Raw genomic sequence first — 56,234 nt, 5'->3', positions numbered from 1 at the left:
GAGGAAGGGGCAGGTGAACGCTACAATCCGGTGTTACCGCTGATCGATCTCGAAGGGCTCACCCGCGTGGCAACGACGAACGACCTCAAGAACGGCATGGTGCTCGACCTGGACGGGCAGCTGTGGTCCGTCGTCTGGTTCCAGCACCACAAGCCCGGCAAGGGCGGCGCCGTCGTCCGGACCAAGTTGAAGAACGTGCTGTCCGGCAAGGTGGTCGACAAGACCTTCAACGCGGACGTCAAGGTCGAGGTCGCGACCGTCGACAAGCGCGACATGACGTACCTGTACAACGACGGTTCGGCGTACGTGTTCATGGACAAGTCCACCTACGACCAGCTGCAGATCCAGCCCGAGGTGGTCGGCGACGCCTCCCACTTCCTGCTGGAGAACCAGGACGCCATCGTCGCGGTGCACGACGACCTGCCGCTGTACGTCGAGCTCCCGGCCTCGGTCGAGCTCCAGGTGGAGTACACCGAGCCCGGCCTGCAGGGCGACCGGTCCACCGGTGGCACCAAGCCGGCCAAGCTGGAGACCGGCTACACCATCCAGGTCCCGCTGTTCCTGACCACGGGCGAGAAGGTCAAGGTCGACACCCGCACCGGGGACTACCTCGGTCGCGTCACCTCCTGACTCCAAGAGAGCTGACAACAGAACATGTCTGCCCGTAGCAAGGCCCGCAAGCGCGCTCTGGACGTGCTGTACGAGTCGGAGGTCAGGGGCCTGCCGGTCGGCGGCACCCTGGCCGACCGGGTGGCCGACAACGATCCGCCGGTGAACGAGTTCACCGTGGCGCTGGTCGAGGGTGTCGCGAAGCACATCGAGGTCATCGACGACCTGCTGGAGACCCACTCGGTCGGCTGGTCGCTGGACCGGATGCCGGCCGTGGACCGCAACATCCTGCGGATCGGAAGCTACGAGTTGTTGTTCGACGACCAGGTGCCGGACGTGGTCGCGGTGAGCGAGGCGGTCGCGCTGGCGCGGGATCTGTCCACCGACGAGTCGCCGGCGTTCGTGAACGGGCTGCTGGCCCGGCTGCTGCAGCTCAAGCCCACCCTCGGCGTCTGAGGGGCGAGGGGGCGAGCCCTCTCGGGAGTCCTGGAATCAAGGCCCGGTGACCGTCTCGGTACGGTCCCGGGCCGGCCTGCGTCCCCGTGGTTCGGCGCGGGCGAACGGCCCCGGCCAGGTGCGGCAGGAGAGGTGGTTCCTGCCGCGGTGGTGCGTCGTACTGCTCCTTGCTACTGCTGTCGTTCCGGCTGAGGAAGGCGGGCGGCCGCGGGCCAGCTGCTACGAGCCCCGACCGTCTCTGCTGCCTTCTTCGTCAGGCGCCGGCCGCTTCGGTCTCCTCGACGTCGCCCTTGGCCTCCGGGTTCAGTACTCCCCAGGAGATGAAGCGCTCGGTCAGAGTCGTGGGCGACTCGTCGTAGATCACGGCGAGGGTCCGCATGTCGTCCTGACGGATCGACAGCACCTTGCCGTTGTAGTCCCCGCGCTGAGCCTGGATCGTGGCCGCGTACCGCGTCAGCGGACCGGCCTCACTCGCGTCGAGGTGTTGCAGGGCCTCCAGGTCGAGGATCAACCGGGGCGGAGCGGCAGCCGCGGCGGCCGCACTGGCGGAACCGGGCAGCAGTTCACGGATCGGCACGCCGTAGAAATCGGCGAGCTCCGCGAGCTTCTGGACCGTGACGGCTCGATCGCCGCGCTCGTACGAGCCGACGACGACCGCCTTCCAGCGACCCTTGGACTTCTCTTCCACGCCATGCAGCGACAGCCCTTGCTGCTGGCGGATGGCACGTAACTTGCCACCCAGTGTCTTCGCGTATTCGCTAGGCACGCTGGTTCATCCCTCCGACTAGTTTCGTCATGTCCGGGCCGCCGGAACGGCTCGGTCGGTGAAACCCCCCTCGGTTACACAGAGTAACAATATTCTGGGCCAGAGGCCAGCGTCAAGACGGCGTGTCACATCCGATACCATGTCAAGCGGTCCGAACGTCCTTTAAAGACCCGTCCAGAGAGGCGGGAAAGGAGGAACGGTAGCGATGAACCATGCCCAGAGCGACGCCCACACACCGGCGCCGCGCACGGTCCTGGACGCTTCCGACATATCCCGGGCACTGACCCGGATCGCGCACGAGATCCTCGAGCGCAACCGCGGTGCCGACCCCGTCGTCCTGCTCGGCATCCCCACTCGCGGCGTCGGCCTGGCCGCCCGCATCTCGGCCCGGATCGCGGCCGTTGAGGGGCAGAGTGTGCCGACTGGGTCACTCGATGTGACCATGTACCGCGACGACATCGGTCTCAAACCACCCCGCGGACTCGAGCACACCGACATCCCGCCCGACGGGATCGACGGCAAGGTCGTCGTCCTGGTCGACGACGTGCTGTTCTCCGGCCGCACCATCCGGGCCGCGCTGGACGCGATCGGCGACATCGGCCGGCCGCGCGCGGTCCAGCTCGCCGTCCTGGTCGACCGCGGCCACCGCGAACTGCCGATCCGCGCCGACTACGTGGGCAAGAACCTGCCCACCTCCCTGGTCGAGCGCGTCACCGTCCACCTGACCGAGTACGACGGCACCGACGCCGTACTGATCGCGGACAAGACACCGAGCACCGACAAGACAGCGGCGGGGGCGAAGGCATGAGGCATCTGTTGAGTGCGGGGGATCTGTCCCGCGACGAGGCGAACCTGATCCTCGACACGGCCGAGGAGATGCGGTCGCTGGCCGACCGGCCGATCAAGAAGCTGCCGGCGCTGCGCGGCCGGACCGTGGTGAACCTGTTCTTCGAGGACTCCACCCGGACCCGGATCTCGTTCGAGGCGGCCGCCAAGCGGCTGTCCGCCGACGTGATCAACTTCTCCGCCAAGGGCTCCAGCGTCAGCAAGGGCGAGAGCCTGAAGGACACCGCGCTCACGCTGCAGGCGATGGGTGCCGACGGTGTCGTCTGCCGGCACGGCTCGTCCGGCGCGCCGCACCTGCTCGCCACGTCGGGCTGGATGACCGGCTCGGTGGTCAACGCCGGTGACGGGACGCACGAGCACCCGACCCAGGCACTGCTCGACGCGTTCACGATGCGCCGCCACCTCGGTTCGCTGGAGGGCCGCCGGATCACCATCGTCGGCGACGTCCTGCACTCGCGCGTCGCCCGGTCGAACGTGCTGCTGCTGTCGACCCTCGGCGCTGACGTGACCGTGGTGGCGCCGCCGACGCTGCTGCCGGTCGACATGCGCAGCTGGCCGTGTGCGACGTCGTACGACTTCGACTCGGTGCTGGCCAAGAGCGACGCGGTGATGATGCTGCGGGTCCAGCGGGAGCGGATGAACGACGCGTTCTTCCCGAGCGCCCGCGAGTACAGCCGCCGCTACGGGCTCGACGTGCACCGGATGGCACAGTTGCCGGACGAGGCGCTCGTGCTGCATCCGGGCCCGATGAACCGCGGGATGGAGATCAGCGCCGAGGTCGCCGACTCGACCCGCTCGGTGATCGTCGAACAGGTCACCAACGGCGTGGCCATCCGGATGGCCGTTCTCTACCTGCTGCTCTCCGGCAGCAACGACACAACCCCTGAGGAGCAGACCGCATGACCGCATACCTGATCACCGGAGCGAGCATCGTCGGCGGTGAGGTGGCGGATCTGCTGATCGACAACGGCGAGATCGTTGCTGTCGGCACCAACCTCGAGACCCCGCGGGACGTCGAGACGATCGACGCCGCGGGCCTGATCGCGCTGCCCGGTCTGGTCGACCTGCACACGCACCTGCGCGAGCCCGGTCGCGAGGACGCCGAGACCGTTCTCACCGGCACCCGGGCCGCGGCGCTGGGTGGGTTCACCGCGGTGTTCGCGATGGCCAACACCGACCCGGTGGCCGACACCGCCGGCGTCGTCGAGCAGGTCTGGCGTCTCGGCCGCGAGGCCGGGTTCGCGGACGTCTACCCGATCGGCGCCGTCACCGTCGGCCGGCGGGGGACCCAGCTCGCGGAGCTGGGCGCGATGGCGGACTCGGCGGCCCGCGTGCGGGTGTTCTCCGACGACGGCGACTGCGTCTGGGACGCCGCCCTGATGCGGCGGGCGCTGGAGTACGTGAAGGCCTTCGGCGGCACGATCGCCCAGCACGCGCAGGAGCCGCGGCTCACCCAGGGCGCGCAGATGAACGAGGGCGCGCTGTCCGGCGTCCTCGGCCTGACCGGCTGGCCGAGTGTCGCGGAGGAGGCGATCATCGCCCGCGACATCCTGCTGAACGCGCACGTCGGCTCGAAGCTGCACATCTGCCACCTGTCCACCAAGGGCTCGGTGGAGATCGTCCGGGCGGCGAAGCGGCGCGGGTTCGAGGTGACCGCCGAGGTGACCCCGCACCACCTGCTGCTGACCGAGGACCTGGCCGCCTCCTACAACCCGGTCTTCAAGGTGAACCCGCCGCTGCGGACCAAGGAGGACGTCGAGGCGGTCCGCGAGGGCCTGGCCGACGGCACCATCGACATCGTCGCCACCGACCACGCGCCGCACCCGGTCGAGGACAAGGACTGCGAGTGGAGCGCGGCGGCGTTCGGCATGCTCGGCCTGGAGACGGCGCTGAGTGTGGTCCAGCACGCGATGATCGACACCAAGCTGATGTCGTGGGCGGACGTGGCCGACCGGATGAGCTACCGGCCGGCCGCGATCGGCCAGGCCGGCGACCACGGCCGGCCGCTCGAGGCGGGTGCGCCGGCGAACGTCGTACTGGTCGATCCCGCCGCCGAGCGGACCGTGGTCCCGGGGGAGTCGGCGTCGCTGTCGCGGAACACGCCGTTCGACGGGATGACGCTGCCGGGCAAGGTGGTGGCGACGTTCCTGAGGGGTACGCCGACCGTCCTGGACGGGACGCTGGCCCGGTGAAGACGTTCCTGGGCATTCTCGGCACGCTGCTGGTGATCGCGGCGGGCTACTACGGCATGTACCGGGGCTGGCGGAACCGTCAGTCCCGGCAGGCCGACCTCGCGCCGCTGCCGGTCGCACCGGCCGATGACACGACGCGAGGCGTGGAGGGTGTGTACGTCGCCACCACGGCGGCAGGCGACTGGATGGACCGGATCGCCGTGCACGAACTGGGTGTCCGCAGCACCGCGGACCTGGCCGTCAGTGAGGCCGGCCTGATCTTCCACCGGCAAGGGGCGGCGGATGTGTTCATCCCCGTGGACCACCTGACCGGCGTCCGGACCGACCGCGGGATCGCCGGCAAGGTGACCGCGGAGAAGTCCGGCCTGGTGGTGGTCACCTGGAACCACGACGGCCGCGCGCTCGACACCGGGTTCCGGCCCCGCCGGAAGGCAGACACCGCCCCCCTGACCGAATCCATCTCGACCCTGATCGGAGCCGAGCAAAGATGAGCCAGCCCGCATTGCTGGTCCTGGAGGACGGCCGCGCCTTCGCCGGTACGTCGTACGGAGCGACCGGCGAGACGTTCGGCGAGGCGGTGTTCACCACCGGAATGACCGGCTACCAGGAGACGCTGACCGACCCGTCGTACCACCGGCAGATCGTCACCCAGACCGCGCCGCACATCGGCAACACCGGGATCAACGACGAGGACGACGAGTCGCAGAAGATCTGGGTCGCCGGGTACGTCGTCCGCGACCCGGCCCGAGTGTCGTCGAACTGGCGGGCCACACGCTCGCTCGACGACCAACTGAAGGGCCAGGGCATCGTCGGGATCTCGGGGATCGACACCCGGGCGCTGACCCGGCATCTGCGTGAGCGCGGTGCGATGCGCGCGGGGATCTCCACCGAGATCCTCGATCCGGCCGCGCTGCTGGACAAGGTGCTGGAGCAGCCGCCGATGGTCGGCGCGGACCTCGCCTCCGAGGTCACCACGTTCGAGCCGTACGTCGTCCCGGCCGACGGCGAGAAGCGGTTCACCGTCGTCGCGCTCGACCTCGGGATCAAGTCGATGACGCCGAAGCGGATGGCCGAGCGCGGTATCGAGGTGCACGTGCTGCCCGCCACCGCGAGCCTCGACGAGGTGCTCGCGGTCAACCCGGACGGCATCTTCATGAGCAACGGGCCGGGCGACCCGGAGACAACGGAGCACCCGACGACGCTGCTCAAGCAGCTCCTGGAGCGGAACAAGCCGTACTTCGGGATCTGCTTCGGCAACCAGGTGTTCGGGCGGGCGCTCGGACTGGGCACGTTCAAGCTGAAGTACGGGCACCGCGGGATCAACCAGCCGGTGCTCGACCGGGCCACCGGGAAGGTGGAGATCACCGCACAGAACCACGGGTTCGCGGTGGACGCGCCGATCGGGGAGACGGTCGAGACGCCGTACGGGACGGCCGAGGTCAGTCACGTCTCGCTCAACGACAACGTGGTCGAGGGTCTGAAGCTGACCGGGCGGGACGGCAAGGTGCTGGCCTTCTCGGTGCAGTACCACCCGGAGGCGGCGGCGGGTCCGCACGACTCGGCGTACCTCTTCGACCGGTTTGTGGAACTCATGGAAGGCCGTAGCTGATGCCACGTCGTACAGACATCGAGTCGGTGCTCGTGATCGGCTCCGGTCCGATCGTGATCGGCCAGGCCTGTGAGTTCGACTACTCGGGCACCCAGGCCTGCCGGGTGCTCAAGGAGGAGGGCTTCCGCGTCGTCCTGGTGAACTCGAACCCGGCCACGATCATGACGGACCCCGAGTTCGCCGACGCCACCTACGTCGAGCCGATCACACCGGAGTACGTCGAGAAGGTGATCGAGAAGGAGCGGCCGAACGCGCTGCTCGCCACCCTCGGCGGCCAGACCGCGCTGAACGCCGCGATCGCGCTGCACGACAACGGCGTACTGGAGAAGTACGGCGTCGAGCTGATCGGCGCGTCCGTCGAGGCGATCCAGCGCGGTGAGAACCGGGAGTCGTTCAAGCAGATCGTCGAGAAGCTCGGCGCCGAGGTGGCCCGGTCGCGGATCTGCCACACCCTCGACGACGTCCTCGGCGCGGCCGCCGAGCTCGGCTACCCGCTGGTGGTGCGGCCGTCGTTCACGATGGGCGGCGTCGGCTCCGGGATGGCCTACGACGAGGCCGACCTGCTCCGGATCGCCGGCGCCGGCCTGCACGCCAGCCCGACCACCGAGGTGCTGATCGAGGAGTCGATCCTCGGCTGGAAGGAGTACGAGCTGGAGGTGATGCGCGACAAGGCGGACAACGTCGTGATCATCTGCTCGATCGAGAACGTCGACCCGATGGGCGTGCACACCGGCGACTCGGTCACGGTCGCCCCGGCGATGACGCTGACCGACCGCGAGTACCAGGTGATGCGGGATCTGGCCATCGGCATCATCCGCGAGGTCGGGGTCGACACCGGCGGCTGCAACATCCAGTTCGCGGTCGACCCGGTGGACGGCCGGCTGATCGTGATCGAGATGAACCCGCGGGTGTCCCGCTCGTCCGCGCTGGCGTCGAAGGCGACCGGCTTCCCGATCGCCAAGATCGCCGCCAAGGTCGCGATCGGCTACACCCTGGACGAGATCCCGAACGACATCACCCGGCAGACCCCGGCCAGCTTCGAGCCGACGCTGGACTACGTCGTGGTGAAGGTGCCGCGGTTCGCGTTCGAGAAGTTCCCGGCCGCGGACGCCACGTTGACCACGCACATGAAGAGCGTCGGCGAGGCGATGGCGATCGGCCGGAACTACACCGAGGCGCTGCAGAAGGCGCTGCGTTCGCTGGAGAAGCCGGAGGCCAGGTTCACCTGGGCCGGCTCGCCGGCCACCGATCTGGAGCCGTTGCTGGAGGCAATCAAGACGCCGCACGACGGTCGGCTGCGCACCATCATGGAAGCGATCCGTGCCGGTGCGACGCCGGAGCAGATCTTCGAGAACACCCGGATCGACCCGTGGTTCGTGGATCAGCTCTACCTGATCCACGAGACCGCTCTGCAGGTCGCGGCCGCGCCGCGGCTCACCCCTGAGGTCCTGCGGCTGGCCAAGCGACACGGGTTCTCGGACCTGCAGCTGGCCGAGATCCGTGGACTGACCGAGGACGTCGTCCGGGGTGTGCGGCAAGCCCTCGGGATCCGGCCGGTCTACAAGACGGTCGACACCTGTGCGGCCGAGTTCGCGGCCGAGACGCCGTACCACTACTCGTCGTACGACGAGGAGACAGAAGTCGCACAGCGCGAGACCCCGGCGGTGCTGATCCTGGGGTCGGGGCCGAACCGGATCGGGCAGGGGATCGAGTTCGACTACTCCTGTGTGCACGCGTCGATGGCGCTGCGCGACGCCGGCTACTGCACGGTGATGGTGAACTGCAACCCGGAGACGGTCTCGACCGACTACGACACCTCCGACCGGCTGTACTTCGAGCCGCTCACCTGTGAGGACGTGCTCGAGATCGTGTACGCCGAGATGCAGGCCGGCCCGGTGGCCGGGGTGATCGTGCAGCTCGGCGGTCAGACCCCGCTGGGTCTGGCGCAGCGGCTAGCCGATGCCGGCGTACCGATCGTGGGCACGTCGCCCGAGGCGATCCACCTGGCCGAGGAGCGGGGCGCGTTCGGGAAGGTGCTCGCGGACGCGTCGCTGCCGGCGCCGAAGCACGGTACGGCGCTGTCGGCCGAGGAGGCGCAGCGGATCGCCGCGGAGATCGGCTTCCCGGTGCTCGTCCGGCCGTCGTACGTGCTGGGTGGACGCGGGATGGAGATCGTCTACAGCTCGGACGAGCTCGACGCCGCATTGGAGCGGCTGGGCGGTGGTGAGGCGTTCGAGCACCCGGTGCTGATCGACCGGTTCCTGGACGACGCGGTCGAGATCGATGTGGACGGGCTGTTCGACGGCAACGAGTTGTTCCTGGGCGGCGTGATGGAGCACATCGAGGAGGCCGGGGTGCACTCCGGCGACTCGTCGTGTGCGCTGCCGCCGATAACGCTGGGGAACGCGGACATCGAGAAGATCCGGGTGTCGACCGAGGCGATCGCTCGCGGCGTCGGCGTACGGGGTCTGCTGAACGTGCAGTACGCGCTGGCCGGTGACGTGCTGTACGTGCTGGAGGCGAACCCGCGGGCATCCCGGACGGTGCCGTTCGTGTCGAAGGCGACCGCGACACCGCTGGCGAAGGCGGCGGCCCGCGTGATGCTCGGGGCAACGATCTCGGACCTGCGGGCGGAAGGCATGCTGCCGGCCGTCGGCGACGGCGGCACGCTGCCGACCTCGACGCCGATCGCGGTGAAGGAAGCCGTGATGCCGTTCAACCGGTTCCGGACCGTCGACGGCCGGTCGGTGGACACCGTGCTCGGGCCGGAGATGCGCTCGACCGGCGAGGTGATGGGCATGGACGACACCTTCGGGACCGCGTTCGCCAAGTCGCAGGCCGGGGCGTCACAGCCGCTGCCGGGGTCGGGCAAGGTGTTCGTGTCGGTGGCGAACCGGGACAAGCGGCACATGATCTTCCCGGTGAAGCGGCTCGCGGACCTGGGCTTCCAGATCTACGCGACCGAAGGTACGGCGGACGTGCTGCGGCGCAACGGGGTCGAGGCGGTCACGGTCCGCAAGAGCAGCCAGGGACCGGGACCGAACGGCGAGCCGACGATCGTGCAGATGGTCCAGGACGGTGAGCTCAACCTGATCGTCAACACCCCGATCGGGATCACCAAGGGCGGCTCGCCGCGACTGGACGGGTACGAGATCCGCAGCGCCGCGGTGGCCCGCAACATCCCGTGCATCACCACGGTGCAAGGCCTGGCGGCCGCCGTCCAGGGGATCGAGGCTCAGCGGGGCGGGGACATCGGCGTCCGGTCGTTGCAGGACTGGGTGCCGAGGATCCGCGGTGAGCAGTGACGCCGATGTATAGCCGAGTCGTCCGGCCGGTCCTGTTCCGGCTGGGGAAGGGCGACGCGGAGGTCGCGCACGAGCGGACGTTGCAGGGGTTGCGGCTGCTGGGCCGCGTCCCTGGACTGGCCCGGTGGCAGACCGGCCCGGAGCGGACGGTCTTCGGCGTCCGCTTCCCGGGGCCGGTCGGCCTGGCCGCCGGGATGGACAAGAACGGGCTCGCGTTGCGGGCCTGGCCGGCGCTCGGGTTCGGGTTCGTCGAGGTCGGCACGGTCACCGCGCACCCGCAGCCCGGTAATCCTCGGCCGCGGTTGTTCCGGCTGGTCGAGCACGAGGCTGTGATCAACCGGATGGGGTTCAACAACCTCGGCTCGGAGGCGCTGGCCGCGCGGCTGGCGGCGTACGGACCGCTCGGGTACCCGCTGGGGATCTCGATCGGGAAGTCGAAGGTGACCCCGCTCGAAGCCGCCGTCGAGGACTACGTGACCTCGCTGCACCGGCTCTACCGGTACGGCGACTACTTCGCGGTCAACGTGAGTTCGCCGAACACACCGGGGCTGCGGGAGTTGCAGGACGCCAGGCACCTGCGTGAACTGTTGACCGCGCTGCACGCCGAAGCTGCCGCGCTGAGCGTCGGCGGGCTGGCGGGTAAGCCGATCCTGGTGAAGATCGCGCCGGACCTGACCTCGTCGGCGATCGACGAGTTGCTGCAGGTGTGCACCGATGTCGGCATCGCCGGGATCATCGCCACCAACACGACCATCGGCCGGCCGGGTGTCGAGGCGCACCCGGTGGCAGCCGAGACCGGTGGGCTGTCGGGGCGGCCGCTGACCGAGCTGGCGGCCAAGACGGTCGCCCACATCCACGCGGAGACCGGGGGAGCGCTGCCGATCATCGGGGTCGGCGGGATCCTCGAGCCGGCCGACGCTGCCCGGCTCTTCGACGCCGGGGCCAGCCTGGTCCAGGTCTACACCGGTCTGATCTACCGCGGGCCCGGTCTCGTCCGTCGCATCAATCGAGGAGTGACATGAGCAACGAACCTTTCGGCGCCCGGCTCCGGGCGGCGATGGACACCCGCGGCCCGCTCTGCGTCGGGATCGACCCGCACGCGCATCTGCTGGACTCGTGGGGTCTGCCGGACACGCCCGAGGGTCTGGCGTCCTTCACGTACGGCGTGGTGGACGCACTGGCCGATCGGGTCGCGGTGTTCAAGCCGCAGTCGGCCTTCTTCGAGCGGTTCGGATCGGCCGGGATCGCCGTCCTCGAGCAGGCGACGATCCGGCTCCGGGACGCGGGTGCGCTGGTGATCATCGACGCGAAACGCGGTGACATCGGGTCGACCATGGCCGGCTACGCGTCGGCCTACCTGGCCGAGAAGGGGCCGCTGGCGTGTGACGCGCTGACGGTCAGCCCGTACCTCGGGTTCGGGTCGCTGCAGCCGGCCATCGACGAGGCGCGCGCGGCTGGTGCCGGCTTGTTCGTGCTCGCGCTGACGTCGAACGCGGAGGGGCCGCAGTTCCAGTCGGCGCGGACGGTTGCGGGTCCGACGGTCGCGGGCGCCGTACTGGACGGTCTGCGCGAGCTGAATGGGACGGACCTCGGTTCTGACGCACCCGCCGATGCCCTCGGCTCCTTTGGTGCTGTGGTGGGCGCGACGATCGCCTCCACTGACGAGGATCTGGACGTTCGTGGGCCTCTGCTCGCGCCGGGGCTGGGTGCTCAGGGTGGGACGGCCGAGGGGCTGACCAAGGTCTTCGGTTCGGCTGTGCGGAACGTCGTACCGTCGAGCTCGCGGGAGATCCTCGGGGCCGGGCCGTCGGCCGCTGCCCTGCAGGACGCGGCCGATCGGGCCAATGACGGCTTCCGGCGCGTCCTCGGATACTGACAAACACCGGCCGAAACCGGTAGAATTTGCTTTACTGAAATCACCGAATGGCGCGGATCAATTCCGCGCCATTTTCGTTGTTTTTCTTGAATTCGCCGGCCGGGGCGTGCGATCTTCGTCGGCATGTGTTCCGATTTTGTTTCCGGGCAGGAGTTGAGTCGGCGGTTCTACACCGAGGCGGTCCGGCCGGTGCTCGAGTCGTCGTACCCGGGGCTGCCGTACAGCGCGGCGTTGCTCGGCCGGGGCTCGGAGGTGCTGGGCTTCGACGACGAGATGTCGGGGGACCACAACTGGGAGCCGCGGGTCCTGCTGTTCCTGCGCAAGGACGATCAGGTCCGGCACGGCGACCGGCTGGCCGACGCGCTGAGCCGGGAGGTGCCGACCCGGTTCGCCGACCGGCCGACGGAGTACGGCATCCACACGCTCCGCAGCTACTTCCTCGAGCAACTGGACTTCGACGTCGAGGGGGAGATCGGGGCGCGGGACTGGTTCACCTTCCCGGAGCAGAACCTGCGCATGATCACCGCGGGCGCGGTCTTTCACGACGAGATCGGCCTGCAGGCCGTCCGGGACCGGTTCGGGTACTACCCGCGCGATGTCTGGCTGTACCTGATGGTCGCCGCGTGGTGGCGCGTCCACCCGGAGATGAACCTGGTCGGCCGGGCCGGATACGTCGGAGACGAGCTCGGGTCGGCCTTGATCGGGTCGCAGCTCGTGCAGGATCTGATGCGGCTGTGCTTCCTGATGGAGCGGGAGTACGCGCCGTACTCGAAGTGGTTCGGTACGGCGTTCGCGCGGCTGTCCTGTGGCCCTTCGCTGGCACCGATCCTGGGGAAGGTTCTCCGGACCGAGTCGTGGCAGGCGCGCGAGGAGGCCCTGATGGCGGCGTACGGGGCGGTGGCGGCGCTGCACAATTCGCTCGGCATCACGCCGCCGGTGACGACCGGCATCGAGCGGATGTGTGACCGGCCGTTCAAGGTCCTGTGGGGTGACTTCCCGGGCGCGCTGACCGCGGAGATCAAGGACCCGGAGGTACGGCGGATCGCCGAGCGGTGGCCGGTCGGTGGGATCGAACGGTTGCGAGACGCTCTGTGGAAGGCCCGTGATCGCCGGCGGCTGATCGCGCTGTTCGACTAGCCGTTGCGGTAGAGGCTGGTCAGCAGGGTGACGGCGGCCTGCGTCGCGGGATGTGGGTCCTGGCGGTGCCAGATGAGGTGGACGTCGACCGGGGGCGCGTCGCGGACCGGGCGGTAGACGACGCCGTCGCGCCGGTACTGCGTGACGGTCGCGTGCGGGGTCAGACCGACGCGGCGTCCGGAGGCGATGGCGGCCAGCCAGTCGTCGACGTCCTGGGTGTACTCGAGTTTCGGCCGGGCGTCCGCGGGCCAGAGGTCGGCCGTCGTACTGCCGGTCCGGCGGTCGATCACGAGGGTGCGATCGCTGAGCTGATCGAGGGTGAGAGTGCGCTTCTTCGCCAGCGGGTCGTCCGCGGCCAGAGCGCAGTACCGGCGTTCCTGGGCTACGGTCGCGTGCGCGAACCGTCTGCTGTCGACCTGTGTCCGCACGATCGCCAGGTCGCACAGTCCTTCGGCCAGTCCGCCGGTGGCCGTGTTCGTCCTAACGAGTTGCAGCTCGACGTCCGGATGCTCGGCCGCCCAACGCCGCTGGAACTCCGCCGTGTACTGCCCGACCGCCGACCAGGCGTGCCCCACCCGCAGCCGCGTGTGCCCGGTTGTTGCCTCCCGCACCAATTCGTCCACCTCGGCCAGCACCTGCCGGGCCCGGGCCAGCACCTGGACGCCGGCAGCCGTCGGTGTGATCGTCCGGCTGGTCCGATGCAACAGCCGAACCCCGAGTTCCCGCTCCAGACTCAGCAGGTTCCGCGACACCGCCGCCTGCGAGACGCCCAACTCGATCGCCGCATCCGTGAAGGTCCCCGCATCGACGATCCCCACCAGACACCGCAACTGCCTGAGCTCCACATCCATAACCCCAGCGTATAGATCCCGCCCCAGCCGCATTTTGCGAACGCAGCCCCCACCCACACCCTCGAGAACATGACCGCCACCCACCCTGCAGCCGGCGAAGCTCCGAGCACCCTGCTCGGCGCCGACGGCGGCCGGGCTGCAGTCCAGCCCGCCCCCGCCGGTGACTCCGGCTCGACCGTGCCTACTACTCCCGCCCCGCGGTTCATCGCGGTGCTGATGATGCTGAGTAGCGGGCTGTCCACGCAGGTGGGCGCGTCCTTGGGCGCCCTGGCGTTTCCGGTGGTTGGGCCGGTCGGTGTGGTGGCGGTTCGGCAGTGGGTGGCTGGAGTGGTGCTGGTTGCCGTCGGGCGGCCGAACCTGCGGGCTCTCACCGGACGGCAGTGGCGGCTCGTGCTGGGGCTGGCGGCGGTGTTTGCCGTGATGAATCTGTCGCTCTACACGTCGATCGACCGGGTCGGGCTCGGGCTTGCGGTGACGTTGGAGTTCCTGGGGCCGTTGGCGGTGGCGTTGCTGGGCTCGCGGCGCCTGATCGATCTGCTCTGCGCTCTGGCCGTGGCGCCCGCGGTTGTGCTGCTGACCCGGCCGCAGGCGACCACGGACTACCTGGGAGTCGGCCTGGGCCTGCTGGCGGCTCTCTGCTGGGCCTTCTACATCCTGCTCAACCGCCGCATCGGCCGGGAGCTCCCCGGTGTACAGGGCGTCGGCGCCGCGGCCGCGGTGTCCGGGCTGGCGTACGTGCCGATCGGCATCGTGGTGCTCTGGCACCACCCGCCGACACCCGCGGCCCTCGCGTACGCCGTCGCGGCCGGCCTGCTCTCGTCCGCCGTACCCTTCCTCGTCGATCTGCTCAGTCTGCGCAGGGTGTCGGCGCAGTTCTTCGGTGTCTTCATGAGCGTCAACCCGGTCCTCGCCGCCCTGGTCGGACTCGTGGTCCTCGACCAGCGTCTCGGCCGGCTCGACTGGCTCGCCATCGCAGTGATCGTGACCGCCAACGCGATCGCACTGTCGACCGGCCGACGCAGCACATCACAGCGCGGTTCCAGTCCACGGGTGCGACGTTCTTCACGGCGTGCCCTGGCCGGACGTGACCCCGGCGTTCGGAAGGGTTGCGGGGCGACGGGGAGCGACGGTCTTCCCGCGGAAGAGTAAGGATCTCAATGCGTAAGGTTGCGGCCCTCGCGGCGGTAGTGACAATGAGCGTCGGTACCTTGACGGCGTGCTCGGGCGGCGACTACTGCGGCGAGCTGCAGAACTATGCCGAGTCGGCCAAGAACCTCGACATCAAGGACTCTGCGGCGGTGGACAAGATGCTGTCCGAGGCGAAGAAGGTGTCCAAGTCGGCGCCGGACGACCTGAAGGACGACTGGAAGATCGTCATCGACTACGCCGACAAGGCGAAGGACGCGAACGGCGACACCGGCAAGCTGACCGAGCTGGCCAAGAGCGACGGCGAGAAGATCGCCCCCGCGTTCGAGGCGATCACCAAGCAGGCCAAGGACACCTGCAAGGTCGAGATCGAGGGCTGACCCGGCCGCGTGGTGCGGGGCCGGCCATGATCGGCCGGCCCCGACCGTTCCCGGCACCTTGATAGCTGAGAGCAAATACGGTCCTGACGGGAAAGCATCCGTTTCGGATGGTTTGGTCACTAACTGTAGCGTCGCGGGTAGCACCGCCCCGAGGACCGACCTCCCGACCCCCGAGGATGAGAGCTTTGAAGCGCACACTCGCCGTCGCCGCGACGCTGATCGCCGGCACCGCCACCCTGACCGCCTGCACCGAGGAGCAGGCCTACTGCGTCGATCTGGCCGGGTACGCCGCCAACGCGGTGAACGTGGACCCGCAGAACCCGGCCGACTACACCAAGATCCTCGAGGACGCGAAGAAGCTGCAGGGTTCCGCGCCGGCCGAGGTGAAGGACGACTGGGGTGTCGTGGTCGCGTTCGCCGAGAAGGCCAAGGCGGCGGGTACGGACCGTGTCGAGCTGGCTCGGCTGAGTAAGGAGACCGGCGGGGTGATGACGGCGTACAAGACGATCAGCACGCACGCGAAGGACTCCTGCAAGGTCGACGTCCCGCAGTTGAACTGAGACTGGAACGATCGATTCCGTCCGGTCGCGGAGTTGGCGCCGTGACCTGCCCGAACCCGTGTTAGGTTCCCTTGCGAAGCCATACAACGGGACAGGTGAAACGGTGCCACTTCCTTCTTTGACCCCGGAGCAGCGAGCGGCGGCTCTGGACAAGGCCGCGGCGGCGCGGCGTGAACGAGCCGAGATCAAGAACCGGATCCGGCATTCGGGAGCGTCTCCGACGGAGGTGCTCCACGAGGGGCAGACCAACGACGTGATCGGCAAGATGCGGGTCAGTGCGCTGCTGCAGTGCATCCCGGGCGTGGGCAAGGTCCGCGCCCAGCAGATCATGGAACGCGCGGGGATCTCGGAGACGCGGCGGGTGCGCGGCCTCGGCTCGAACCAGATCGCCGCTCTCGAACGCGAATTCGCCGAGTGAGCCAGACCGAAACCCTGGCCGGCTCGTTGGACACTGGTGTGAACATGACCACGCACAGGACGGACGAGACGATGGCTCCGCGGCAGGACCCGTCACGCAGCGCCGGCGGCGGGAACGCCCAGCTGACCGTGCTGGCCGGGCCGACCGCGGTCGGCAAGGGGACGGTGGCGGCGGAGATCCGCGAGCGGTTCCCCGACATCTGGATCTCGGTGTCGGCGACGACGCGCAAGCCGCGGCACAACGAGGTGCACGGAGTGCACTACCTGTTCGTGTCGGACGAGGAGTTCGACCGGATGATCGCCGACGGTGAGCTGCTCGAGTGGGCGGTGGTGCACAAGGCGGCCCGGTACGGGACGCCGAAGCAGCCGGTGCTGGACAAGCTCGCCGAGGGCCGGCCGGCCCTGCTCGAGATCGACCTCCAGGGTGCCCGCCAGGTCCGCGAGACGATGCCGCGGGCGCAGTTCGTCTTCCTCGCCCCGCCGAGCTGGGACGAGCTGGTCCGGCGGCTGGTCGGTCGCGGCACCGAGACGGCCGAGGAGCGGGAGCGCCGGCTGGAGACCGCGACGCTCGAGCTGGCCGCCGAGAAGGAGTTCGACGTGACGATCGTGAACGCCTCGGTTCGGGAAGCCGCCGATCAGTTGGTAAAGTTGATTCGATCACCCCATATCCCTGGAAAGAGCTGAACTTGTCTGCCAAGGAACCAGTCGCCATCGGCATCACCTCCCCGCCGATCGACGACCTGCTCACCCACACCGACTCCAAGTACAAGCTGGTGCTGTACTCGGCCAAGCGGGCGCGGCAGATCAACGCCTACTACTCGCAGCTCGGCGAGGGCCTGCTGGAGTACGTCGGTCCGCTGGTCGAGACCCATGTCCAGGAGAAGCCGCTGTCGATCGCGATGCGCGAGATCAACGACGGCGTGCTGACCTGCACCGACATCGACCCCGAGGCCGAGGCGGAAGCCGCCGCCGCGGAGAAGTCCGAGTAACTGAGTGTCCCGTGGGCGGTGTGACTTGACGCTACCGGCGCCCAGGCACGCACCTCGCGGCACTGGCGGAGCATCCACGATGCTCCGCATCGCGGACGCTCCTCCAGCACCACGATGCACGCACCTGGACACCGCTATCGTTCAAGCCACACCGCCCACGGGACACTACTCGCGATGACGACCGGGAACGGGGTCCTCTGCTGATGTCCGCAACCGGTGACCAGACCCCCGGAGCCACTCACGGCCCGGGGGATTCTGACGTCCCTGCCAAGGCTCGCCCGAACGTCGTCCTCGGGGTCGGTGGCGGCATCGCGGCGTACAAGGTCTGTGATCTGCTCCGGCGGCTGACCGAGTCCGGGCACAGTGTGCGGGTGGTGCCGACCGCGGCCGCGCTGGAGTTCGTCGGCGCGGCGACCTGGGCGGCGCTGTCGGGTCAGCCGGTGACGGCCGACCCGTTCGACAACGTGCAGGAGGTCCCGCACGTCCGGATCGGCAAGGCGGCCGAGCTCGTGGTCGTCGCCCCGGCCACGGCGAACCTGATCGCCAAGGCCGCGCACGGGCTGGCCGACGACCTGCTCACCAACACGCTGCTGACGGCCCGCTGCCCGATCCTCTTCGCGGCCGCGATGCACACCGAGATGTGGGAGCACCCGGCCACGCAGGCCAACGTCGCCACGCTCCGGTCCCGCGGGATCACCGTCCTCGAGCCCGCCGTCGGCCGCCTCACCGGCGCCGACACCGGTCGCGGCCGGTTGCCCGAGCCGTCCGAGATCTTCGCGATCAGCCAGCTGATGCTCGCCGACGAGGCCGCCCGGGCCGCCGGCCAGTCGGTCGCCGACCTGACCGGCAAGCACGTCCTGATCAGCGCCGGCGGCACCCGCGAGCACCTCGACCCGGTCCGGTACCTCGGCAACTCCTCGTCCGGCAAGCAGGGCTACGCGCTGGCCCGGATCGCCGCCGCCCGCGGCGCCAAGGTAACTCTGGTCGCGGCCAACTCCGAGCTGCCCGACCCGGCCGGCGTCCAGGTCGTTCCGGTGATCAGCACCAGGGATCTGTACGACGAGATCACCGGCCGCGCGGGTGACGCGGACGCGATCGTGATGGCGGCGGCCCCGGCGGACTTCCGGCCGGCCGATGTCGCCGAGCACAAGATCAAGAAGACCTCCGACGGCTCGGTCCCGGCGGTCGACCTGGTGCAGAACCCGGACATCCTGCAGACCATCTCGCACGACCGCCGCCGGAGCGACCAGGTGATCGTCGGGTTCGCGGCCGAGACCGGCGATGCGGAGCACAGTGTGCTCGAGCTCGGCCGGGCCAAGCTGGAGCGCAAGGGCTGCGACCTGCTGGTGGTGAACGACGTCTCGGGTGGCAAGGTGTTCGGCAGCGACAACAACGAAGCCGTCATCCTCGACCGCGACGGCAACGCCCTGCCCGTGCCGTCGGGCAGCAAGGACGCACTGGCCGGCGTGATCTGGAACCTGGTCGCCACCCACTGGCACTAGAGGGAGGCTGGTGTGGCGGTGCGGGTGGAGGTGGCTACCGAGGCCGATGTGCCGGTCATTCTGGGGCTTGCGGCCGAGGTCGAGCATTGGTTCGGTCCAATGGTCGGCAACCCGGGGTTCCTGCGCGCGGTGGACGAACACATTGCCCAGCAGCGTGCGCTCTTAGCGTTCGGCCCGGACGGGAAGCCGGCCGGAGGGGTGTTGTTCGGTGGCTCGTCGCCGCGTTTCGCGGTGCACTGGCTGGTCGTCTCCGATCGGGTGCGTGGTCAAGGCGTCGGACGCAGCTTGATGAGTGCCGTGATGGAACGGCTGACCCACGGGAGCGGCCTCGCCGCGGGCGAGGCGGTCGATGTGGTGACGTTCGGCGCGGACCATCCGGGTGCGATCACCAGCGGTGCACGGGTGTTCTACGAGCGCCTCGGCTTCACACCGGCCGAACCGGCGCCGGACGGGCCGGAAGGTGGTTCGCGCCAGGTCTACCGGTTGACCGGCGGGTCATAGCGGTCGGAAGCTGTCCGCTTCTGGCGTTAGCGTCGGGGTCATGGAGATCTCATGGCGGGCCGTGGTCGCCCGGCGGATGCGGCGACACCACCTGGCAGGTAACCCGGCGGCCTCCGCCGCGGACGCCGTACGGGCTATGTGTGGTGCGCATGCGCAGGTGTTGTCGGCGGGGGAGGTGTCTGTCGCACTCCGGCTCGACGATGCGACCCGGGAGACGGTTCAGCAGGCAGACGGCGTCGTGAAGTCGTTCGGACCGCGTGGCACCGTGCATCTGCTGCCGCTCGACGACCTGCCGCTGTGGACAGGCGCGTTGTCGGCCCTGCCACCCGGTCCGCCGCGGCCGGAGGCCATCCGGATGACGCCGGAGCAGACCGCTCAGGTGATCGCCGCGATCGGTGATGCGCTGGCGCAGGACGACCTGACCGTCGACGAACTGACCGAGGAGATCGTACGGCGGACCGGCCCGTGGGCAGGTGATCCGGTCATGGAGGCCTTCCAGGGCAACTGGCCACGCTGGCGGCAGGTGATCCCGGACGCCGCCACCGCAGGTGTCCTCTGCTACGGACCGAACCGCGGCCGCAACACGACGTACTCGAATCCGCATCGCCTCAAGCCGTTCGAGCCGATGCCCGGCGAGAAGGCGTTCACCGAGCTCCTCCACCGCTACCTGTACTCGTATGGCCCCGCGACCCCACAGCAGTTCGCGCGCTGGATCAACACCACCCTCGGCTTCGTCACGCCGTACTTCGATGCCCTGCCTCAGGTGGAGCTCGCCGGCCAACCTGCCTGGTGCGCGCCCGGCGACGACGAGTTCCCGGACGAGCCGGTGCGCGGCGTCAGGTTGCTGCCGTACTTCGACGCCTACGGTGTCGGCAGCTTCCCCAGGGAGTTGCTCTTCCCGGGCAAGGCGTTCACCAGAGCACTCGCCCGTGGTCAGGCCGGCAACTATCCGCTCCTGCTGGTCGACGGCATCGTCGCCGGCGTGTGGCACCAGAAGAAGTCCGGCCGGAAGCTCCATGTCACTGTCGAGGCGCTGACGTCCCTGAGTCGTGCCCGGCAGCGCCGGCTGGAGGCCGAGGTGGACCGGTTGGCTGCGATGCTTGGCTGCACACCATCGCTCACCCTGGGCGACGTGGCGGTCGGTCCGCACGCCTGACGACCGGCCGAATGTCCGGAATATGATCGCAAGTCTCGGATAGTGGATGAATTCGGAGCGTCACCGGGACGCGGGCGGAAACTGCTGGCATACTTCCCAAGATGCATCGCCAACCGCCGGTGCATGGGGGGATCGCGCGGTTCGTAGCACAGCCGCGCGGCACAAGAGGAATCCGAGGAGAACTTGTGGCGAGGCGCCTTTTCACGTCCGAGTCGGTGACCGAGGGTCACCCGGACAAGATCGCTGACCAGATCAGCGACTCCATCCTCGACGCGTTGCTGGCCGAGGACCCGAAGAGCCGCGTAGCGGTCGAGACCCTGGTCACCACGGGTCTGGTCGTCGTCGCGGGTGAGGTCACCACAACGGCGTACGTCGACATCCCCGGGATCGTGCGGGCACGCATCCTGGAGATCGGCTACGACTCGTCGCTGAAGGGATTCGACGGCGCGTCCTGTGGTGTCACCGTGGCCATCGGCAGCCAGTCGCCGGATATCGCGCAGGGGGTCGACACGGCGTACGAGACGCGCTCGGACGCGTCGCAGGACGCGCTGGACCTGCAGGGGGCGGGCGACCAGGGACTGATGTTCGGCTACGCGTCGAACGAGACGCCCGAGCTGATGCCGCTGCCGATCACGATCGCGCACCGGCTGTCCGAGCGGCTGTCCGAGGTCCGCAAGAACGGCACGCTGGCGTACCTGCGGCCGGACGGCAAGACCCAGGTCACGGTCGAGTACGACGGTGACAAGGCGGTCCGGATCGACACCGTGGTGGTGTCCAGCCAGCACGCGGCCGACATCAGCCTGGACTCGATGCTGAGCCCGGACATCAAGAAGCACGTGGTCGACCCGGTGCTCGAGCAGTTCGACATCGACTCGGCCGGCTACAAGCTGCTGGTGAACCCGACCGGGCGGTTCGAGATCGGCGGCCCGATGGGCGACGCCGGCCTGACCGGCCGGAAGATCATCATCGACACCTACGGCGGGATGGCGCGGCACGGTGGTGGCGCTTTCTCCGGCAAGGACCCGTCCAAGGTGGACCGGTCGGCGGCGTACGCGATGCGCTGGGTGGCGAAGAACATCGTCGCCGCCGGGCTCGCGGACCGGGTCGAGTGCCAGGTCGCGTACGCGATCGGCAAGGCCGCTCCGGTCGGCTTCTACGTCGACACGTTCGGGACCGAGAAGGTGCCGGTGGACAAGATCAGCGACGCGGTCCGCGAGGTGTTCGACCTCCGGCCGGCCGCGATCATCCGCGACCTGGAGCTGCTCCGGCCGATCTACGCCCAGACCGCGCGGAACGGCCACTTCGGCCGCACCGGCGAGGACTTCACCTGGGAGCGGACCGACCGGGTCGAGGAGCTGAAGGCCGCCATCAACAGCTAGTGGTACGACGTGGTTCGGCCCGGTTGTGGGAGTTGTCCACAGCCGGGCCGACGTCGTCCCACGCACTGTCGCCCGGGCGGACTAGAGTTTCCCGGTGACATCGAACGGGGACTCGCCGGAGCAGCTGACGCTGTTGCGGGACACCGTTCGCAAGTCCCGGACGAAGGAGCCGGCCGGGATCACCTCCGCGTTGCCGGTGGCCCGGATCGCGGTCGACGTCTCGTTACCGCACCTGGACCGGACGTTCGACTACCTCGTGCCCGACGACCTGGCCGAGGCCGCGCAGCCGGGTGTGCGGGTGAAGGTGCGCTTCGCCGGCAAGGACCTGGACGGGTTCGTGCTGGAGCGGCTCGAGTCCTCCGACCATGAGGGCAAGCTGTCCCGGATCCGCAAGGTCGTCTCGCCCGAGCAGGTGCTGACGCCGGAGATCGCCGACCTCTGCCGCGCCGTCGCGGACCGGTACGCCGGAGTCTTCGCGGACGTGACCCGCCTGGCCGTCCCGCCACGGCACGCGAAGGTCGAGGGTGAGGCTTTGCGCTGCGACCAGCCCGCGCCGCCGCCCCTGTCCACCTCTCGCTCCGAGTGGTCGTCGTACCCGTCGGGCTTCCTCGATGCGGTCGGTCGGTCAGAGGCTCCGCGCGCGATCTGGACCGCCGTACCGGGGGCTGATTGGGCGCTCGCATTCGCCCAGGCCGCGGCGGTGTGTGCGGCATCGGGTCGTGGTGCCCTGCTGCTCGTGCCGGATGCTCGTGATCTCGACCGGCTGGCGGCGGCCTGTACGACGGTGCTCGGTGCGAACGGGTTCGTCACGCTGTCGGCGGATCTCGGGCCCACGGCTCGTTACCGGGCCTTCCTCGCCGCGCTGCGTGGGTGTGCGCGGGTCGTGATCGGGACACGGGCGGCCGCGTTCGCGCCGGTGGCGAATCTCGGCCTGGTCGCGTTGTGGGACGACGGCGACGACTCGTACGCCGAGCCCCGTGCGCCGTATCCGCATGCCCGGGAAGTCCTTCTGTTGCGGGCGTATCGGCAGCAGTGTGCCGCGTTGCTCGGTGGGTTCGCGCGGTCGGTCGAGGATGCGACGCTGCTGGAGTCCGGGTTCGCGGCAGAGCTGATCGCGGACCGGTCGGTGATTCGGGCGGCCGCTCCCGCGGTGCACATCGCGGGGGAGTCGGACACCGATCTCGCCCGTGATCCGGGGGCTCGGGCAGCGCGGTTGCCGCACCGGGCGTTCGAGATCGCGCGGGAGGGGCTGCGGTCCGGGCCTGTGCTGGTGCAGGTGCCGCGGGCGGGGTATTTGCCGAGTCTGGTGTGTCAGACCTGCCGGGCGCCGTCGCGGTGTGCGACTTGTGGCGGGACGTTGCGTCGTACCGGTGGCGCCGGCCCGCCGAGCTGCAGCATCTGCGGGAGGCCTGCGGCTGACCACAGGTGCCCGGAGTGCGGTGACACTCGGATGCGCGCCGCGGTGGTCGGTGCGCGTCGTACGGCGGAGGAGTTGGGACGCGCGTTTCCCGGATTGGTCGTGCGTACGTCGGGTGGCGACAACGTGCTGGACGTCGTACCGGACAAGCCGGCGTTGATCGTCAGCACACCGGGAGCCGAGCCGGTTGCCGAGGGCGGCTACAGCGCGGCCCTGCTGCTCGACACCTGGCTGATGCTCGCTCGCCCGCACCTGCGCGCTCCGGAGGAGGCCGTACGGCGGTGGCTCAATGCGGCTGCTCTCGTCCGCGCCGACGGCGCCGTGATCCTGGTCGGTGAACCATCCGCGTTGCCGTTGCAGGCGGTCGTTCGCTGGAGCCCTGAGGGCTTCGCGGCCCGGGAGGTCGAGGAACGCCGGGCCGCCCGCCTGGCCCCGGCCGCCAAGCTGGCCGAGCTCACCGGTTCGTCCGAGGCTGTCACCGATCTGATCGGCCGGCTCCGTCAGTTGCTGCCGGCAACCGCTGGGTTGGAGGTCCTGGGCCCGGTGGACGTCGACGACGAGACGGTGCGAGCGGTCGTGCGGACGCCGCGGGCGGCTGGATCGGCCCTGGCGCGGACGTTGAAGGAGGCCCAGTCCGCTCGGAGCGCGAAGAAGAATCCCGGTTCGGTCCGGGTGCAGGTGGATCCGCCGAGCTTCGGCTGATGGTCAGGCAGTCGACGCCAGGGGAGTGGCCGCGATGAGTAGCTGGCTGCCGAGCGAGGTGCGGTAGTAGAGCACGGCCCGGCCGTCGCGGCGCGAGTCGACCACGCCGGCGTTGCGCAGGATGCTGAGGTGCACACTCAACGTCGGCGCCGACACCCCGAGCTGGTGAGCCAGATGTGTTGTCGACATCGGCAGATCCAGGTGACTCACGATCGCCGCGCGGGTGCGCCCGACCAGGTCGGCGAGCGGTGAGTCCGTGGTGTCCTGTCGGTCCTCCCACAACCGGCCGAGACCGCGCGGCGGGTAGGTGATCGTCGGCACGTGCGGCGCCGCGGTCACCGACAGGCCGGCCGGCCAGCTGAAAACGCACGGCACCAGCAGCACGCCCTGTCCGGCCATCGGCTCGCCGTCACAGGCGAACGGCCGATCGATCTCGATCCGGCTGACGCTGAACCGCACCGACGGATGCAGGTTGCGGAACAGCCGCTCGATCCCGCCGCTGGCCAGCTCGTCCAGCCGGAACGCCAGATCCTCCTGCAACAGCGAACGCATCCGCCGCCAGTCCGGCTCGATCGCCCGCCGCCAGTAGCTCTCCAGGGCCGAGGTGATCAGGTCCAGTGCCTTGGCCGGGTGGGCGATCAGGTCCGGCAGGAGTGGGTGAGGGGTCTCGTCGTGCAGCTTGCCGATCTCGTCGACCACGAGCTCGTGGGGGGTGGCGGCGATCGCGGCCAGGCCCGACTCGAGGCCGGTCATCCGGCGCGGCGGCGCCGGGGTGATGAAGTCCGGGATGTACCCGACGGGCGGAACGAGTGCCCTCAGCAACGTCAGGTCCGGGCCGTCGATGATCGGCTGAACCTTCTGCAACCACGGCCCGTGCACGCTGCGCGCGGTGTTGTTGCTCAGCGCCCGCACGCTGGTGACGGCCTCCCACACCGGCGACAGCGCGAACCGGATCCGGCCCACGTCGCCGGGGCTCAACCTGATCGTGATCACCGCCCCACCCTAACCGATTAGTCCTGTACCTAATCGTCGACAGCACCTCGGCGGCCCCCTGAGAGTTGTCCTCATGAGTACTGTCGCCGCCGTCGAGTCGCCCGCGCCCGCCCTCCCGCGGGCGTTCTGGGCGCTCTGGGTCTGCCAGTTGGTCAACCGCCTCGGCAGCTTCGTCCAGCCGTTCCTTGTCCTCTACCTGACCCAGGACCGACAGCTCTCGGTCGGTACTGCGGGTGCTGTCGCGGCTGCGGTCGGTGCCGGTTCGGTCGCGTCCCAGCTCGTCGGCGGTTGGCTGGCCGACCGCATCGGTCGCCGCGTCACCATGCTGATGTGCTTCTTCGGTACCGCCGGCGCGCTGATCCTGCTGGGGTCGGTCCGGTCGATGGCGATGATCTGGGCGGCGGCGTTCCTCGTCGGCCTGCTCGGCGACCTGTTCCGCCCGGCGGTGCAGGCGACCGTGGCCGACCTGCTCCAGCCGGGTGAGCGGGTCCGCGCGTACGGGCTGCTCTTCTGGGCCATCAACCTCGGCTTCTCCATCTCCACCGTCAGTGCGGGTGTGCTGGCGTCGATCGGCTACGGCCTGCTGTTCTGGCTGAACGCCGGTACGTCGGTGATCGCCGGCCTGGTGATCTGGACGATGGTGCCGGAGAGCCGCCCGGCCCTGGACGAGGGCACTTCGCGCCGGCCACTGCTGCCGGTGGCGCTCCGGGACACCGTGTTCCTGCTGATGATCCTGCTCCAGATCGGTTACGCCACCATCTACTTCCAGGGCTACTCGACACTGCCGCTAGCGATGGCGGACGACGGTCTGCCGTCGTCGACGTACGGGCTGGTGATCGCGCTGAACGGCGTGGTCATCGTGCTGGTCCAGCCGTTCCTCGGCAAGCGGCTGGCGAGGTTCGACCGGCCGAAGCTGCTCGCGGCGTCGATGCTGGTCGTCGGTCTCGGGTTCGGGCTCGGTGCGGTCGTGCACGACTGGTGGGGTTACGGGTTGTCGGTCGTGGTGTGGACGATCGGGGAGATCGGGTTCGCCGCGGTGATCGGTGCGGTGTTCGCGGACCTTGCCCCGGTCGACCTGCGCGGCGGGTACATGGGCATGTCCGGGATGGCCTTCGGCATCGGCACGGTGATCGGGCCGCTGGCCGGGACGAACGCCCTCGAGTCCTTCGGCCCGACCGCCACCTGGCTAGGGTGCGCGCTGCTCGGTGTGGTGATCTTCATCGGGCAGTACGCGCTGGCGCCGGCGCTGCACGCTCGAGCCGCCGCGAACGCGGCGACCGCATGACGTGAGCGGTCGCGACCGTCGCCGCGATCACCGCGGTCGCGACCCAGAAGGCTCGGTCCGGTGTCGCCGGGTGGTGCAGGAAGATCGTGCCCAGCCCGGCGACGCCGAGCGTCCCGCCGAACTGCTGGACCGCGTTGAGCAGCCCGGCCGCTGACCCGGTCTCCTGGGGCTGCACCCGGTGCAACGCCTCGGTGAAGAACGCCGTCGTGAACAGACCGACACCCACCCCGCACACGCCAAGCATCGGCAACTGCCAGACATGTGCACCCAGCACACCGACGAGCAGTACGCCAAGACCGACGTACATGAGCCGCGAACCGAACCGGGGGATCAGCCACCGGCCGGCGCACCAGGAGGCGATGCCCGAGACGGCCGACCACGGCAGCAGCATGAGGCTGGATCGCATCACGCCATGGTTGAGAGTCAGTTGCTCATGTAATACGACGACCAGTGTCAGACCACTCATCACAGCGAAGAACAGCGTCGACGTGATGAGCGCGGCCCCGAAGCCGTGATTCCGGAACAGGCTCAACTCGACGAGCTTCGCGGGGGAGTGTGCCTGCTGCAGGACGGTGAGACCGAGGACAGCGACGCCGATCGGGAGGAGGAGCCAGTCCCTCGACTGCAGGATCGGGTAGACGACGAGCGCCGTACCGATGATCAGCAGGCACGTGCCGATGAGGTCGAGCCCCGGGAGCTTGGGTGACCGTGACTCGGGCAGGAGATGAGCCAGCGCCAGTACGCCGATGCCCAGCGGCACGTTGACCAGGAAGACGGCTCGCCACGAGCTCACCTCGGTGATGAAGCCGCCGAGCAGCGGACCGGAGATCCCCGCCAGACCCATCACCGGCCCGATGCTGCCGAGTGCCTTGGGCAGGTCCGGCCCGTCGAAGCTGCTCCTGATCAGACCGATCGTCTGCGGGATCACCAGCGCCGCCGCGGCCCCTTGGACCGCTCGGGCGCTGATCAGTACGGCGGCCTCGGGCGCCAGCGCGCAGATCGTCGAGGTCACCACGAACCCCGCGACCCCGAGCCGGAACAACCGGCGCCGGCCGAAGCGGTCGCCGAGCCGGCCGCCGGTGATCAGCAGGGCCGCGAACGGCAGGGTGTACGCGGCGCTGAACCACTGAATGTCCGCCGCGCGCCCGCCCAGCTCACCGTGGATCACCGGGGCCGCGACCTGCACGATCGTGGCGTCCAGCAGGTTCATCGCCTCCGCCACCAGCAGGGCGATCAGCCCCACCCAACGCTTCTGCCTGTTTGTCATGCCAGCACGATCGCTTCGGGGTGGCCGGTTCTTCCATCGAGTCGGCGATGATTGCAGGAATCTTCCGATCGAGGCCGCTGTGGGCGATGATCCTCTCATGCTGGACGAGATCGACCGGGGCCTGATCCATGCGCTGCAGATCGACGGGCGGGCGCCGTACAGCCGGATCGGGACTGTGCTCGGGGTGTCGACGCAGACGGTGGCACGGCGCTACAACCGGCTGCGCGCGGAGGCCGGACTGCGGGTGGTCGGCCTGCCGGATCCGCAGCGCGCGGGTCGGGCTCAGTGGCTCGTCCGGCTGACCGCCACGCCGCAGGCCGCGCAGGATCTCGCGGCGGCGCTCGCACGCCGGCCGGACACGAGCTGGATCAAACTGGCATCGGGCGGGACCGAGATCGTGTCCATCGTCCACACCACGCCGAGCGACGGGAACACCCTGCTCCTGCACGACATCCCGCGGACGGCGGGCATCACGTCGGTCTCGGCCCACTACCTCCTACACGTCTACATCGGCGGGCCGACCGTCTGGCGTGGACGGGCCAAGAGCCTGTCCCAGGATCAGGAGACGGCTCTGCGCACGCCCACCACCGAGCGCGGCCCGGGGCGCTCGCTCGGAGCCGGCGACCGGACGTTGCTGACCGCGCTGGGGCAGGACGGGCGTGCCACCCTCGCGGATCTCGCCGACCGCACCGGATGGACGGCTGCGACCGTGGCCCGCCGGCTCGACGAGTTGCAGCACAGTGAGGCGATCTTCTTCGACGTCGATGTCGACCCCGCAATGCTCGGTGTCACCACCAGCGCGATGCTCTGCATGTCAGTGCCTCCCGCGCACGTGGACTCGGTCGGGCGCGCCCTGGCCGAGCACGACGAACTCGCCTTCGTCGCGGCAACCACAGGGCGCACCAATCTCGTCGCCCATGCTCTGTGTGCCAGTCCCGACGCCCTGCACACCTATCTGACCGAGCGGCTCGGCGCCCTGGAGTCCGTCACCGCGCTGGAGACCCTGCCGATCCTGCGGACCGTCAAGGCCGCGGCGCCGTTCGCATAGGGTTGCGGACATGACGGAGCGGACGATCGACGTGGTGGTGTTCGACATCGGCGGGGTGCTGCTGGACTGGAGCCCGGACTATCTGTACGCCGACCTGATCCCCGACGAGCAGGAGCGGACCCGGTTCCTGACCGAGGTGACGACGCGGGAGTGGAACCAGCAGCAGGACGCCGGCCGGCCGTGGGCGGAGGCGATCGCGGAGCTGACCGCGCTGCACCCGCAGCACGCCGAGTGGATCGAGGCGTACGACACCGGCTGGCTGCAGATGGTCAAGGGCCTCTTCGAGGACACCGTCGAGCTCGTCACCGAGCTCCGTGAGCTGGGCATCCCGACGTACGCGCTGACCAACTTCTCGGCGGAGAAATGGGAAATCGCGAAGGAGACGTTCCCGATCCTGACCGGGTTCGACGGTGAGGTCGTGTCCGGGGTCGAGGAGACGGTGAAACCGGGGGAGAAGATCTACCGGATCCTGCTGGAGCGGTACGACCTGGACGCGGCGCGCACGTTCTACACCGACGACGTGCAGTACAACGTCGACGGTGCCCGCGCGGTCGGCCTCGACGCCGAGCTCTTCACCGACGCCGCGACGCTGCGCAAGCACCTGCGCGACCGCGGGCTGCCGCTCAAGTAGCCGGCGCGGAGAAGGTTTCCGTGTACGTCGGGGTGGTCGCGAGCTGGGCCGCCTCGACGTAGACGGTGTTGTCCTGGCAGGTCAGCGGAGTCAGCGCGGTGCCGGGCTTGCCGGTGTAGACGCGCTGCGGTTGCTGCAGGCCGGGACGCCAGCGGTTGATCTGGTACGCCTCGGCGCCGTTGTCGACGGTTCTGGTCTCCCAGAGAATCCACTGGCCGCAGGCAATGATCGTGTCGGTGACGATCACGCCGAGAGCACGGGCGGGAGAGTCGGCCGACTCACGGACGTAGGCCTTGCTCTGGAACTGGTCCGGATCGGTCGCCCCGACCTCCGACCACACCGTTGCCCCGCGCAAGGAAGCACCGCTCCACTGGATGCACTTCGTCGCCGCCGGCACGGGGCGCGCCTGGCCGCCGGAGAGCGCGGCGGTCAGGATGCGCTTGCAGCGGTGGGAGGTCTCCGGCGCGGTGATCTCGCTGAACGTCACCGTGTCGGCCGACACCACCGGATCGGCGACGTACCCGGGATTCGGCACGCACGCGACGGTCCGCGACCTGAGCGTGGCGAGTTCGGCGACGATCAGGCAGGACCGGTTGCGTGCGTCGGTCGAGCTGTAGGCGAAGGTGCCGTCGGAGGCGCCGATCTCGGGCTCGGAGACCCTGGGCAGTTGCTTGCTCAGGTCTGCGGGCCGGCCGGTGGTCAGGTCGTAGCGGTAGACGCGGATCTCCGGATCCGGGCCCTCGGAGCGGATGTCCTCGATCAGGGCCCACCGGTCGTCGATGACCACCGGCGACTGGGCGACGAAGCCGGCCGGCGGGACATGCCGAACGACGACCTTCTTGCTGGTCCGGTCGGTGATGGTCGTCGTGCCCGCCTCGTCGCTGCCGCGGGTGACGAGGTACGTGCGTTGCTGCGTGACCAGGTGCAGGCCGTCGACGGGTTGCCGCATCAGCTTGGTCCACACCGGCAGCGCCGTACCGGTGTCGGTGGGCGCTGATGGTGTGGTGGTCGGTGTTGTCGGCGGTATTGCCGTGCTCGGTGTCTGACTTGTGCCCGGTGTCTGACTTGTGCTGGTGTCTGACGAAGAGCAGCCGGTGACGAGCAGCAGGACGGCAACGACCGCGACGGGTGGACGACGCATGCGGTCAGAGGCCGATGTTCTTGAACGAGTTGGCCAGGGTCGCGTTGAACAGGGCGGTCGCCGGGATGTTCTTCGGGCCGTCGGTGACGTTGCCGCGGCTGTTGAACCGGCGCTCGTTGAACACCTCGTAGATCGCGATGGTGCCCTTCGCCCGGTCGTAGCCGCGGCCGACCTGGTAGTGGCCGCTGTGGTTGAAGGCCAGGTACGGGAAGTAGCGCTTCAGCAGTTGGGTGTGCTCGATGATCGGCGCGGGCTGACCGTCGCCGAGGTGGTTCTGGTGCACGGTGAAGAACTTCTGCGCGTTCCAGTGGCCGACGCTCTGGACGATGTAGGTGCCGGCCGCGAGGTCCCAGTTGGTCTTCAGGTTGGTCTGCTTGACCATCGCGGAGATCGCCGTACCGGAGGTCGTGGTGCCGAGGTCCTTGGCCCAGGACGCCTGGGTGTCCCTTTGGTTGTCGTCGGCCCAGTCGATCGACTGGAACGTCGCCGGACCGCACCAGTACCCCTTCTCCTGCGAGGTCCGGAACCCCTTCATGATGTACGACGACGTGGGCAGCTTCACCGGGGCAACCGGAGTAGGCACCGGCGTCGGCGTCCCCTGAGTCGGCGCAGTCCGCGTCCGCGTCTGCGTCGGGGACGGCGTGGGCGTCGGGGATGGCGTGGAGGTCGGGGATGGCGTGGGTGCCGGAGTCGGCTCGGTGGGGGCATCCAGCAACCGGAGAGCGCGGGCTTTGTCGCGGCCGTCCCAGGCGGCCTGCATCTCGTCGAGTTCGACGTTGACGCGGGCGCTCTTCGGCATCGACGCGCGTTCCGCGACGAACGCCTGCGGGGTGAGATCACCGGTCGGGATGTCCTGCTCGACGCCGACCTCACCGGCCGCGCTCACGCTCGGCGGGCTGATCATCGTCTGCAGCTCCGCACCGCTCGGCACCTGGTCCACGAAGCCCAGCCCGAGGCAGTAGTTCTCCTCCTCGAGCTTGAAGCAGCGCATCACCGAGGACGTCCGGGCCGAGCTGTCGGCGGCCCGCAGCTCCAGGTCGTTGGGCGAGGTCTCGGTCACCTGCTTCACCACCTCGCTCCACGAGCGTGCCGCCGGGGGCTCGGCGACAGGCTGGCTCGGAGTCTCGGTGGGAGTCGGCGTGACGGTCGGCTCGGTGGCGGGCACCGCGGTCGTTGGCACCGTGGTCGTCGGCACAGTGGTCGGCTCGGCGGTCGTCGACCCGGTGGTCGGCGCGGCGGACGTCGTACGGGCGTCTGGCTCGCGCGGCTCGTAGGCCGCTGCGGTGAGGGGTGCCTGGGCCAGCAAGGCACCCAGGATGATCAGAGTTGCCCCCCGTGCTGCTGTGGGCATTGGGTCTCCCGTTGGGCGTGTGACGGTTGTGACTGTAGGTACGCCTGAGACCACAGTACGTGCTTGTGGCAACAATGTGGAGGCCCCCTCCCGGCCCGGGCCCACCGGCGGAGCCAACTAGACTTGCCAGGTCCAGGTCCGTGGAGCGCTGTGGAGAGTCTGTTGTCGGTCACACCCATCCGCCTGTTCGGCGACCCCGTCCTGACCACCAAGGCCGCGCCGGTCCTCGACTTCGACGCCGAGCTGCGCCGGCTGGTCGCGGACCTCACCGACACCATGCAGGCCGCCCCCGGCTCGGGCCTGGCCGCGCCCCAGATCGGCGTCGGCCTCCGCGTCTTCACCTGGCACATCGACGGCGAGCTCGGGCACCTGGTCAACCCGGAGCTGACGCTGTCCGCGGACGAGCAGTTCGGCCCGGAGGGCTGTCTGTCGCTCCCCGGCCTCACCTTCGACTGCCTCCGCGCCCAGTCGGTGATCGCCAGGGGTTTCAACATGTACGGCGACCCGGTCGTGATCGAGGGTTCGGACCTGCTGGCCCGCTGCATCCAGCACGAGACCGACCACCTGGACGGTGTCCTGTTCATCGACCGGCTCGACACCGAGACCCGCAAGCAGGCGATGAAGGCGATCCGTGAGGCGGACTGGTCCGGCCTCGGCGGCGTACCGACAGTGAAGGTGTCCCCGCACTCGATGAACGGATTCGGTCTGTGAGAGTCGTCTTCGCCGGTACGCCGGAACCAGCTGTCGCCGCGCTTAAGGCGATTGTTGCCAGCCGCCACGAAGTGGTTGCCGTCGTCACCCGTCCGGACGCACCGGCCGGTCGTGGCCGCAAGCTGGTCGCGTCGCCGGTCGCCCAGCTCGCCGAGGAGCTCGGGATCGAGGTCCTCAAACCGGTCAAGCCGAGCGACCCCGAGTTCCTGGCCCGGCTGACCGAGATCGGGCCGGACTGCTGCCCGGTCGTCGCGTACGGCGGATTGTTGCCGCAGGCAGCGCTGGACATCCCGGCGCACGGCTGGATCAACCTGCACTTCTCGGTGCTGCCGGCCTGGCGGGGTGCCGCGCCGGTGCAGCACGCGATCATCGCCGGTGACGACGTGACCGGGGCGAGCACGTTCCGGATCGTGAAGGCGCTCGATGCCGGCCCGGTGTACGGCGTACTGACCGAGCCGATCGGTCCCGAGGACACGTCCGGTGACCTGCTTACCCGGCTGGCCGAGTCCGGCGCGAAGCTGCTGGTCGACACCCTGGACGGGGTCGAGGCCGGCGTACTCGAGGCGCGGGAGCAGCCGGCTGACGGTGTCACATTGGCACCGAAGATCAACGTCGAGGACGCCGAGCTGGATCTGAGTGCTCCGGCACAGCGGGTGGACCGGCTGGTGCGCGGTTGCAACCCGTCGCCGGGCGCGTGGACCACGTTCCGCGGTGAGCGGTTGAAGGTGCTCGCCGTACGGCGGACCGACGAGGAGCTGAAGCCTGGTGAGCTGCAGGCGACCAAGTCGAGCGTGAAGGTCGGGACCGGCAGCACGGCGGTCGAGCTGGTGACGGTTCAGCCGCAGGGCAAGAAGCCGATGGCCGCGGCCGACTGGGCCCGTGGCGTCCGGCTCACTGATGAGGATCGGCTGGGACCGTCCGCGTGAGCGAGCGTAGCGAGCGAACAATGGGTAGAGCAGTGCTGTCGCTCACGCCGGAACCGAGCGCCAGCGAGGTGGAGGCGTGAGTGACCGTTCGCCTCGTAATCGGGCGCCGCAGCGGCGGCCGGATCGGGTTCGCGGCGTCGCGTATCAGGTGATCCGGCAGGTGACCGCCGAGGGCGGGTACGCGAACCTCGCGCTCAACAAGGCGCTCCGCGAGCAACGTCTCAGCGGCCGGGACGCCGCGTTCTGCACCGAACTCGTGCACGGCACATTGCGCTGGCAGGGCACGTACGACGCCTTCCTCGCCCGCAACGTGTCCCGCCCAATCGCCGACCTGGACCCCGAGCTGCTCGACCTGCTCCGCCTGGGCACGCATCAGCTGCTAAGGATGCGGGTCGACTCGTACGCCGCGGTCAGCGAGATGGTGACGCTGACCCGCTCGGAGATCGGCCAGAAACGCAGCGGCCTGGTCAACGCCGTCCTCCGCAAGATCAGCCAGCGCTCCCTCGACCAGTGGATCGCCGCCGTGGCGCCGTCCGCCGACGAGGACCGCCTCGGCCATCTGGCGATCGCCAAAGCCCATCCCCGCTGGGTGATCGAAGCTTTCGTCGAAGCGCTGGGAGAAAGGGCGGCCGAGCCGCCGAGCGGTTCCACGACCCCTGGGACGGGACTGGAGCGGCTACTCGACGCGGATAACGAGCCGCCTAGGGTGACGCTGGTGGCTCGGCCGGGGCTTTCGGATGTGGACGAGTTGGTCGAGGCGGGTGCTTCGAAGGCTCCCTGGTCGCCGTACGCGGCGGTGTTGCAGGGTGGTGGCGATCCCGGCCGGATTCACGCCGTGGCCACCGGCAGGGCGGGCGTTCAGGACGAGGGCTCGCAGCTAGTCGCGGTCGCGCTGGCGACGGCTCAGCTCGACGGCTCGGACACCAAGTGGCTCGACCTCTGCGCCGGGCCAGGCGGGAAGTCTGCGCTGCTCGCGGCACTCGCTCAGCAGCGCGAAGGCCAGCTGACGGCCGTCGAGCCGCTCAAGCACCGCGCCGACCTCGTCCGCGCCAACCTCCGTGCGATCCCCGGCGACCACAAGGTCCTGGTCGGCGACGGCACCAAGCCGACCTGGCCGGCCGGGTCGTTCGACCGGGTGCTCGCCGACGTGCCGTGCAGCGGCCTCGGTGCGCTTCGCCGTCGCCCGGAAGCCCGCTGGCGCCGTACGCCGGAGGACGTCGTCGAGCTCCGGCCGTTGCAGGAGGACCTGCTCGACTCGGCGATCACGTCGGCCCGATCGGGGGGAGTGGTGGCGTACGTCACCTGCTCGCCCCATCCCGACGAGACCCGCGCTGTCGTGGACGCCGTGCTCGGCAAGCGGGACGACGCCGTGATCGAGGACGCCCGAGCGCTGTTCCCGGGTGTGCTCGACCTGGGCGACGGCCCCGACGTCCAGCTGTGGCCGCACCTGCACGGCACCGACGCGATGTATCTGGCGCTGATCCGACGGTCATAGGGTGGACCTGGTGTCAGGAGCAAGAGGCGCTACGGTCATGATGGAGGGGTGACAACGACCGCCATCCGCCCTGCCCGCTCGGCCCGGCATCACCAGATCGTCGGTCTGAGCGCAGCCTTCGGCATCGGGATGCTGGTCGCTGTTCAGTCCCGGCTCAACGGCGAACTCGGTCAGGTCCTCGCCGACGGCGTCGCGGCCGCGCTGATCTCGTTCGGCACCGGCCTGCTGATCCTGCTGATCGGTACGGCGCTGGTCCCGCCGATCCGCCGGTCACTCGGCAACGTCTGGCGGGCGATCCGGACGCCGATGCGCGGCCACGGCGGTCTGCGCTGGTGGCAGTGCATCGGGGGAGTGGCGGGCGCTTTCGTGGTCGCGACGCAGTCCATCACGGTGTCCGTGATCGGGGTCGCCGTCTTCACGGTGGCGGTCGTGGCTGGGCAGGCGGTCAGCAGTCTCGTCGTCGATCGCCTCGGCTTCGGTCCGGCCGGTCCACAGCCGTACACCACGCTCCGTGTCGTCGGAGCGGTCTTGGCGCTGGCAGCCGTCGTACTCGCGGTGTCCTCGCAGTTGAGTCACCCTGACGGCTTGTTGCTCGCCGTACTGCCGGCACTGGGCGGCATCGGTACGGCGGTCCAGCAGGCCATCAACGGACGTGTCGCCCGTACTGCCTCGCGGGACGCGTACGGCGCGATCGCGGCCGGCGTGGTCAACTTCCTCGCCGGCTTCGCCGCGTTGCTGATCGTCTTCCTCGCCGACCTCACTCTGCGCGGCGCACCGCAGCACCTGCCGAGCGAGCCGTGGCTGTACTTCGGCGGCGCCTGCGGAGTGATCTTCATCAGTGCGGCCGCGGCGGTCGTCCGGGTGGTGGGCGTGTTCGTCCTCGGGCTGGGGACGATCGCCGGTCAGCTGATCGCCAGCCTGTTCATCGACCTGTTCGTCCCGGCCGCCGACAAGGCCGTCACCTTCCCGGTCGTCGCTGGGACTGTGCTGGCCCTGATCGCCGTGGTGGTCGCCGCGGTGCCGAACCTACGCCGCTGACGCTTCGGCAGCGAGTGCCGGCTTTCGCCTGAGGTTTCGCAACACACCCTGCGAGACCGCAACGCCGAGCAGGACGATCAGCGCGCCGACCGGCTGGTACCAGGTGATGTGCTCGTGCAGCACGATCACGCCGACCAGGATCGAGAAGATCGGCATCAGGTAGGTCACCATCGATGACCGGCTGGCGCCGATCAGCCGGATGTTGCGCAGGCTGAGCACGAACGCGAGCCCGCTCCCGAGCGCAGCGAGCGCGAGCACACTGCCGACGACCTCGATCGACAGCGACCACGGGGCCGGCGGCGCCTCCCGGGTGACGATCGGCGCGACCACCGCGAGTTGCACTGCTGCGCAGATCAGCAGGCTGGCGGACAACGCCGTGCCGGACAGAGTCGTGCCGGCGATGAACCGCTTCTGATAGGGCACCGCGAAGCCGTAGCAGACGGCCGCGAGCATGCACAGCAGTTGACCGGTCAGGTCCGCGCCGCCCTGGACGTTCCACGCGCCGAGTACGACGAGCATGCCGCCGAACCCGACCATCAGCCCGAGCACCCGCTGCAGCGAGAACGTCTCGGTCCGGAAGATCAGCACCGCGATCGGCAGCACGACGAGTGGGGTGATGCCGTTCCAGATCCCCGCCAGGAGGGACGGAATCCGCTGCTCGCCGTACCCGAACAGCGTCCACGGGATCGCCGACCCGACCGCGCCGACCACGAACGAGTGCACCCACATCCGCGGATCACGAGGCAGCGACTCGCGCTTCACGGCCAGGATGATCAGCAGTACCAGCGAGCCGGCGATCACCCGGCCGAGCGCGAGGTAGAGCGGATGCAGTTCCCGGACGCCGACGGAGATGAACAGGAAGCTGCAACCCCAGATGGCCGCCAGGGCCAGCATCGTCGGAAGCCAGGCCTGCAGCGGGACCCGGTCAGTAGTCGTCACGGTGCTCACTCCTGACATCCTGCACTACCCGACCGACAACCTGGACAAATTTGCCCGCCATCGGGCAGTTCTCGGTGGAAATGGACAACCGGTGGCAGTTACGAGGGCGTCGGGAGAGGATGACCGTCATGGGTGTCTTCGATGTTGTTGCTGTCCGGAAGCAGTTCCCCGCCCTCGACGAAGGGGCCGCGCACTTCGACGGTCCCGGTGGTTCCCAGACTCCGCAGGTGGTAGCCGATGCAGTGGCCACCACGATGACGTCGGCGATGGCCAACCGTGGCACGCTCACCGCCGCCGAACGCCGGGCCGACGAGATCGTCGTGGCCGCTCGCGAGGCGATCGCCGACCTGCTCGGCACGGACCCCCTCGGCATCGTGTTCGGCCGCAGCATGACCCAGCTGACCTACGACTTCTCCAGGACGCTCGCCAAGACCTGGGCGCCCGGCGACGAGATCATCGTCAGTCGCCTCGACCACGACGCGAACGTCCGTCCGTGGGTGCAGGCCGCCGAGGCGGTCGGTGCCACGATCCGCTGGCTCGGCTTCGACACCGAGACGTCCGAGCTCGACGACATCGCGCCGCTCCTCAACGACCGCACCCGGCTGGTCGCGGTCACCGGCGCGTCCAACCTCATCGGCACCCGACCCGACACCATCCGCATCGCCGACCTCGTCCACCAGGCCGGCGCGCTGCTGTACGTCGACGGCGTCCACCTGACCGCGCACGCCCCGATCGACGCGACGTACGCCGACTACTACGTCTGCTCGCAGTACAAGTTCTTCGGTCCGCATCTCGGCGCTCTCACCGCGTCGCCGGAGCTGCTCGAGACGTTGCGGCCCGACAAGCTCGCGCCGGCGACGGACGTCGTACCGGAGCGGTTCGAGCTGGGTACCCTGCCGTACGAGCTGCTTGCCGGCACCACCGCGGCCGTCGACTTCCTGGCCGGACTCGGTGGCACTGGCGCGACCCGGCGTGAGCGGTTGCAGAGTTCGCTGGAGCTCGTCGAGGCGTACGAGGACAACCTTCGGGACGACCTGGAAGCCCGGCTGGCGGCGATCCCCGGCGTCACGCTCTACGGCCACGCAGCGCGTCGTACGCCGACCTTGCTCTTTACCGTCGAGGGCTGGACACCGTCCGCAGTGGCAGAGCGTCTCGCGGCGGTGAATGTCAACGCGCCGGCGGGCTCGTTCTACGCCTACGAGCCGGCTCGGCACCTCGGTCTGGGCGCCGCCGGAGCCGTCCGCGTCGGGCTCGCGCCGTACACCGACCAGTCCGATGTCGACCGTCTCATCGAGGCTGTAGCGAGTCTTGACGCTGTCTCCACCGACTAACTAAAGTCTGTGGGGAAATTCCGTCCGCAAGGGAGTCAGGTGAACGAACCGAGCGCGGTCTTCGTCCAGGTCGGCCCCTCGGACACCCTGACCACAGCCGTCCGCAACGGCGCCACCTGGTCGGCGGCAGGCGTTGAGGTGACGTGGTCCGACGGCACCATTGGCGTCAGCGCACGGACCATCTCCCGCGTCGCCGTCCGCTGGTCCGAACCACTGCCCGCCGAGGCACTGATCCTCGGCGACGCCTGGGAGCGCTCGTACGGCGACCTCCAATGGCGGCATCAGCAGCCAGAGCGACTGCTGCCGTGGTACTTCCTCGCCCACGACCCGCGGACCGGCCGGACCACCGGCGCCGGTGTGGACGTCCAGCCGAACGCGTTCTGCTCGTGGACGGTCGACGCGGACGGTTTCACCCTCTGGCTCGACCTCCGCAACGGCGGCAGCCCGACCGAGCTGAACGGGCGCACCCTCACCGCCGCGACCGTCCGGCGGTTCGATGACGCAGGCACGCCCTGGCTGACCCTGCACGCAGCGGTCGCCGCCATGAGTTCCCGGCTACCGGCGCGACCTGAGCCCGCGCCGGTGGTCGGGGCGAACAACTGGTACTACGCCTACGGCGAGAACTTCGACCAAAAGGCAACACAGGTCGACGCGACCGCCATCGTCGAGCTGGCCGACGGTCACCCGGTCAAGCCGTTCAGCGTGGTGGACGACGGCTGGTACCCGGGCGGCATCGCGTCCGGCGGACCATGGGACGCGGGCACGCCCGGAGTCTTCGACGACATGGCTCTGACCGCTGCAGCCATCAAGGAGATCGGCGCCCGCCCCGGACTGTGGTTCCGTCCGCTGCGGGTCCGCGAGGCCGGCCGATGGGGTCGTGCCGGTGTCGCCGACGGCCGTGCGCTCGACCCGTCGTACCCGCAGGTCCTGGACCAGGTCCGCACGGATCTGCAGCGGTTCAAGGACTGGGGTTTCGAGCTCGTCAAGCACGACTTCAGCACGTACGACGTCTTCGGCCGGTTCGGACCGGCGATGGGTTCGGAGCTCACCAACAGCGGTTGGCAGTTCCACGACCCCACGCGGACGACGGCCGAGATCGTGCTCGCGTTCTATCGCGAGATCCGGTCGGCCGCGGATGGCGTCGTACTGATCGGCTGCAACACCGTCGGCCACCTCGCGGCCGGACTGGTCGACGTACAGCGAACTGGGGACGACACCTCGGGCCGGGACTGGGAGCGGACCCGGAAGATGGGCGTCAACACGCTCGCGTTCCGGTTGCCGCAGCACAACCGGTTCTTCGCCGTCGATGCCGACTGCGTCCCGTGCACGCCGCAGACGCCGTGGGAGCTGAACCAGCGGTTCCTCGACCTGGTCGCACGATCGGGTACGGCGCTCTTCGTCTCGGTCGATCCGGCCGCCCGGACCGAGCAGTCTGATCGCGCGTTGAGCGAAGGTATACGGTTGGCGCTCAGTGGTGGAGACGCGTCCGGGATCGAGCCGGCCGACTGGCTGGTGAACACCGCGCCGAACACGTGGCGATCCGGCGCCGAGACGATCCAGTACGACTGGTCACGTGCGTGGGGCGCGGATCCGGTTTCACCGTGACAGCTGGGGGACTAGTGGCAGTACGCCGGGGGACCAATCTGGATCGTGTCGGCGGTTTCAACGACGCGGTCGTGCTGGACGCGATCCGGCGGACCGAACGGCTCAGCCGGGTGGAGCTGGCCGAGGCGACAGGTCTGTCCGGACAGGCGATCTCCAACATCATCCGGCGATTGCTCGACGCCGGCCTCGTCCGCGAGGCGGGCCGGCAGAAGAGCACCGGCCTCGGCAAACCGCGGACCCTGCTCGAGCTCGAGCCGTCCGGCCAGTACGCCGTCGGCGTCCACCTGGACCCGGCCGTCGTGACCGTCGTGGTGCTCGACCTCACCGGCGAAGTGGTCGCCCGGCGCAGCGTCGGCACACCGTACGCCGACGATCCCGATGTGCTGATCGATCGGATCGCAGCCACGATCGAGGACGTGATCGACCAGGCCGGGGCGCCTCGCGAGCGCGTGATCGGCGCCGGCATCGCCGCGCCCGGTCCGATCGATGTGGAGCGCGGAGTCGTCGTGGATCCGCCCAACCTGTCCGCGTGGCACCTCGTCCCGCTGCGCGACGAGCTGCGGGAGCGGACCGGCCTGCCGGTGCTGCTCGACAAGGACGTGACCGCTGCGGCCGCCGCCGAGAAGTGGGCAGCCGGCTCGGACCGGCATGGCAGCTTCGTGTTCTTCTACCTCGGCACCGGGATCGGGGCCGGGCTGGTGATCGGCGACGAGGTGGTGCGCGGCTCGTCCAGCAACGTCGGCGAGATCGGGCACGTGATCGTCGACCCCGACGGCCCGGTCTGCTACTGCGGACGGCGCGGCTGCGTCGGCGAGACGAGCCAGCCGCGCTACCTGGTGCAGCAGGCGGTCCAGGCCGGAGTACTTGCCCAGGGCATCGATCCGGACGACCGGCAGGCGGTGGACGCGGCGTTCGCCGAGCTGTGCGCGCTGGCCGCCGGACCTGGGGTGGCCCGGGAGATCGTCGTGGCTCTGGCCGAGCGGATCGCGAAGGTGGTCGAGGACATCGCGAACCTGCTCGACCTCGAGCGGGTGGTGTTCGGCGGCCCGCACTGGGAGCAGCTCGCGCCGTTCTTCGGCGACGCCGTCCAGACCGCCTTGAAAGAACGCTTCCTGGTCCGCTCGGTGCACCCGTTCGAGGTCGCCGGTACGGCGCTCGGCGCGGACGTCGGCGCGATCGGAGCGGCCAGCCTGGTGCTCGACCAGACCTTCTCACCGAACCCGTCGGTGCTCCTGCCGGAAGGCCAACTCGTTGCTGAAAGGTGAAGTCTGTTGATGATCGATGCCGAGGTGCTGGCCCGCGCCACCGAGGAGGTTCGCCGGGCCACCGGCGACGAGGTGATCGCGGAGATGTTCCGGCGATCGATGGCGGAGAACCTGCCCGCGGTGGCCGAGCGGCTGCCCGACGGGACCACGTTCGTGCTGACCGGCGACATCCCGGCGATGTGGCTGCGCGACTCGGCCGCCCAGCTGCGGCCGTATCTGCTGCTGTGTCCTGAGGATCAGGCCTTGCAGGATGTGCTGATCGGCGTGTTGCACCGGCAGTTGGAGTACGTCGTACTCGACCCGTACGCGAACGCGTTCAACCGCTCGCCGAATGGTGCCGGTCATGTCACCGACGAGACCGAGATGTCGCCGTGGGTGTGGGAACGCAAGTACGAGATCGATTCGCTGTGCTACCCGCTCGAGCTGGCCTACCGGCTCTGGCGGATCACCGGCCGGGCCGACGTGATCGACGAGCGGTTCAAGGCCGCGGCCGAGGCGATCATCGCGTTGTGGACGGTCGAGCAGGATCACGAGAACAGGTCGCCGTACCGGTTCCAGCGGCATGACGACGTACCGACGGACACCCTGGTCCGGGAGGGACGCGGACGGCTGACCCGGCCGACCGGGATGTCGTGGAGTGCGTTCCGGCCGAGTGACGACGCGACCGAGCTCGGGTTCAACGTGCCCGGCAACATGTTCGCGTCGGTCGTGCTCGGGTATCTCGAGGTGATCGCCACCGAGGTCCTGAACGACTCGGGGCTGGCCACTCGGGCGAAGGAGCTGCGGGCCGACATCGACGACGGGATCGCCCAGCACGGCACGGTCGAGCACGCTGTCCATGGCCGCGTCTACGCCTACGAGGTCGACGGGATGGGTGGGGTGCTGCTGATCGACGACGCCAACATGCCGAGCCTGCTGTCGATCCCGCTGACCGGGTACGCCGCCGCGGACGATCCGACGTACCTGGCGACGCGCCGGCTGCTGCTGAGCCCGGAGAATCCGTTCTACTACAGCGGTTCGCACGCTGCCGGCATCGGCAGCCCGCACACCCCGCCGAACTACGTGTGGCACATCGCCCTTGCTGTGCAGGGGATCTCCAGTACGTCGGCGGAGGAGCGCCAGCGGCTGCTGGAGCTCCTCCGGGACACCACTGGCGGTACCGGCCAGATGCACGAGGGGTTCGACGTCGACGATCCGTCGCAGTACACCCGCGAATGGTTCTCCTGGGCGAACGCGATGTTCTGCGAGCTCGCGCTGGTCCACGCGGGGATCAGGTGACGTCCCGCCGACGAGTCGTCCAGGCGGCCAGGACGGCGAAGATCGCGCAGTAGGCCAGCAAGGTCAGCAGGGCACGCCCGCCGCCGACCGCGTCGTGCACCCCAGGCGGCGCGTCGGCGGCCGCCATACCCGTCACCGCGAAGACCAGCGAACCCGCGTTCGTGCCCGGCAACGCGTTGGACACGACGTCCAGGTCCGGCAGCAGGCTGCTCACCACACCGGCCAGCAACGTCTCGATCCCGAGGATCCAGACCACGCCGAGCCCGATCGGTAGCGCGACGTTGCGGAAGGCAACGGCCAGGACCGCACCGGCCAGGCACCACATCATCAGCACCAGCCAGCCACCGGCCAGTCCCTCGAGGATGGCCGTCACGCCGGGCCAGTCCATCGAGCCGTTCTCCGCGGCCGCGATACCGATGCTGCAGAGCGCACAGGCGGCGAAGATCCCGAGCACCCAGACGGCGATCATCGTGGCCAGGGCGAGGAACTGTGCGGCCAGGACGGCGGCACGGCCAGGGCGCTGGGTGAGGATGGTCTTGAGCGTGCCCCAGGTGTACTCGCCGCCGACCACGATCGCGCCCAGCACCAGCGCGAGCGCGCCGGCGAAGATCGGGTAGCCGCCGATCGTGTTGTCCATGACGCGTTCCGGCAGCATCCCGCGCAAGATCTCGCCGCGCGGTACGCCGTCGGTCTGCGGGTTCTCGTCGCCGGTGGCGTAGCCCAGGTACGGCAGCAGGTAGCCGAAGATCAGGCTCAGCACCAGTCCGGCGCCGAACAGCACCCAGACCGCGGAACGCTTGCGGAGCTTCAGCACCTCCGCGCGGTAACTACCCAACATCGGCCTTCTCCTCGCTCGTGAGCTCGAAGAACACGTCCTCGAGAGCCCGTTCCGTGCTGTGCAACTCCGACACCGCGATCCCGGCCTCGACCAGGATCCGGTTCACCTCGGCGGCCTTGTCCGGTTGCACCTTCACCCGCAGCGTCTCGTCGTACTGGTGCACCGTCCCGGCACCGAGGAAGTCGGTGAGGATCGACTGCGCCCGCTCTCGCGGCGCGGCCCGGACGACCAGTTCCTGCTCGCCGCGCAGATCCTCGACGTTGTGCTCGGCAACCATCCGGCCGGAGTTGATGATGCCGACCCGGTCGCAGATCTGCTGGACCTCGCCGAGCAGGTGGCTGGACAGCAGCACCGTCCGGCCGTCGGAGCCGAGCTCGCGGATCAGCCGGCGCATGTCCCGCATCCCGGCCGGGTCGAGCCCGTTCGTCGGCTCGTCCAGGATCACCAGCTCGGGATCCTTCAGCAGCGCCGCGGCGACGCCGAGCCGTTGCTTCATCCCCAGGGAGTACGTCGAGAAGCGGTCCCGGGCCCGATCGGTCAGGTCGACCAGCTCCAGCACCTCGTCGACCTTCCGCCGCGGCACCTCGGCGTACTCGGCCAGCAGCCGCAGGTTGTCCAGACCGGACAGGTACGGGTAGAACGCGGGCGACTCGATCATCGACCCGGTCCGGCCGAGTACGTCGGCCTGCCCCGGCGCACCGCCGAGAACCCGCACGTCACCGCTCGTCGGCGCGATCAGCCCGGTCAGGATCCGGAGCGTCGTCGTCTTCCCGGCACCGTTCGGCCCGAGGAACCCGTAGACCTCCCCGGGAAGGACAGTCAGATCGACACCGTCGACCGCGAGGGTGTCGCCGTAGCGTTTCGTCAGCCCGGTCACCTCGACCAGCGGAGCACCTGTCTCGTTCATACCACCGAGCCTGCCGGTCACAGACGGGATCTCGCGTCGGCCCGGGGGAGTGACCGGCCCTACCGCGCGCGGAGTACGCCGGGTGCATCGGCGTACCGCTGGATCAACCCAGCCAGCCGGGGCGGACCAGGCCGGTTTGGTAGGCGACGACGACTAGTTGAGCGCGGTCGCGGACGCCGAGTTTGATCATTGCGCGGCTGACGTGGGTTTTCGCGGTGGCCGGGCTGAGCACGAGGCGTTCGGCGATCTCGTCGTTCGACAGGCCTTCGCCGACCAGGGCGACGATCTCCTTCTCCCGGTCGGTGAGGACGTCGAGCTCCTTGCTGGCATGCGGCTGCCGGCTCCGCGTCGCGAACTCCGCCACCAGCCGCCGGGTCACACCGGGGGAGAGGAGCGCGTCACCGCGCGCCACCACCCGCACTGCCTGCAGCAGCTCAACCGGCTCGGTGTCCTTGACCAGGAACCCGCTCGCCCCGACCCGCAACGCCTCGAACACGTACTCGTCCAGGTCGAACGTCGTCAGGATCACCACATGGACGTCGGCCAGGTCCGCGTCCGCGCCGATCTGCCGGGTCGCCTCCAGCCCGTCGGTGCCGGGCATCCGGATGTCCATCAGCACCACATCGGGCTTCTCCGCCCGCGCCACCGCGACCGCCTCGGCGCCGTCGGACACCTCGCCGATCACCGTGATGTCGTCCTCGGCGTTGAGCAACGACCGGAACCCGGCCCGCACCAACGCCTGATCATCCGCCAGCAGCACCCGAATCATGGCGCCCACGCTAAGCCATTTTCAGGCCAACCCCGCGTCGTGAGCCAGAAGAGCGATCTGAGTGCGGTTCCCGAGCTCGAGTTTGGTGAGGATGTGGGAGATGTGCGCCTTGACCGTCGCCACGCTCATGTACAGCTCGGAACCGATCTGCGCGTTCGACTTACCCTGAGCGACCGCGAGCACCACGTCGTACTCCCGCGGTGACAACCGTTTCAGGGCCTCCTGCGCGATCGTGTGCGCATCCGCCTGGGTCGCGGCCCGGTCCATCAGGCGCCGGGTGATCCCGGGCGACAGAATCGGGTCACCGGCGGCAACCCGCCGGACGGCGTCGACGATCTGCGCCGGCGGGGTGTCCTTCAGCAGGAACCCGCTGGCCCCGGCCCGCAGCGCGTGCAGCACGTTCTCGTCGGTGTCGAACGTGGTCAGCACGACGACCTCCGGCGGATTGGTCCGCGCCCGCACGCGCTGAGTCGCCACGATCCCGTCCACCCGCGGCATCCGCAGATCCATCAGGACGACGTCCGGGAAGTGCGCGTCCACCGCCGCCGGCACCTCGTCCCCGTCGGCCGCCTGGCCGACCACCGCGATCCCGTTCGTCCCGTCGAGCATCATCTCCAGGCTCGCCCGAACCAGTGCGTCGTCATCTACCACCAGAACGCGAATGGTCATGACGGCCACGGTAGCGAGGCCTCGAGCCGGAACCGGCCATCGGGCCGCTTCCCGTGATCCAGCGTGCCGCCGGCGAGCTGGACCCGCTCGGTCAGGCCGACCAGCCCGGTCCCGCTACCAGGGGTGAGCGACGTGCCGTTCGACCCCGGGTTGGTCAGCGCGATCCGCAGCCCGTCACCCGGCTGCCCGGTCACGGTCAGCGTCACCGGATGCCCGGCCGCGTGCTTGCGGGCGTTGGTGAGTCCCTCCTGCACGACCCGGTACGCCGTGCGCCCGGTTGCCGGAGGCAACGTCGTGGGGTCGTTGACCCGGTCGTCGTACGCGATCGTCGTACCGGCTTCCCGGGACTCCTCGACGAGCGCGCGGAGGTCCTGGAAGGTCGGCTGTGGGCGGCCGCCGGGGAGTTCGTCGATCTCGGTGTCGCGCAGCACGCTGATCACCTCGCGCAGCTCGTCGAGCGCCTGGTGGACACCGCTGCGGATCACCCCGGCCGCCTTGGCCAGCTTCTCGGGTGACGAATCCGGCCGGTACTCGAGAGCACCGGCGTACGTCGCCAGCAGCGACAGCCGATGCGCGAGTACGTCGTGCATCTCACGAGCCATCTTGGTGCGTTCGAGCGCCCGCGCCTCGGCCACGCGGCGACCCTGCTCGGCTTCGGCCCGATGAGCCCGCTCGCGGAGTGAGTCGAGCACCTGCTGTCGCGCCTGGGTCCATTGACCCCAGCCGAGGAGCGCTGCGTGCACGGCGACGTCGAGGACGGCGAACCAGAAGAAGGGGAGGTTGCCGATCGGCCGCCAGAGGGCCTGGATGAGGTGACCGACTGTCCCCGCCAGCGCGACGAGGACCGCCGTACGAAGCGGGCGGCGTTGCGCGACCGTCAGCGTGCCGACGGTGGCCGGCGGCGTCGCGGCGGGGGAGAGGGCGGCGAGGCCGGCGAGGACGAGTGCGCCCTGGACCGGGCGTCGGCCCAGTACGAGAATGAGGCCGGTGGCAACGATCCCGACCGCGATGTCGAGGAACAGCCACGGCCGTGCCGCACCGTCGGAGTGACGACCGACGATCGTGGCGGCGGACAACCCGCCGACCGCGACGATCGCGATCAGGTCGGCCCAGCGATTCCGGCGTACCGGCGCACAACTCTCCTGCATGCCGCCGAGACTAGGGCGCGGCTGCGGTCCGTCACCACCGACCAAAGTCGGTGCCTCGCCGACTTCGGACCAGGGCGGTCGAGCTTCCCGGCCGATGCCGGCGGATGAGGTGTTCGGAGACCTTGGTGGCCCAACCCCCAGGAGGAACCATGTCAGTCCAGTTCGATGTCCGTCCCATCCGCGTGGAAGGCCGCAGCCGGCTCGCGGTCGTCGGGATCACCGTGGTCGCCGCGCTCGCCGTGTGGGCTCTGTTGGCACCCGTCGCCGGTGTCGAACTCGCGGCTATGCAGGGTTCTCGTCGCATCGACGTCGGCGCCGGCTCGGTCCTCTTCGCGTCGACGGCGATGGCGTTCGCCGGCTGGGCTCTGCTCGCCATCTTGGAGCGGCGCACTCTCAACGCCCGCACGGTCTGGACCATCCTCGCCACGGCCGCCTGCATCCTGTCCCTCGGCAGCCCCCTCGTCGGCGGCATCGGAGTAGGCGCCAAGCTCGGCCTGGCCTCACTCCACCTCATCGTCGGCGCCGCAGTAATCCTCGGCCTCCGCCGCACCGCCCTGTCCGCTACCGAGCGCTGCTAAGGCATATTGAGGCGGGCGGCTTGGTAGAAGCCGCGGATGTGGGCGGTGATCAGGTCGGCGGCGGAGTCCGGTTCACCGGCCCGGATGGCCTGCAGGATGGCGCGGTGCTCGGTCCGCAGGCCGACCGTGGTCGCCTCCCAGTCCGGCAGATTGGGTACGGCGGCCAGCACGTACCCGTGGATCGCCGACCGCAACGAGGCCATCACCGCCGCGATCAGCACGTTCCCGGCCAGACCGGACAACGCCACGTGGAACTCGGCATCGAGCAGATGGAACTCCTCCGGTGACAACCCGGAAGCGTCCATCTGATCGAGCAAGTCCTCCGCGAGCTTCAGTTCACCGGCCTCCACCTGCCGGCCGGCGGCCTCGCGGGCGGCCCACGACTCCAGCAGGATGCGGGTCTGGACGACGTCACCCATCGGCAGGTGATTGGTTGCCAGGTGCAACCGCAGTACGGCGGTCAACGGCGACACCGGCTCCGCGACGATCACCGCACCCGCCTCCGGCCCGGACCCGGTGGCCGTCCGGACCACCCCCATCGCCTCCAGCACCCGGACCGCCTCGCGCACCGACGGCCGGCTGATCCCCAGCTGCTCGGCCAGCACCCGCTCCCCGGGCAGCCGCTCGCCGATCCGTAGTCGTCCCGCCGCCAGTTCGGCCTCGACCCGATGCAGGACCAGCTCGTAGTTCTTCACTCGCGGCTCCCCATGTGGACGACTCTACCTGTGTGGTCGGACCACAGGCTATGCTGTGGTCCGACCACAGGATCAGGTGCTCGCCTGGTCACCCTTGCCGGCCGTTCCGGAGTTCTGATGACCGATCGACAGCTGCCCAAATGGTCCGAGCTGAAGCCGCTGCTGCGGCCGAAGCCGATCACGGTGAACGCGACCGACCGCCGGTTGGAGAAGGCGCTCACCATTCCCGACCTGCGCGCGATCGCCAAGCGTCGGACGCCGCGCTCGGTGTTCGACTACACCGACGGCGCGGCCGAGGCGGAGATCAGCCTGAACCGGGCCCGGCAGCTGTTCGCCGAGATGGAGCTGCAGCCGTCGATCCTGCGCGACGTCTCCGACATCGATCTGGGCACGTCGATCCTCGGCGGGCGGTCGGAGCTGCCGTTCGCGTTCGCGCCGACCGGGTTCACCCGGATGATGAACCACGAGGGCGAGAGCGCAGTCGTCAAGGTGGCCGAGCAGGTCGGCATCCCGTACGCGCTGTCCACCATGGGTACGACGTCGATCGAGGACGTCGCGGCCGCCGCGCCGGACGCGCGCAAGTGGTTCCAGTTGTACGTGTGGAAGGACCGCGACGCCGGTGAGGACCTGGTGAAGCGGTCCGCCGCGGCCGGGTATGAGGCGCTGATGCTGACGGTCGACGTACCGGTGGCCGGTGCGCGGCTGCGCGACGTACGGAACGGCTTCACCATCCCGCCGTCGCTGACCGCGAAGACCGTGCTGGACGCGTCGCTGCACCCCGCGTGGTGGGCCAACCTGCTGACCACGCGGCCGCTGACGTTCGCGTCGCTGTCCAACTGGGACGGTACGGTCGCCGAGCTGCTGGACAAGTTGTTCGATCCGACGATGACGGTCGACGACCTCAACTGGCTGCGTTCGATCTGGTCCGGCCCGCTGATCGTCAAGGGCATCCAGACCGTCGAGGACGCGCGCCGGGTGGTCGACGCGGGCGCCGACGCGATCGTGCTCTCCAACCACGGCGGCCGCCAGCTCGACCGTGCACCCACCCCGCTGCGCATCCTGCCGGACGTCCGCAAGGCAGTCGGTAGCGACGCCGAGATCTACCTCGACACCGGCATCATGTCCGGTGCCGACATCGTCGCCGCCATCGCGTTGGGTGCCGACGCCTGCCTGGTCGGCCGCGCCTACCTCTACGGCCTGATGGCCGGCGGTCAGCGCGGCGTCGCCCGAGCCGCCGACATCCTCACCAGGGAGGTCCGCCGCACCATGGCCCTGCTAGGCGTCTCCCGAGTGGCCGACCTCAACCCGTCCCACGTCCGCCTGCCGTAAGTCCAGCAGGGGCAGTGTGAGGCGGAAGCAGGATGAGTCGTCCACCACGGTCTCGGAACCGTACCGCTTGGTCAGCCCTTGTACGTCGATCATTGCCATAGCCCGAGCCTGAGCGGCCCGATCTGGAGGCTTACCGAGAGCTTCTGTGAGTCCTCTGTGAATCCGCTGCTGATGACGGCTGTGCTGGGGTGAGACTCACGGGAAACCTACAGCGGAAAGTGGGCGGTGATGCGCAGGCTGCCGGTGGGGGTGCGGGTGGCGGTGAGGGTGCCGCCGAGGGCGGTGGCTCGTTCGCGCATGCCGATGATGCCGTTGCCCTCCTTCGGCGGACCGGTGAGGGACTGGCCGTCGTCGTCCACCTGCAGTACGAGCGCTTGGTCGCCGTACTGGATCCGCACGGTCGCGGCGTTCGCCTTGGCGTGCCGGACGATGTTGGTGAGCGACTCCTGGATGATGCGGAACGCCGCGCGGTCCAGCCCGGTCGGCAACGGGTGCGGGTCGCCGTGGACGATCGTGTGAACCTCCAGACCGGCGCGTGAGGTCCGGCTGACCAGGTGGTCGAGCCGCTCGAGCCCGGCGACCGGTTGCCGTGGCGCCGACTCGTCCGACTGCCGCAGGATCCCGACGATCGACCGCAGCTCGACCAGGGCTTCCTTGCTCGCGTCCTTGATCGCGGCCAGCGCCGGGCCGGCCTGCTCGGGCTGGCGATCGACCAGGTGCAGCGCGGTCGACGCCTGCACGTTGATCAGCGAGATGTGATGGGCCACCACGTCATGCAGCTCCTGCGCGATCCGCAGCCGCTCCTCGCCGGCCTTCCGCAGCTCGGCCTCGCGCCGCGTCTTGGCCGCCGCCGCGGCCCGGTCCCGCTGGGCGCGGAAGAGCTCGGCGGTGAACCCCAGGACGACGAAACACGTGCCGACGAGGAGGACCTGGTACACGCCCTGCTCGTTGATGCCGAGGATCATCCGGCCGCCGACATGGCCGACGTACAGCGTCGCGATGCCGATCCAGCCCTGCAGCCGGTGACCGAGGCGGATCACCGAGAAGGCGGCGATCACGAACGAGAAGATGACCGGACCCCACGGGTACTCCATCAGCATGTAGACGAGCGTCGACACGACCGTTGCCCACAGCACCGGGACCGGATGGGTCCGGAGCCAGTAGAGCGAAACCGTCCCGATCAGCAGCAGCACGACCATGAACCAGTCGGGCGCCCGGCGGTCCGTCTGACCGTTGGCGGCGCCGAACGAGCCCACCACCACGAAGACGCTGAGCACCACGGGCAGCGCGATCCGCCGTACCCGGGCTCCCCAGGTCGGCGCGGCGATCGGCTCAGTCGTGGTCACAGTACGAAACCGTAGAGGCCCGGGAGTCCGGTGTCATCGTCGCCACGGAGTATCCGGGACTGCTCCGTCCGCAGTACGACCCGGTCAGTACTTGACCTGGTAGATCTTCTCCTCGTACGCCGTGCCGTAGTACGCCTCCAGCTCGGTCAGGTCCTCGTCCTTGCGCTCCAGCGCCTTCGAGATCTTCGCCCGGCTCGGCATCGCGTCCGGCTGCCAGGTCTCCGGCTTCCACAACTGCGACCGCAGGAACGACTTCGAGCAGTGGTGGAAGACCTCCTCGATCTCCACCAGCAGGGCCAGCTGCGGACGGTTGCCCCGGACGATCATCTCGTCGAAGAACGGTGCCTCCCGGACGATCCGCGCCCGCCCGTTGATCCGCAGCGTGTCACCGCGTCCGGGAATGAAGTAGATCAGTCCGACGTGCGGGTTGGTCAGGATGTTGCCGAAGCCGTCGACCCGCCGGTTGCCGGCCCGCTCCGGGATGGCGATCGTGCTGTCGTCGAAGATCTTGGTGAACCCGGCCGGGTCGCCCTTGGGGGAGACGTCGCAGCTGCCGTCCGCCGCCGAGGTGGCGATCAGGCAGAACGGTGACGCGGCCAGCCACTGCCGGTCCAGCTCGTGCAACTCCTTGCGGGTCTTGCCCGCGGCGGCAGCCAGCGGCGCCGGCACGATCTCCCGCAGCTCGTCGTACGTCGTGATCTCTACCAGTCCGGGGATCTCCATCAGGCGACGCTCTCCTCTACCAGCGACGGCAGGGCGTCCTCGTTGACGGCCCTCGTCCGCGCAGCCCATCGTACGGCGGGACCAGTTGCGCAACTGGTACCCAGGAACAGTGCACCCACAGCGATCCAGCCGATCGGGCCCCACCCGAGAACGACGGTCGTGAGCAGCGCGGGACCGAGCATGCGGGCGATGGCGGGGCCGGTCCCGAAGAAGCCCTGGTACTGCCCCTGCTTGTCGGCGGGCGCCAGACCGAAGCTGATCTCCCACGCGCCGGAGGCCAGCTTCATCTCGCCGAGGGTCAGGAGTGCTGCACCGCTGATGAGTACGACGGCTGCCGTTGCCGCGCTCATGTTCGCCGCGGAGATGGCGAAGACGGCACACGCGGCCAGCATGGCGATTCCGGCATACTGGATCGAGCGAGTGGCCGTGCGGAGGTCTCGCACGCTGCGTGCGGTCCGCACCTGGAAGAGCGTGACTCCGATCGTGTTGACGATCAGGAGCGAGGCAACGACCCAGTCCGGGGCATCGGTGCGGGTGACGATCCACAGCGGTACGACCAGGCTGAGGAGCGGCATGAAGAGCAGCATGATCGCGTTGAGCAGCGCTAGTACGGCGTACGGGCGGTCGTGCAGTACGGCGAGGCGCGGCTCACCCTTGACCCTGGCGCTGATGGCGACTCGTGGCACTCGGTGGAGGAGCCGGGCTGCGATCAGGAAGCTGATTGCGTCGAGTGCGAAGACAGTGAGGTACGCCGCCGCGGTGTCGTAGTGGAGCGCGATGCCGCCGAGTCCCGCGCCGACTGCGAGTCCTGCGTTGACTGTGGACTGGAGGAACGCTCGGATGCGGGTGCGCTCGGCTGGATCGACGAGACCGGCGAGAAGAGCTTGCCGGGCGGCGGTGAGGCCGGTTTGGCTGCTGGCGTAGACGATCGCGGCGATCAGGAAGAGCGGGAAACTCCGCACGACCGTGAACGACCCGACCGAAGCCGCCGTCGTCAACGCCAGCACCACCGCAACCCCGCGCGCGCCCTTCCGGTCGGCGAGGTTGCCCAGCGGGACACCCAGGAGGAACCCAACCAACCAAGCGACTGTGAGTCCCAGGCCGACCTCGGCCGTCGACAGTCCGACCACGCGGGTGAAGAACAGCGCACTGGTGACGATGAACGCTCCATCGCCGACCGAGTTGGCGAGCTGTGCCATCGCCAGGTCTCGCGGCGCTCCGGCCGGCGGGAGAACGCTGTCGCGTCCGCTGCGGATGCGGTCGATCGTGATGCTCATCGTGGTCTCCCTCGACTCGGTATGACTCGAGCCTAGGAGCATGGCGGCCCAGCAGGGAGGTCCACTTCAGTAGCCAATTGATGGGCCATTTGCTGGCCTGAAATTGGTCTGTGGATAACTCGGATCCGGGGTCGGAACGACGGCACCTTGTAGGTATGAGCTTCCAAGACCTCCCGCAGACCTGGACCGACCATCCACTCTCCGACCCCGACCTGGCCGCCGACGTCGTCGACCTCCTGGTGAGCCTCGGCGACCGCCAGCGCGGCACGTTCACCGTCGTGCTGTGCGACGAGGACGCCCGCTACCGCGCCGCGGTCGCCGTCGACCTGCCGTCGGAGTTCGAGCACCGCACCCGGTCCCTGGCGGCCGGCGACATGTGCGCATCCGCCCTGACCCCGATCATGCCCGCGGTCCGCACCGCTCCCGGCACGTCCTTGCTCCTGGCTCTAGGTCGCCCTGGCCCACCCACCTGGCCCGAGCTGGACACCGAATGGGCAACAGCCGCCACCCACACCTGCCGTGCCGCCGGAGTCCCTCTGCTGGGCTTCTACATAGCCTCCGGCCACCACGTCTACCAACCCCTCCAACCAGCCCAAGCCGCCGCCTGACACCACTCGGCACCCGACCTCGGAGGACACGATGGCTACTGGAGCTGGATTGTCAGCGGACGCCGCGGGGGCGGAACTGGATGCTGATGCGCGGGCCGATGTGGCCGGAGGCCTTGGGGATGGCGTGTTCCCAGGTGCGTTGGCAGGAGCCGCCCATGACGATGAGATCGCCGTGGCCCAGGGGATACCGGACCGTCGAGCCGACGGGGCCGCTCGAGCCACCTGGGCGCGGTCGCAGGGCCAGCACGCGCGGTTCGCCGACCGAGAGGATGGCGACCATGGTGTCCTCGTGGTTGCCGCGCCCGATCCGGTCGCCGTGCCAGGCGACGCTGTCCCGTCCGTCGCGGTAGAAGCACAACCCCGCGGTGCGGAACGGTTCGCCCAGCTCCTCCGCGTAGTACGCACTGAGCTGGTCGCGGGCCTCGTCCAGGATCGGCAACGGCAGTTCCTCGTTCTCCCCGTAGAAGCAGAGCAACCGCGGCACATCGACCACCCGGTCGTACATCTGCCGTCGCTCCGCCTGCCACGGCACGTCTCGCGCCAACCGCTCGTACACCTGATCCGCCCCGGTCAGCCAGCGCGGCAGTACGTCGATCCACGCGCCTCGACCGAGGTCCGTCCGCCGGACCCCGTCCACCGGGCCCAGCGCAGGATCCTCGAACGCATCCAGCAACGAGCCCTGAAGATCACCCGCCATACGCCCACCATACCCGAGAATCGAACAGATGTTCCCTTAAGCACTCATACCATGTCCCGACGTAGCCACAGGACGCGTATCGGGTGGTCGCGCTGCGTCGTTATCTGGGGTGTCGCCGACGCCTCTTGGTGGGCTGTTGACGCGCTTGGTAAGGGTGCGCGACCAGAGGACGAATCCGGCCGGCGATGTACCGGCCACAGTACCGGCCACAGCCCGGGCCGACCTCCTCAGCGGCGCAGCCGCCGCCGTCCCGCGTCCGTTCAGGCCGACTCATCGAATCCGCCCGCTCGCCTTGCGAAGGCCAGGGGGTCGGTCCACTCGGCGGCAATCCCTCGGCTGGCAGCCCGTGACCGGTCCTGATCTCGACCAGCAGCAGGATCGGCTCATCACCGGCCTGTGCGTGCTGCAGTGCCGCGGTGAACCTGTAGCTGTGCAGCGGACGAAGACCTCGTCGGGATCGCTGGTCATCACCAGCATCGCCACGGCCAACAGGTCCGGCCGTTGCGTGAGGACGGCGCCCCCGAGCGTGCCGCCACCACTGCGCCCCTGGATCACCAACTGCTCCCGGGTGGTGATGCCGATGGGAGCTCATATGAGCTATGGGGTGGGTGGCCCTTGTTGCGGCAGCGGTGAGGGCCACCCCTCAGCCAGTGAGGGCTCCAGCGTGATGCAGAGCGATCTGCAGGACGACGTGATCGTCAGTCGGAATTCGTCACGGTTGGATCTTTATGTACAGAGCCATACTTGCCAACGCGTGGGTCGCGTTGGACGCAGAGTAGGCGTCGTAGCAGGGGCCGTTGAACCCGTCGTGTCTGCCGTTCTGGCACCACAAGGTTATGTATCCATCCACGCCACCTGACAGGAATCCGTTAACCTCGAATTGGCCAGCGGAGTTGGACCGGATGATCGGACTGCCTGAATCTCCTCTCTGAACCGTGCCGGTCGCGCTGGCCGTGTACGTCTCAACTCTGAAGCCGACATGTGCGGCGCCGTAGTCGTCGTCCCACTCCCAATCTTGGAGAACGACGTACTGGGCGATGAGGCTGTTTCCTGACGCTCCGCAACTGCATACAACCCGAAAGCCTTCTGGGACGTACTTAGCTGCGTAAACCGCTCGCGACGACGTGGTGTAGCCGTCCCCCGTCCAGATCCTTCCGGTACTGGTCGCTGGGATGACCCTGATGTCGTGCAGAATGTTGTACTGGGTCGTGTTCGCGACTCCGACGGTGCGGCCGCTGTCGTAGCTATCCCACCTCCCCGCGCCGCAGTGCCATGCCGTGGTGACATAGTTGTAAGAAGGCGGGGCATACACACTGGCGCCGATCGAGCAGGCCTCAGACGAGCCGTACTTGTGCATCAAGCCGCCGCCATAAAACGGAGATACGTCTCCGCATCTTGCGGCAGTCCCCCCGGCCGGTGTCAGCGGACAGGTCCGCGACGGTGTGCGTCCGTCCAGTGACACGACCTCCTCGACCCCGCCGAACTCAATCGGCACCAGTCCTCGTGCCCTCAAGGCTGCCAACATCGTCTCGGGCGCCGGCACCTTTTTACTTAGCGTGATCCTGACAGCCGAGTAGTCCCGGTTCGGCCCGGCCCCGCTCACTACACCTGGATTGTCGCGCTTCAGCACTCTGGCAGCGGCCATCAGTTCGGCTTTGCTGTAGGTGGCCTTCCGCACGGACACCGGCACTGGCAGACTGGTTACGAAATCCAGAAGACCAGCCGGCGGATCACCTTTCCAATACACCACGACGGTCTTGTGGTCCTCGAGAATACGAACCTTGCCCGCGTTTACGTCGGGGTTCTCGTCAAGCCACTGCACCAACGCTTGAGCCGCATTCTCCGCTGGTGTCGGTAAAAGTTGCGCCGGGATCGGGCCTTCAGGGTCTGTGGATCGCCACCCTGAGGGATCGGCGCCGCCGCGTTTGCTGTCGACGCGAGGACAACCGCCGCGAGACACACGGCCATAGCTAAGAATGCACTACCTTTCCTCACTTGAGGTATCTCTACCACCCCCAGCATCACGGTAGACGCGCGTACCCTGAAGAGACAGGGCTCGAACGTTTGCACGTTCGGGCGATCCCCGATTCTGAGATGGCATTCTGCTCATTCAATGAAGGTAGCCGTCCCATTTGGCCTCGCAGCGTGATCCGCCGGGCAGTGCATGTGGGCCTGGCATCTCGTCGACCGCGCGACCTCGACCGGCCCGGCTAGCTCGGCCGAACACGTGTGGCTGCCGCGTCACGGGTCGTCGGGCGGAAGGGTGGCCACACTCGACGCCCATCATTCGCATCACCAACGCACACATCCGAGGCCTGAGTTCGCGCGTGAGCGGCGACCACACCCCTGACGGACACTGTCCATGACGCAGACACCCAGGTCACATCCCCATCCCAGAAGTTGAGCTTAAGGGAACACATATTCCCAGGGATCCTGTCTCGTGTGGTCGCCCGCTTGTGATGTCTCAGGACATAGGTGACAGTTCTGCATCAGGACATCGGTGACACTCGATGTGTCAGGACATCGGTGACGATTCAGGGGTCTTGGCGT

General features: G+C 69.0%; 54 protein-coding genes. 36 read left to right on the top strand and 18 right to left on the bottom strand.

Annotated elements, in window-relative coordinates:
- Positions 1-96: 96 nt before the first annotated feature.
- Complete coding sequence (efp, locus tag ACGFIF_RS39435) at positions 97-630, top strand: elongation factor P (protein WP_393162257.1); 534 nt, start codon at positions 97-99, stop codon at positions 628-630.
- Positions 631-654: 24 nt separating this feature from the next.
- Positions 655-1,065, top strand: a complete 411-nt coding sequence (gene nusB / locus ACGFIF_RS39430; protein ID WP_393162072.1) for a transcription antitermination factor NusB — start codon at positions 655-657, stop codon at positions 1,063-1,065.
- 253 nt (positions 1,066-1,318) lie between these two features.
- Here nusB and ACGFIF_RS39425 read toward each other — a convergent pair whose 3' ends face one another.
- On the bottom strand, positions 1,319-1,831 hold the full coding sequence (locus ACGFIF_RS39425) for a transcriptional regulator (protein WP_360530429.1): 513 nt from the start codon (positions 1,829-1,831) through the stop codon (positions 1,319-1,321).
- Between the two features lie 205 nt (positions 1,832-2,036).
- On the opposite strand from ACGFIF_RS39425, the gene pyrR reads away from it, so the two are divergent.
- From pyrR to ACGFIF_RS39380, 9 genes are all read left to right on the top strand, one after another.
- Positions 2,037-2,639, top strand: a complete 603-nt coding sequence (pyrR, locus tag ACGFIF_RS39420; protein WP_393162069.1) for a bifunctional pyr operon transcriptional regulator/uracil phosphoribosyltransferase PyrR — start codon at positions 2,037-2,039, stop codon at positions 2,637-2,639.
- Positions 2,636-3,580, top strand: a complete 945-nt coding sequence (locus tag ACGFIF_RS39415; protein ID WP_393162067.1) for an aspartate carbamoyltransferase catalytic subunit — start codon at positions 2,636-2,638, stop codon at positions 3,578-3,580. The genes pyrR and ACGFIF_RS39415 overlap by 4 nt, the downstream gene beginning before the upstream one ends.
- A complete protein-coding gene (locus ACGFIF_RS39410) occupies positions 3,577-4,869 on the top strand; it encodes a dihydroorotase (protein WP_393162065.1) in 1,293 nt (430 codons plus the stop codon). Before ACGFIF_RS39415 ends, ACGFIF_RS39410 begins: the two co-directional genes overlap by 4 nt.
- Entirely contained in the window at positions 4,866-5,360 is a 495-nt protein-coding gene (locus ACGFIF_RS39405) for a hypothetical protein (protein ID WP_393162063.1), read from the top strand. Before ACGFIF_RS39410 ends, ACGFIF_RS39405 begins: the two co-directional genes overlap by 4 nt.
- On the top strand, positions 5,357-6,478 hold the full coding sequence (gene carA / locus ACGFIF_RS39400) for a glutamine-hydrolyzing carbamoyl-phosphate synthase small subunit (protein WP_393162061.1): 1,122 nt from the start codon (positions 5,357-5,359) through the stop codon (positions 6,476-6,478). The genes ACGFIF_RS39405 and carA overlap by 4 nt, the downstream gene beginning before the upstream one ends.
- Positions 6,478-9,783, top strand: coding sequence for a carbamoyl-phosphate synthase large subunit (gene carB, locus ACGFIF_RS39395; protein WP_393162059.1), 3,306 nt, complete (start codon positions 6,478-6,480; stop codon positions 9,781-9,783). Before carA ends, carB begins: the two co-directional genes overlap by 1 nt.
- Positions 9,784-9,788: 5 nt before the next feature.
- Positions 9,789-10,805 (top strand): quinone-dependent dihydroorotate dehydrogenase, encoded by a 1,017-nt coding sequence (locus ACGFIF_RS39390; protein WP_393162057.1) that lies wholly within the window; start codon positions 9,789-9,791, stop codon positions 10,803-10,805.
- A complete protein-coding gene (gene pyrF, locus ACGFIF_RS39385) occupies positions 10,802-11,659 on the top strand; it encodes an orotidine-5'-phosphate decarboxylase (RefSeq protein WP_393162055.1) in 858 nt (285 codons plus the stop codon). Before ACGFIF_RS39390 ends, pyrF begins: the two co-directional genes overlap by 4 nt.
- Before the next feature lie 123 nt (positions 11,660-11,782).
- Positions 11,783-12,796, top strand: a complete 1,014-nt coding sequence (locus ACGFIF_RS39380; RefSeq protein ID WP_393162053.1) for a DUF4037 domain-containing protein — start codon at positions 11,783-11,785, stop codon at positions 12,794-12,796.
- Here the strand turns inward: ACGFIF_RS39380 and ACGFIF_RS39375 are convergent.
- On the bottom strand, positions 12,793-13,647 hold the full coding sequence (locus tag ACGFIF_RS39375) for a LysR family transcriptional regulator (protein ID WP_393162051.1): 855 nt from the start codon (positions 13,645-13,647) through the stop codon (positions 12,793-12,795). The genes ACGFIF_RS39380 and ACGFIF_RS39375 overlap by 4 nt on opposite strands.
- Before the next feature lie 69 nt (positions 13,648-13,716).
- Here ACGFIF_RS39375 and ACGFIF_RS39370 point away from each other — a divergent pair, with 69 nt between their 5' ends.
- From ACGFIF_RS39370 to ACGFIF_RS39320, 11 genes are all read left to right on the top strand, one after another.
- The gene (locus ACGFIF_RS39370) at positions 13,717-14,796 is read left to right on the top strand and encodes a DMT family transporter (RefSeq protein WP_393162049.1); all 1,080 of its coding nucleotides are present in this window, start codon (positions 13,717-13,719) and stop codon (positions 14,794-14,796) included.
- Between the two features lie 44 nt (positions 14,797-14,840).
- A complete protein-coding gene (locus ACGFIF_RS39365; RefSeq protein WP_393162047.1) occupies positions 14,841-15,173 on the top strand; it encodes a hypothetical protein in 333 nt (110 codons plus the stop codon).
- Between the two features lie 185 nt (positions 15,174-15,358).
- Entirely contained in the window at positions 15,359-15,733 is a 375-nt protein-coding gene (locus ACGFIF_RS39360) for a hypothetical protein (protein WP_393162045.1), read from the top strand.
- A 103-nt stretch (positions 15,734-15,836) separates the two neighbouring features.
- Positions 15,837-16,151 (top strand): integration host factor, actinobacterial type, encoded by a 315-nt coding sequence (gene mihF / locus ACGFIF_RS39355; protein ID WP_132320042.1) that lies wholly within the window; start codon positions 15,837-15,839, stop codon positions 16,149-16,151.
- 71 nt (positions 16,152-16,222) lie between these two features.
- Positions 16,223-16,834 carry a guanylate kinase gene (gene gmk / locus ACGFIF_RS39350; protein ID WP_393162255.1) on the top strand — a complete coding sequence of 204 codons (612 nt, stop codon included), beginning with the start codon at positions 16,223-16,225 and terminating at the stop codon, positions 16,832-16,834.
- A 2-nt stretch (positions 16,835-16,836) separates the two neighbouring features.
- A complete protein-coding gene (gene rpoZ, locus ACGFIF_RS39345) occupies positions 16,837-17,139 on the top strand; it encodes a DNA-directed RNA polymerase subunit omega (protein WP_393162042.1) in 303 nt (100 codons plus the stop codon).
- A 203-nt stretch (positions 17,140-17,342) separates the two neighbouring features.
- On the top strand, positions 17,343-18,641 hold the full coding sequence (gene coaBC, locus ACGFIF_RS39340) for a bifunctional phosphopantothenoylcysteine decarboxylase/phosphopantothenate--cysteine ligase CoaBC (protein ID WP_393162040.1): 1,299 nt from the start codon (positions 17,343-17,345) through the stop codon (positions 18,639-18,641).
- A 12-nt stretch (positions 18,642-18,653) separates the two neighbouring features.
- Positions 18,654-19,142 (top strand): GNAT family N-acetyltransferase, encoded by a 489-nt coding sequence (locus ACGFIF_RS39335; protein ID WP_393162038.1) that lies wholly within the window; start codon positions 18,654-18,656, stop codon positions 19,140-19,142.
- Between the two features lie 40 nt (positions 19,143-19,182).
- Positions 19,183-20,298, top strand: a complete 1,116-nt coding sequence (locus ACGFIF_RS39330; protein WP_393162036.1) for a winged helix DNA-binding domain-containing protein — start codon at positions 19,183-19,185, stop codon at positions 20,296-20,298.
- A 185-nt stretch (positions 20,299-20,483) separates the two neighbouring features.
- Entirely contained in the window at positions 20,484-21,677 is a 1,194-nt protein-coding gene (gene metK, locus ACGFIF_RS39325; protein ID WP_393162034.1) for a methionine adenosyltransferase, read from the top strand.
- 94 nt (positions 21,678-21,771) lie between these two features.
- Positions 21,772-23,796: a primosomal protein N' gene (locus ACGFIF_RS39320; protein WP_393162032.1), complete on the top strand. Its 2,025-nt coding sequence runs from the start codon at positions 21,772-21,774 to the stop codon at positions 23,794-23,796.
- Positions 23,797-23,799: 3 nt separating this feature from the next.
- Here the strand turns inward: ACGFIF_RS39320 and ACGFIF_RS39315 are convergent, their stop codons facing one another.
- Positions 23,800-24,789 (bottom strand): ArsR/SmtB family transcription factor, encoded by a 990-nt coding sequence (locus ACGFIF_RS39315; protein WP_393162030.1) that lies wholly within the window; start codon positions 24,787-24,789, stop codon positions 23,800-23,802.
- A gap of 73 nt (positions 24,790-24,862) precedes the next feature.
- Here ACGFIF_RS39315 and ACGFIF_RS39310 point away from each other — a divergent pair, with 73 nt between their 5' ends.
- A complete protein-coding gene (locus tag ACGFIF_RS39310) occupies positions 24,863-26,074 on the top strand; it encodes an MDR family MFS transporter (RefSeq protein ID WP_393162028.1) in 1,212 nt (403 codons plus the stop codon).
- On the opposite strand, the gene ACGFIF_RS39305 is transcribed toward ACGFIF_RS39310, so the two are convergent.
- Positions 26,007-27,341, bottom strand: coding sequence for an MFS transporter (locus tag ACGFIF_RS39305; protein ID WP_393162026.1), 1,335 nt, complete (start codon positions 27,339-27,341; stop codon positions 26,007-26,009). The two genes, ACGFIF_RS39310 and ACGFIF_RS39305, sit on opposite strands and share 68 nt — an antisense overlap.
- Before the next feature lie 97 nt (positions 27,342-27,438).
- On the opposite strand from ACGFIF_RS39305, the gene ACGFIF_RS39300 reads away from it, so the two are divergent.
- Together ACGFIF_RS39300 and ACGFIF_RS39295 are read left to right on the top strand one after the other, a co-directional pair.
- Positions 27,439-28,389: an Lrp/AsnC family transcriptional regulator gene (locus tag ACGFIF_RS39300; protein WP_393162024.1), complete on the top strand. Its 951-nt coding sequence runs from the start codon at positions 27,439-27,441 to the stop codon at positions 28,387-28,389.
- 10 nt (positions 28,390-28,399) lie between these two features.
- Positions 28,400-29,020, top strand: coding sequence for an HAD family hydrolase (locus ACGFIF_RS39295; protein ID WP_393162022.1), 621 nt, complete (start codon positions 28,400-28,402; stop codon positions 29,018-29,020).
- Here the strand turns inward: ACGFIF_RS39295 and ACGFIF_RS39290 are convergent.
- Both ACGFIF_RS39290 and ACGFIF_RS39285 read right to left on the bottom strand, forming a co-directional pair.
- Positions 29,013-30,161, bottom strand: coding sequence for a hypothetical protein (locus tag ACGFIF_RS39290; protein WP_393162020.1), 1,149 nt, complete (start codon positions 30,159-30,161; stop codon positions 29,013-29,015). The two genes, ACGFIF_RS39295 and ACGFIF_RS39290, sit on opposite strands and share 8 nt — an antisense overlap.
- A gap of 4 nt (positions 30,162-30,165) precedes the next feature.
- Entirely contained in the window at positions 30,166-31,512 is a 1,347-nt protein-coding gene (locus ACGFIF_RS39285; RefSeq protein WP_393162018.1) for a C39 family peptidase, read from the bottom strand.
- Positions 31,513-31,674: 162 nt separating this feature from the next.
- Here ACGFIF_RS39285 and def point away from each other — a divergent pair, with 162 nt between their 5' ends.
- The 4 genes from def to ACGFIF_RS39265 all read left to right on the top strand — a co-directional run bounded on the left by def (position 31,675) and on the right by ACGFIF_RS39265 (position 35,682).
- Positions 31,675-32,223, top strand: coding sequence for a peptide deformylase (gene def / locus ACGFIF_RS39280; RefSeq protein ID WP_393162016.1), 549 nt, complete (start codon positions 31,675-31,677; stop codon positions 32,221-32,223).
- Complete coding sequence (gene fmt / locus ACGFIF_RS39275; protein WP_393162014.1) at positions 32,220-33,149, top strand: methionyl-tRNA formyltransferase; 930 nt, start codon at positions 32,220-32,222, stop codon at positions 33,147-33,149. The genes def and fmt overlap by 4 nt, the downstream gene beginning before the upstream one ends.
- Before the next feature lie 76 nt (positions 33,150-33,225).
- Positions 33,226-34,644, top strand: coding sequence for an RsmB/NOP family class I SAM-dependent RNA methyltransferase (locus ACGFIF_RS39270; RefSeq protein ID WP_393162012.1), 1,419 nt, complete (start codon positions 33,226-33,228; stop codon positions 34,642-34,644).
- 48 nt (positions 34,645-34,692) lie between these two features.
- Entirely contained in the window at positions 34,693-35,682 is a 990-nt protein-coding gene (locus ACGFIF_RS39265) for a DMT family transporter (protein WP_393162010.1), read from the top strand.
- On the opposite strand, the gene ACGFIF_RS39260 is transcribed toward ACGFIF_RS39265, so the two are convergent.
- A complete protein-coding gene (locus ACGFIF_RS39260; protein ID WP_393162008.1) occupies positions 35,671-36,621 on the bottom strand; it encodes a DMT family transporter in 951 nt (316 codons plus the stop codon). The genes ACGFIF_RS39265 and ACGFIF_RS39260 overlap by 12 nt on opposite strands.
- Before the next feature lie 128 nt (positions 36,622-36,749).
- Between ACGFIF_RS39260 and ACGFIF_RS39255 the strand changes: the two genes are divergently transcribed.
- From ACGFIF_RS39255 to ACGFIF_RS39240, 4 genes are read left to right on the top strand one after another with little or no spacing between them, the layout of a single operon-like run.
- Complete coding sequence (locus tag ACGFIF_RS39255) at positions 36,750-37,952, top strand: cysteine desulfurase-like protein (protein ID WP_393162006.1); 1,203 nt, start codon at positions 36,750-36,752, stop codon at positions 37,950-37,952.
- A gap of 39 nt (positions 37,953-37,991) precedes the next feature.
- Positions 37,992-39,557, top strand: a complete 1,566-nt coding sequence (locus ACGFIF_RS39250) for a hypothetical protein (protein ID WP_393162004.1) — start codon at positions 37,992-37,994, stop codon at positions 39,555-39,557.
- A gap of 14 nt (positions 39,558-39,571) precedes the next feature.
- Positions 39,572-40,822, top strand: a complete 1,251-nt coding sequence (locus tag ACGFIF_RS39245; protein ID WP_393162002.1) for an ROK family protein — start codon at positions 39,572-39,574, stop codon at positions 40,820-40,822.
- A gap of 9 nt (positions 40,823-40,831) precedes the next feature.
- On the top strand, positions 40,832-42,100 hold the full coding sequence (locus tag ACGFIF_RS39240; RefSeq protein ID WP_393162000.1) for a glycoside hydrolase family 125 protein: 1,269 nt from the start codon (positions 40,832-40,834) through the stop codon (positions 42,098-42,100).
- Here ACGFIF_RS39240 and ACGFIF_RS39235 read toward each other — a convergent pair.
- The 5 genes from ACGFIF_RS39235 to ACGFIF_RS39215 all read right to left on the bottom strand — a co-directional run bounded on the left by ACGFIF_RS39235 (position 42,093) and on the right by ACGFIF_RS39215 (position 46,431).
- Positions 42,093-42,938 carry an ABC transporter permease subunit gene (locus ACGFIF_RS39235; protein WP_393161998.1) on the bottom strand — a complete coding sequence of 282 codons (846 nt, stop codon included), beginning with the start codon at positions 42,936-42,938 and terminating at the stop codon, positions 42,093-42,095. The genes ACGFIF_RS39240 and ACGFIF_RS39235 overlap by 8 nt on opposite strands.
- On the bottom strand, positions 42,928-43,845 hold the full coding sequence (locus tag ACGFIF_RS39230) for an ABC transporter ATP-binding protein (protein ID WP_393161996.1): 918 nt from the start codon (positions 43,843-43,845) through the stop codon (positions 42,928-42,930). Before ACGFIF_RS39230 ends, ACGFIF_RS39235 begins: the two co-directional genes overlap by 11 nt.
- A 103-nt stretch (positions 43,846-43,948) precedes the next feature.
- Positions 43,949-44,614 carry a response regulator gene (locus ACGFIF_RS39225; protein ID WP_393161994.1) on the bottom strand — a complete coding sequence of 222 codons (666 nt, stop codon included), beginning with the start codon at positions 44,612-44,614 and terminating at the stop codon, positions 43,949-43,951.
- A 21-nt stretch (positions 44,615-44,635) separates the two neighbouring features.
- Positions 44,636-45,283 carry a response regulator gene (locus tag ACGFIF_RS39220; RefSeq protein ID WP_393161992.1) on the bottom strand — a complete coding sequence of 216 codons (648 nt, stop codon included), beginning with the start codon at positions 45,281-45,283 and terminating at the stop codon, positions 44,636-44,638.
- Positions 45,280-46,431 (bottom strand): sensor histidine kinase, encoded by a 1,152-nt coding sequence (locus ACGFIF_RS39215; protein WP_393161990.1) that lies wholly within the window; start codon positions 46,429-46,431, stop codon positions 45,280-45,282. The genes ACGFIF_RS39220 and ACGFIF_RS39215 overlap by 4 nt, the downstream gene beginning before the upstream one ends.
- 149 nt (positions 46,432-46,580) lie before the next feature.
- Here ACGFIF_RS39215 and ACGFIF_RS39210 point away from each other — a divergent pair, with 149 nt between their 5' ends.
- Positions 46,581-47,009: a DUF6069 family protein gene (locus tag ACGFIF_RS39210; protein ID WP_393161988.1), complete on the top strand. Its 429-nt coding sequence runs from the start codon at positions 46,581-46,583 to the stop codon at positions 47,007-47,009.
- Here the strand turns inward: ACGFIF_RS39210 and ACGFIF_RS39205 are convergent.
- The gene (locus ACGFIF_RS39205; RefSeq protein ID WP_393161986.1) at positions 47,006-47,704 is read right to left on the bottom strand and encodes a FadR/GntR family transcriptional regulator; all 699 of its coding nucleotides are present in this window, start codon (positions 47,702-47,704) and stop codon (positions 47,006-47,008) included. The two genes, ACGFIF_RS39210 and ACGFIF_RS39205, sit on opposite strands and share 4 nt — an antisense overlap.
- Before the next feature lie 117 nt (positions 47,705-47,821).
- Here ACGFIF_RS39205 and ACGFIF_RS39200 point away from each other — a divergent pair, with 117 nt between their 5' ends.
- The gene (locus tag ACGFIF_RS39200) at positions 47,822-49,033 is read left to right on the top strand and encodes an alpha-hydroxy-acid oxidizing protein (protein WP_393161984.1); all 1,212 of its coding nucleotides are present in this window, start codon (positions 47,822-47,824) and stop codon (positions 49,031-49,033) included.
- Positions 49,034-49,239: 206 nt separating this feature from the next.
- On the opposite strand, the gene ACGFIF_RS39195 is transcribed toward ACGFIF_RS39200, so the two are convergent.
- The 3 genes from ACGFIF_RS39195 to ACGFIF_RS39185 all read right to left on the bottom strand — a co-directional run bounded on the left by ACGFIF_RS39195 (position 49,240) and on the right by ACGFIF_RS39185 (position 52,379).
- Entirely contained in the window at positions 49,240-50,379 is a 1,140-nt protein-coding gene (locus ACGFIF_RS39195) for a sensor histidine kinase (RefSeq protein ID WP_393161981.1), read from the bottom strand.
- An 84-nt stretch (positions 50,380-50,463) separates the two neighbouring features.
- Positions 50,464-51,102, bottom strand: a complete 639-nt coding sequence (locus ACGFIF_RS39190) for a pyridoxamine 5'-phosphate oxidase family protein (RefSeq protein ID WP_393161979.1) — start codon at positions 51,100-51,102, stop codon at positions 50,464-50,466.
- Positions 51,102-52,379, bottom strand: a complete 1,278-nt coding sequence (locus ACGFIF_RS39185) for an MFS transporter (protein ID WP_393161977.1) — start codon at positions 52,377-52,379, stop codon at positions 51,102-51,104. Before ACGFIF_RS39185 ends, ACGFIF_RS39190 begins: the two co-directional genes overlap by 1 nt.
- A gap of 155 nt (positions 52,380-52,534) precedes the next feature.
- On the opposite strand from ACGFIF_RS39185, the gene ACGFIF_RS39180 reads away from it, so the two are divergent.
- Positions 52,535-52,987, top strand: a complete 453-nt coding sequence (locus ACGFIF_RS39180; protein ID WP_393161975.1) for a hypothetical protein — start codon at positions 52,535-52,537, stop codon at positions 52,985-52,987.
- Positions 52,988-53,039: 52 nt separating this feature from the next.
- Here ACGFIF_RS39180 and ACGFIF_RS39175 read toward each other — a convergent pair whose 3' ends face one another.
- Together ACGFIF_RS39175 and ACGFIF_RS39170 are read right to left on the bottom strand one after the other, a co-directional pair.
- Positions 53,040-53,684 (bottom strand): alpha-ketoglutarate-dependent dioxygenase AlkB, encoded by a 645-nt coding sequence (locus tag ACGFIF_RS39175; RefSeq protein WP_393161973.1) that lies wholly within the window; start codon positions 53,682-53,684, stop codon positions 53,040-53,042.
- A gap of 712 nt (positions 53,685-54,396) precedes the next feature.
- A complete protein-coding gene (locus ACGFIF_RS39170; RefSeq protein ID WP_393161971.1) occupies positions 54,397-55,506 on the bottom strand; it encodes a hypothetical protein in 1,110 nt (369 codons plus the stop codon).
- Positions 55,507-56,234 lie beyond the last annotated feature (728 nt).

This window comes from Kribbella sp. NPDC049174, assembly GCF_043197365.1.
GTDB lineage: Bacteria > Actinomycetota > Actinomycetes > Propionibacteriales > Kribbellaceae > Kribbella.
Note: the sequence above shows the minus strand (reverse complement) of the source record. Positions and strands in the feature narration are given on the sequence as shown.

What these genes read in the sequence shown, in the direction of transcription:
- efp (WP_393162257.1), top strand. Translation starts at nt 97, where the DNA reads ATGGTGCTCGACCTGGACGGGCAGCTGTGGTCCGTCGTCTGGTTCCAG.
- nusB (WP_393162072.1), top strand. Translation starts at nt 655, where the DNA reads ATGTCTGCCCGTAGCAAGGCCCGCAAGCGCGCTCTGGACGTGCTGTAC.
- pyrR (WP_393162069.1), top strand. Translation starts at nt 2,037, where the DNA reads ATGAACCATGCCCAGAGCGACGCCCACACACCGGCGCCGCGCACGGTC.
- ACGFIF_RS39415 (WP_393162067.1), top strand. Translation starts at nt 2,636, where the DNA reads ATGAGGCATCTGTTGAGTGCGGGGGATCTGTCCCGCGACGAGGCGAAC.
- ACGFIF_RS39410 (WP_393162065.1), top strand. Translation starts at nt 3,577, where the DNA reads ATGACCGCATACCTGATCACCGGAGCGAGCATCGTCGGCGGTGAGGTG.
- carA (WP_393162061.1), top strand. Translation starts at nt 5,357, where the DNA reads ATGAGCCAGCCCGCATTGCTGGTCCTGGAGGACGGCCGCGCCTTCGCC.
- carB (WP_393162059.1), top strand. Translation starts at nt 6,478, where the DNA reads ATGCCACGTCGTACAGACATCGAGTCGGTGCTCGTGATCGGCTCCGGT.
- ACGFIF_RS39390 (WP_393162057.1), top strand. Translation starts at nt 9,789, where the DNA reads ATGTATAGCCGAGTCGTCCGGCCGGTCCTGTTCCGGCTGGGGAAGGGC.
- pyrF (WP_393162055.1), top strand. Translation starts at nt 10,802, where the DNA reads ATGAGCAACGAACCTTTCGGCGCCCGGCTCCGGGCGGCGATGGACACC.
- ACGFIF_RS39380 (WP_393162053.1), top strand. Translation starts at nt 11,783, where the DNA reads ATGTGTTCCGATTTTGTTTCCGGGCAGGAGTTGAGTCGGCGGTTCTAC.
- ACGFIF_RS39375 (WP_393162051.1), bottom strand. Translation starts at nt 13,647, where the DNA reads ATGGATGTGGAGCTCAGGCAGTTGCGGTGTCTGGTGGGGATCGTCGAT.
- ACGFIF_RS39370 (WP_393162049.1), top strand. Translation starts at nt 13,717, where the DNA reads ATGACCGCCACCCACCCTGCAGCCGGCGAAGCTCCGAGCACCCTGCTC.
- ACGFIF_RS39365 (WP_393162047.1), top strand. Translation starts at nt 14,841, where the DNA reads ATGAGCGTCGGTACCTTGACGGCGTGCTCGGGCGGCGACTACTGCGGC.
- gmk (WP_393162255.1), top strand. Translation starts at nt 16,223, where the DNA reads ATGGCTCCGCGGCAGGACCCGTCACGCAGCGCCGGCGGCGGGAACGCC.
- coaBC (WP_393162040.1), top strand. Translation starts at nt 17,343, where the DNA reads ATGTCCGCAACCGGTGACCAGACCCCCGGAGCCACTCACGGCCCGGGG.
- ACGFIF_RS39330 (WP_393162036.1), top strand. Translation starts at nt 19,183, where the DNA reads ATGGAGATCTCATGGCGGGCCGTGGTCGCCCGGCGGATGCGGCGACAC.
- ACGFIF_RS39310 (WP_393162028.1), top strand. Translation starts at nt 24,863, where the DNA reads ATGAGTACTGTCGCCGCCGTCGAGTCGCCCGCGCCCGCCCTCCCGCGG.
- ACGFIF_RS39305 (WP_393162026.1), bottom strand. Translation starts at nt 27,341, where the DNA reads ATGACAAACAGGCAGAAGCGTTGGGTGGGGCTGATCGCCCTGCTGGTG.
- ACGFIF_RS39300 (WP_393162024.1), top strand. Translation starts at nt 27,439, where the DNA reads ATGCTGGACGAGATCGACCGGGGCCTGATCCATGCGCTGCAGATCGAC.
- ACGFIF_RS39295 (WP_393162022.1), top strand. Translation starts at nt 28,400, where the DNA reads ATGACGGAGCGGACGATCGACGTGGTGGTGTTCGACATCGGCGGGGTG.
- ACGFIF_RS39290 (WP_393162020.1), bottom strand. Translation starts at nt 30,161, where the DNA reads ATGCGTCGTCCACCCGTCGCGGTCGTTGCCGTCCTGCTGCTCGTCACC.
- ACGFIF_RS39285 (WP_393162018.1), bottom strand. Translation starts at nt 31,512, where the DNA reads ATGCCCACAGCAGCACGGGGGGCAACTCTGATCATCCTGGGTGCCTTG.
- ACGFIF_RS39255 (WP_393162006.1), top strand. Translation starts at nt 36,750, where the DNA reads ATGGGTGTCTTCGATGTTGTTGCTGTCCGGAAGCAGTTCCCCGCCCTC.
- ACGFIF_RS39240 (WP_393162000.1), top strand. Translation starts at nt 40,832, where the DNA reads ATGATCGATGCCGAGGTGCTGGCCCGCGCCACCGAGGAGGTTCGCCGG.
- ACGFIF_RS39235 (WP_393161998.1), bottom strand. Translation starts at nt 42,938, where the DNA reads ATGTTGGGTAGTTACCGCGCGGAGGTGCTGAAGCTCCGCAAGCGTTCC.
- ACGFIF_RS39230 (WP_393161996.1), bottom strand. Translation starts at nt 43,845, where the DNA reads ATGAACGAGACAGGTGCTCCGCTGGTCGAGGTGACCGGGCTGACGAAA.
- ACGFIF_RS39225 (WP_393161994.1), bottom strand. Translation starts at nt 44,614, where the DNA reads ATGATTCGGGTGCTGCTGGCGGATGATCAGGCGTTGGTGCGGGCCGGG.
- ACGFIF_RS39220 (WP_393161992.1), bottom strand. Translation starts at nt 45,283, where the DNA reads ATGACCATTCGCGTTCTGGTGGTAGATGACGACGCACTGGTTCGGGCG.
- ACGFIF_RS39215 (WP_393161990.1), bottom strand. Translation starts at nt 46,431, where the DNA reads ATGCAGGAGAGTTGTGCGCCGGTACGCCGGAATCGCTGGGCCGACCTG.
- ACGFIF_RS39210 (WP_393161988.1), top strand. Translation starts at nt 46,581, where the DNA reads ATGTCAGTCCAGTTCGATGTCCGTCCCATCCGCGTGGAAGGCCGCAGC.
- ACGFIF_RS39200 (WP_393161984.1), top strand. Translation starts at nt 47,822, where the DNA reads ATGACCGATCGACAGCTGCCCAAATGGTCCGAGCTGAAGCCGCTGCTG.
- ACGFIF_RS39190 (WP_393161979.1), bottom strand. Translation starts at nt 51,102, where the DNA reads ATGGAGATCCCCGGACTGGTAGAGATCACGACGTACGACGAGCTGCGG.
- ACGFIF_RS39185 (WP_393161977.1), bottom strand. Translation starts at nt 52,379, where the DNA reads ATGAGCATCACGATCGACCGCATCCGCAGCGGACGCGACAGCGTTCTC.
- ACGFIF_RS39180 (WP_393161975.1), top strand. Translation starts at nt 52,535, where the DNA reads ATGAGCTTCCAAGACCTCCCGCAGACCTGGACCGACCATCCACTCTCC.
- ACGFIF_RS39175 (WP_393161973.1), bottom strand. Translation starts at nt 53,684, where the DNA reads ATGGCGGGTGATCTTCAGGGCTCGTTGCTGGATGCGTTCGAGGATCCT.